Here is a 57,671-nt window from a genome sequence, read left to right as displayed (position 1 = left end):
TCCACTGTTTTTTGTCCTAAACTTTTGATATAAGCAATCGTAGTATTAGGAATTTCCTCTTTTAAAGCACCTACAGTCTGATTGTATAAAGAAGGACTTGTATCTGACATTTCAGCACTTACTAAACCATACTTTAGTTTTTTATCCTTTATTTCGATAAATATTATCCAGTTGTTTATTGCAAGTGGAGCACACAACTTTACTACATCTTTAAATTCATCAACCGAAAGTTCTGCTTCATTAATTAGTATTTCCTTATTAGGAATCGATTTAAAAAACTCCAAGTCATTAGTAATCAACACCTCTGGAAATAAAGCATGGCCTTCTTCATGATAATCAGATATTAAATTAATTAAAGCTAATATTCCTTCCTTGACTATCGGATCAGTCTGAAACTTTTCAAAATATAAAAAATCTCCAATAGATGAACTAACAGATTCAGTCAATGAAGAGTGCTTAATTTCTTGCATATCAATTTAGATTGGAGCGTTATAATGCTAGTTATATAAAATATCTGAATTCATAAGGTTTATTTATCAAGTTGTTCATTCTTTTTATGGTGGTTGCCAAGGAGCGTGCATAACCTAATGTAACAGGTAGTCTATCATACAAAGCATCATGATTCCAATTCATTTTGGTTAATCCCAGTATAGCTTGGCAATTTGCATCCCATCCAGAGTCACCAGTAAATCTGCGAATCAACAGTGGCGAAGGAATATTCTTCCCTTCCTTAAAGTAATTCTTTGTATTCAAAACTACATTTCCTTGTGTCCAAAGTAAGACTTCATGCCTACCAATTTGAACGTAGCTTCCTCTATTTAATGGATAATAGTCTGCCATTCTCCGTCCACTTCTTTCGACATATTTAATTCCTTTCCAATTCGTATCTTGAACTATTTGCAATAGCTCAAGATTTATGTTACTCGGAATTGCGTCCAAAGCCCCATCAATCTCACTCTGTGTAAATGGTGTAGTTTTATGCACAATAATCCTTTTAGGTCTTTTTCCAGCATGTTTTTTCTGGTAAAGTTCTAAACTTTTCGACATCAGTTTAAGCATCTCCCCTCTAGATAAAAAAGGATTATTGCCTTGACGTGATTCAATTTCTACAGCATCATATGCTACAAATTCAAGACCTGTCCCATCAGAATCAAATACCTGACTACAGCAGGTAGTAAATTCAAACTTATTTGTGTTAGAGTTCAGTCTCATTGCATAGCTGAGGCCAATAAAGGCTGAATCTTGGTCAATGGTGGCAAGTTTCCATGGAATTCCACCTGCTTTCACATAAAAAGCTATAGCAAGTCTCCACATTACGCTACATCTACATTTATATTTAATTGCACTATCGTTTATAACCTGGCTTGCAATATTTTGCATTGCCGCAGTTGCTTTAATAAAGTCGTGCAAATCAAAATTTTCCGGTAGATTTTCAAACCCAACAGACCATGATTCTGGCAGGTATATTATTAATATATCAAATTCGAATCTTTTTTTCGACATATCGCGGATGGCATTGCTAATTGCTTCACTCAATGAAATATGGGGAGGAACATCCTTTTTAAAAACTTCATTAGTCTCTAAAGCTATTGAAACCTGCTTATCAACCATCTCCACATTAGTCCTAAATATGTTTTTAAAACCAGTGAACTCCTCCAAATAATTTAATCGTTCTTTTGGTATATGATTACTTTGTAATTCATTTATTAAATTTTCGATAGTATTATAAGACCCTTGCGGATAAATACAGGCAACCTTTATCGTACTAATTGGATTAAGTTTAAAAGAGTAGGGGCCAAAATTTTTCAATCCCCTTAATGGATGGATGCTTTGAGCATTTGAAAATGCTTCAAAAATTAGCTTTGGCTCAGGTAGTGTTTGGTATGCCGAAAATTCCATAATTTAATTACTCCTTGTAAATGCAGTTGTTCTCGCTAATTTAAAATGCGCATTAATGCCTTTTATTTCAGAAAAAGCCGAAATAGATATTTCCTTCTTTTTTTGAAAAAAAACTTCTAACCATGAATTTAATATTTCGTCATATTTTTGGTTGTACCATCTCGCTGTAAATTCTTTAATATAAGGCGCAACTAAAGTATTGTCTTCTTTTATTTCTCCTTTCGAAGCTATAATAGTTGGTGTTAGCAACAATAATGGATTTGCAGAGGCATATTGAATGCTCACTTCAATACCAACTACCCATATTAGCTTTGTTTTTGGAATGATACCACTCAACGAAACAAAATTTCTCTTTAATGAGGAAAGTAACGGATCGGATAGTCTTTTAGGATCTACAAAAATAATATACCTATTATTACGTTTTGTAAATCTCAAAGGTTTTCCATTTATAAGTGCCTCAGAAACAGAGTTCGTTATCAATCCTTTCATTGAGGAATCATCATAAATAATATCTTTCTCTGTTACTTGATACATATCTAGCTCATAATCTCCATAGTCTGCGAAGGCCTTTTTAAAATCTTCATCAGAGCCAAAGCCAACAATGCCTGTTTTTTTTCTTATTGCTAATAGAGGCAGTTTAGATTCTTGTATTAAGTTTTTAATCGCTTTTGTATCGCCTGCTTCACATTTATATAATCTTGCGGTTGCAGGATATTTTAGTATTGGAATCGCATTCAAACGAATTATTGGATACTTACTTCCCTTTTTAGGAATGGGACTATTTGCTGTCCTTAAGTAGGATTGACTTAATTTATCTGTATCGTCTTTAGGAAGATTATCAAACCCCTTAATAATATCTGACCACGCTGAATCAAAGGTATCTATTTCGACTATCTCTGCCATTTTACCCGAGGCCTTTGCTGAAGATATTAAACCCAAAACATCTGGAAGAGGTTCAGATCCACTTCTAATAAACCAATACAGACCATTTGGATAACTATTTTCTTTTAAAATAGCCTCTTTTAGAACTTTCATTATAGAATTGTCTCTACCGCTATATCCCATAACGCAAAGCCCGTTTGTATCTAAGGATATTGATAGGATACTCTTCAAAATATCATCCTGTTCCTTCAACTCCTCGGTTGTGTTTTTTATCCTTTCTGAAAAAAAATCCCCATGAAGTTTTAGAATTAATGGCCTATTTCCCGCTTGGAAATACCTCAAAGCATTATTAGCGTTATCAAGGTCTCCGCAAAACCATTTTTCTAAACTCGATATGTTTTTGCTTGCGACATTTTCAAAGGCTTTATCAAAATTTGTTGTGAAAATGAGTTTTAAGAAGTCATTTTTTAATAAAACTCCCATTGCTTTATGCCCAAAAGACAATTCCATACCTCGAGTCTTTTCAGTTATATAATGACTCCGGTCTATAGAAGATGGGAACGCGCGTTCAAAATAATAAGAATATTCCTCTGGAGAGCCTAATTCTGGACATTCAGATTGCGAATCAAAATAATTTTGTATTTGATTAGTTATCCCAACATCACTTAAGTTAGTGTAAAGACTTAATGGTAGAGACTGTTCTGCACAATAAATCTTCCTTTTAAAATCCCAAATAAAATCCCCCGCCGTCGGAACTCCAGCAGAAAAGGATGACCCAGCTCCAAAAAGCCAAGCTAACCCTTTGGCTCGCAGCGGATAAAATTTAACAAATTCAGATAAAGGTATAGCCAAGAAAACAAGTTGTTAGGTCCAAAATACATTTAGTGTTAATTAGCTTAATTCCATTTAACACGAATAGTAAAAGTATAATATTTTTAATGCATTCATGTCTAAAAAGCATTTTGAAGCTCAAATATTTATCAAAGACACACAATGAAGAATATGATTTACTTTCTTAAGTCTTTTGTATTAGTAATATTAGCCCTATCCTCGTTTGAAGTCACCTAATTATCCCACATAGCTAGTTTTGATTGTACTATGTTTTTTAGCTTTTATATAGGCTTTAATTGAAAATCTCATCTGCCTCCATAATTGATACCTTAACCGAGGTTATGTATTTCATGGGGAGTGACGATTTAGTTATTCTTGTAGTTGCATATTTATTCCCAAAATAATATTATCTAAATAGAATTGAAGCGTAAAATACTTTTGACATTGGGTTATAGAATTGTTAAATCTAAATATTCTTTCTAAATAAGTAATAGCAATTACAGCTAAGACGTATTCTAGTCCAATGAGTTATTTGATGAGTAGCAATTTTTACCATTTGTAATTCATTGAAAATACGATGGTTATCCTAAGAGTTCGATTCTCTGTAGTCATTAAAAAGAAGCACTAAATTCAGACGAAATGTACAGAATAGTTGGCCTTTTTTGAAAAAAACCTTTGCCTTGAGAACATTCAACGATTCAGCAATTTTTATACAAAAAGCAGTCCATTAGCCTAATCATTACAATCGCCATTGGATTCACCTGAAAAATCCACAATAGCTGAAATGTTCAGCTTGTTCAGATAAGAATTTTGAAATATCCCCATTTTAATAAAAATAATTTGCTATGTTGGGTTATTCAATTGAAAACTAAATCTTATATATCTTACGCGGTCCAATTTTAAGGGTTAACGAATTTGCTAAGTCTCTCCGATATGCCGAATAAAAACAGATCAAAGATTGAAAATTCAAATTGGTTTATTTTTGTTGTATTTGTCATCTACATAGTGGTGGCTTACAAAAGCTCTGGTTACCATCATGAAGATGAACATTACCAGATTATTGAATTTGCCAATTATAAGTTAGGAATACTTCGAATTGATCAATTGGCTTGGGAATTTGAAGCTAAAATACGGCCTGGTTTTCAGCCATTTATATGTTTTTGCTTGCTTAAGTTATTTAATTGGATTGGTGTAACTGACGGATATAATATAGCCTTTTTGTTGAGAGCGATAAGTGCTATAGTGTCAATTTTTGTAATTAAGACGTTTGTCAATGCATACAAATCAACAATTGCCGAAAAATTACAAAGTTCTTTTGTTCTGCTTTCCTTTTTATTGTGGTTTTTGCCGTATATTAATGTTCGTTTTTCTTCAGAAAGCTGGTCTGGATTGATGTTTATGATTGTCCTTGCCTTCATCCAAAAGACGCGTTATAAGGAAAATTTAAGAAAGTATATTTTATTAGGAATACTGCTAGGCATTTCTATCCTTTTCCGATATCAATCGGCCCTGTTGGTGACAGGGGTTTTATTGTGGCTTATCCTGGTTTACAAAATAAACCCAAAGAATCTAATTGGCTTAATTGCTTCTTTAGGTTTAACAATTAGCGGGGGAATTTTGATTGACTTTTGGATGTATGGGGAGCTCACCCTTTCCATATATAATTATTTTTTTGTAAACCTGGTGGACGGTGTCTCCTCCAATTTTGGGGTATCTCCATTCTATCAATATCTTTATTATATTTTGTTTAGATCAGGCCCATTTGGTATATTCATATTGGTCTCTTTTGTTGTTCTTCTATATTATCAGCCCAAAAACATAATGCTTTGGACGGTCATTCCCTTTCTATTTGTTCATTCAATTATACCGCATAAGGAATTAAGGTTTTTATACCCAATAGCTAATCTGGTGCCGATTTTTCTCATTTTATCTTATCAAGGAGTATATAAGCGTTATAAACTCAGCCGATGGCGTATCATTGGCTCGGTAGGGTTGGTTTTCCTTGTAGTATTGAATATTGTTGGGCTGGTAGCTATTGCGTCTACAGGAGCTGGTAGCAATAAGACAGTCGTGACTGAATGGATACATAGACAATACGGTGATGAAAACCTTAATATTATTATAGTAAACGGGCAAAATCCATTTATTGATTGGGGTCCGCCAAAAAATAGTTATTACAGTAGTTCTAAGCTTAAATTGGATCACATAAGCTCGATCTGGCAGGATGATTTCGTTCGTCATAAAAAAGACGGCCAAGTGAACCTCTTGGTTATCTCGTATAACGATTTTACAGGTAGCCGGGCAGATCGCTTATTACGTAGATTTCATATTGTTGAAGTATACCGAAATATTCCAGAATTTCTGATTTATCTATATGAAATATACAATCCATCTCTTAACGATTTTGGCTTAAAGGTCTATGAGTTTAAATAGTTATGGCTTTCCCTCATAAAGATTAAACCCGCTTTCATAGCTATTAAAGTTATAATCAATAATTGTTTTTTGCCCTTTCACTTGTGGCCAGGGATTAATTACCCTATAAAAGAGAATGGGTTCTTTTAAGAAGTATGGATCCTCACACAAATATTGTATTTCTAAGGTTTTGTGAATTTTTAGGAAGTTTATAATTGGTAATTTTGGCAAGAAGTGCGCTGTAGTTTCTATTTGCTTATTTCCAATTTTAAATTCAATAGCTTTCACAGGACGATTTGAACTTGTGAATATATCTAGCAATATGGTATTTATCATAATTAAACTTAAGCCCAACGGCGCTAATATAAAACTTTTTGTGGGTAAGTGATTCCCTATTTTATAAGCCATATAGATGGCAATGATTAGATAAAGCGCGAGATAATATCTAAATGAGACACTCGTTGTATATAAGCACAATACACCAAAATAAGCAAAAATGAAAAATGAAAATTTAGCCTGATTTTTATGCTGTAAATCTTTTAATAGAAATCGAATGAGGTGTCCAATAAAGATAATACCTATTATTGCTCCGGCAGTTTGGACTAAGGCTGAACATTCATATGAATAAACTTGCAGAATGAATAAATAACCAGCAATGATTTGGAAAAAAGCAATTCCATGAAAAAAAATAAATAGTCCGCTAAAAAGAATAAGCAGAAACTGTATGAATTTTATTGGAACATTGATTCTTATGTTGTAGGATAAATCTGTAAGAATGATTTTGTGATATACTAAGGTCGATGTAGCTAACAAAGCTACAATTCCTATATAAATATATGCAACGTTAATAGAACCGCTAACATAACGCATTACTAAGAAAACTATAACTAGATTACACATATTTATGAACAACAGAATTAAAATCTGAATCTGCTCATTGGATTTAAAATATGCCGTCCAAAGTAAAACGCCTATAAATGCTGAGAAAGAGATACTTGAAAATATAATATGATTATAAGTACCCAAAGCATTGATGAATAAAAAAAGAAATATCCAAAGACCTCTTTTATTACTGTTTCTATTTGTGATTTTGATAAAGGAAATAAACAAAAGAGACATAAAAAATAATGTAAAGGAGTTAACTTCCCAGGCAATTCTAGGTGAGATCATAAACAGAGTTGACTGGCCAATTATTAAAAGAAAAATAGCTGTTGTTCTATAGCTTTTTTTGACAAATAAAGTATGGGCAGCTATTAGTAATCCTATTAAATTCAAAATCGCCCCACTAATTCTTAATTGTGCAACACCGGGTCCAAATAAAGTAAATACTAACTTGCTTAATAGCGCTTCAAGAATGCCAGTGTAGTTGTTCATACCGGTTAACTGATCAACGTGCTTATCCATAAAGTGAAAAGCTTTCAAACCAGACCAGGCTTCATCTGCATGCAGACCTGGGAACTCATCGAGTTTGTAAATCCAGAAGAATCCGAAATAAGTAAGAAAAAAGAAAATGGCAGGTATCAGAAAGATTTCCTTCTGCTTTGATTTTAGGAAATTAACAACATTTATCATTGCATAAAGATAATTATAAATAAAGATTAGATTTTTGCAGAAATTCTTTAAAGAGGGGAAAATGATTTATCTTTCATGCACTCTTAACGCTCAATATATGTTTAAAAATATCAGCACAATACCTTTTGTAAAGCATGTTTTGCTTAAATACCCAACAAAACCAGGTATTTTTCATCTATCAATAATTTTCCTTTCTTTATTATTTGTCTACTGGCAGGTACATTCTTTTAAATTTCTGATTGGTTGGGACGACCAATGGTTTGTCTTAAATCGGTATACAGAAGGTGGACTGAATTGGAGGAACATTTACTCTATTCTGAAAAGTTTTCATTATGGTCAGTATTCACCAGTAAATCAGATATATTATACGCTGCTTTATTATTTTTTCGGATATAATCCAGTTTATTATCATATAGCAGGGGTTATAATTCATTTATTGAATTCATTTTTAATCTATTATCTCGTAAAAAAAATATGCTTCCTGATTTCCTCATCGTCAAACTTAAAAAACAGTCAAATAGCATTTATTACGGCTCTTTTATTTGCGATTTCACCTTTTAATCAAGAACCGGTTGCCTGGGTTGCTGCGTCTAAAGTTACAATCTATGCTTTTTTCTATATCATTTCTGTTATTTTTTACTGTAACTATATCCGCTCTTCCAGACCCTTTTATTATTACTTAACACTCCTCTTTTTTTTGATCTCATTTGGTGCTAAAGAACAGGCTGTATCACTCCCTTTCTGTTTGATTCTGATTGATTATCTTAACAATAGAGATTTAAAAAATAAAATGATTTGGTACGAAAAACTCCCATTTTTCATACTCTCGCTTTTGTTTGGAATTGTGACCATACAATCCCAAGGAGTTGAGGTGATCGAAGACACCCATTTTTACCCTATGCTTCAAAGAATTGTCTTGTCTTGTTTTACCCTAAGTGAATACTTTACGAAATCGTTGGTACCAGTAAATTTATCCTACTTATATCCTTTCCCTTTTCGAGTCGATGACGTGATGCCTTTATGGCTTTGGATTTATCCAGCAGCAATAATTGGAATAATTTATTGTTATTATCCTTTTGTAAGAAAAAAATGGATTATTGCAGGTCTGGCATTTTTCATTATTCATATAGGACTAGTCATAAATATTTTTTCTCTTGCGCGATTTTCAGTGATCGCAGACAGATATGCTTATCTGGCAACTATTGGATTGTACTTTATACTTGGTTATCTGTTTATAAACGGCATGTATAATTCTAGGCATAAGAGACTGATACTTTGTGCCGGATTTATTTACTTTTCTTGTTTTCTAATTTACTCTTATATTCATTGCGGGGTATGGCTAAATACTTCGACGCTGAAAGACAAACTGAAAGGTACGATGATTAACAGAAGTGATTTTAAAATGTGGAAGAAGGAAAATTAACAGGAAATGAGAAAACAAGAATTAGTCAAAATATATTTAGGTTCATTTTTACTTGTAATCATCCTGTTACTGAATTTATATACCGCAGCAAATTATTATCATTTGGATAATATACCGTTAAGCACCTTTTATTTCTGGCAAGGAAACTGATTTTCTACCAGGCTTTAATGTAAAATAAATGCTACATTGTAAAATTTAACAAATACTAATTTCTAAATTCCTACATTCATTTAATTAATAATACATTTATGAACGACGCTCTACCACTCACTCACCTATTTTCATACTTGACATATCATATTGATTGTCAACAGAGTTCACCCGTAATGGCATCTAGTCGATGTGATATCCAATAATAACGCATCTTTCACAACATATTAACCGACCTGCTATTTATAATAGCAAACAATACCTGCTCAAAAAATCACGTGCAGTATTAAATTTTGTAAAACTGATTTATCAAAAAACAAACCAAGTATGAAAAAACGCTCTCTATTCGTAATGGCTACACTTTTTAGTGTTTGTCTTTTAATTTTTGCCTGCCGTAAGGACATCAAGAATATAGTTTATGATCAACAGATTTCTTCAGATATGTTGGAAATGGCAAAAATATGGCATCAGCGTCAAACTCAAAATGCTCCCGGAGAAATTAAGTTACGCCCACTTTGGAGAGACTCCTGGTCGGTTAAATCGTCTGATGGAAGTGAACAAATTGTAGTCCCCACGATGGAATATGATCTGGGTAATCCGCGGTACGAAGTTAAACGTGTATTCGTATTTTCAGCTAAAGGAAATCAAATTAAATCAGGAAATATATTTGAGTTTGTAAGTAATAGCTACAAAGTAGAGGATAATTTGAATAATCTAGTTTTACATAATAACGACAAATCAATTAATGGATTTACCGGATCAATTCTTCGATATGATATAAATTATTATTTAACTGGAAGTTCTGTATTCGAGAACGGAATTAAAACAGAGAAAAATTCGGAAATAACTCGAAATCCTGAATCTATGATCAAGAATAGTCAAATAAGTCTTAGAAGTGTTCGAGAGAAATCTATGGGAAGCAAAGGCTCAGGTATTCGTAATACCGTATCGGTTATTACCGAGTACACATTTAATCCAAATTGTACTTATTTAATAACGACATCAACAACCTGTACCGCTAATGGAGCCGAATGTAAAACCGTGATTGTAAGCATAACAGAATTAAGTTGTACTGCCCCAGGAGGAGGATCTGGTAGTGGCAGTGGATCAGGATGGGGTAATGGATCAGGGAGCGGGAGTGGGTCCTTTAGTAGCGGCATCATTAGTGGTGGAGGACCTATAGGAGGCAATGTAGACGTAACTGTTGTGATTCAATCTCTAAATACTGTTGATTTAGTGAAATTGTTAAAATGCTTTGCAAGTATCTCCAATACAGGCGCGACTTATAAAATAACTTTACATACTGATATACCAAAAAATGACGACCCGAATACAGATATTTCTAATTTCGAGCCTGGGCATGGATTCATTACGCTAACGAAAAAGAACGGATCAACAACAATGAGTAAAACTTTCGGGTTTTATCCTAAAGATGGAACTGGCACAGGAATTTTGAGCCTTTCAATGGGAGCCGTAGGAAGCGAAATCAATGACAATGGAGGACATGAATATAATGCAAGTATAAGCAAGGATATAACACAAAGTGCGTTTGAGTTAGCTTTAGCTACCGCGACTACAAAAAAAGACAAAAGTTATGACTTAAATGATTATAATTGTGTAGACTATGCTGTTGATGTTTACAATGCGACTCGGCCTGCAGCTGAACAGATTTCTGTTCCCAATGCTCAACTTCAGTCCGGTAATGTAACTATAACTATTGGCAGATCTCCAGGCAGCCTTTATACGAAGTTGAAAACAATGCAAACAGAAGGAAAACCAGGTATCGTGCTAGAGCCGGTAACTGCGCCAAAGACCGCGCCGGCAAAAACAGGTGTTTGCCCATAAACATAAATATATGCCTTATTTAACGAGAAATATTGGCCTACTAAATATCCTTACGGGGGTGGCATTTTGTCTTGTTGTTATATATGACACAAAAATATCAGTATTTATGTTTTTGTATTTACTAATCTCCGCGCTGACAATAACAAAGAATGCCGCCCCATTTGAAGAGTTACCGTACCTTTGCAATGCGATATATAACGGTTTAATTTTGCTTTCTCTCATAACCTTGATGTTTAGCGGATTTAAAAAAAACAGATACAAACGAATTGTTTGCGTAGTATCATCGTTATTATTATTTAGCATGCTATTTACGCCACTTTTTAATGACGGTTGGAATAACGGATTTGTGTTGTCGATGATAATCATTTTTGTTTTATTAAACTTAATGGCAATAACAGCCAACCTGTTATGCATCTACGTTCAACAGGAGAAACCTATTGATTAAGTGTATAAATTATAGATGAAAAAATTTTTTGGTATTTTTTTTATGTATCTCCTCTTCAGCCTCAATGTTAGTGCGCAATCATTATTTGAGTTTAAAGAGGATTTCGAGAAGTTGGCAGTTGGTAAATTTGCTGATATCGGAATAGATAGTTTGTTGAAAAAATATAACCATTTGCTTTATTTCTCTGATAAAGGTGCAATTTTAGCCGGGGTGCTTCAAAACAAATCAAGTGAGGAATTTTCTTTAATGGACTTCAGATTTAGCAGCCTATACGAACTTAATATAGATATGTTACTTCAAGATTCTGCCAGTAAAAAAAACCAATTAGGCTGTTTATTGGCCGCTGCAGTTTACGATAAATCTAGAATCCCATTTATTGAGGCAATACTAAAGAAAACAGACTATAAGGATTTCCGGGCAGCCTGTGCACTGATTTCATTACAATCAAAAGAAACAGAGCCGGTTATTAAGACCATTCTACATTATTCAAAAGAACCAATCGGAGCCTATTTGATTGAGCGCTTTTTAGAAATGGAAAGTAATTTGTTAGAGAAATTTGGAACCGACAATATAAATAGTACGAATACTGTCATTAGGTACTTAGCGATAAGATCATTGTCGAAAGGTAGGTTAACATCGGAAAAAGATAAATCGCTGCGAGATATAGCGGGAAGTCAAGATTCATTAAGGGGTTGGGCTATTGCTGTGCTTGCTGAATTTAATAGCAATCATATGGCTGGAATTTTGCAACCATTTATGAATGATACTGTTTTAAGGCCAATAGCGTTGAAGGCGGTTGCAAACAGTTCTTCGTCTGACGATATTCATGTGCTTGATAGCCTGATTGCACTTACCCCTAGCGATAGAGGACTGCTTGAGGCTTTGAAAGAGTCATCTAATATTTTATCCCAAAAGAAATGGCTTAAAATTATTAGAGAGCGAGAAATACCTCATGATTACTTCCCCTTTATTGAAAGAACTAAAATTATTGAAAATGATGAGTTATATGATGAGATTTGTCTCACCATCAAAAACACGACAAATTATCGTCAGATATTTCCGTTGTTTAACTACTTTTTGCAAAGAAAGGACGATAAATCCACGTCTTATCTATTAACCTGTCTTACTCAAAAAAAAATGAGTTCACTTGCTCGTGCTAATATTATTAGAGTATTAAGAGGTAGGGAAAGCGAGCTAATAAAGTCAGCTCTTCCCTCTCTTATGCAGGGTGCAACGAAAGAAGATCTAGATATATTAGAACTTCTGTTAGAGTATAAAAACTTTAACTTTAAATCCATGGTCAGTCAGTGGGTATTGGACGATACTATGGATACCGCATCAAGGGAATTATGTAATAGATATTTATTCTCTCTATGACACTCAAGTATTGGATTGTGTAGTGTAACTACAAATATGTTTCTTTAGACATCAATAGTAAAGCAAGTTTATGAAAGTTCTATTTTTTTTGTAAATTAGTATTATAGCAATTGCAGCTAAAACGTATTCAAGAGCAGTGAGTTATTCAGTGAGTAGCATATTTTAATATTTGTAATTCATTGAAAATATGTTGGTTACCCAGGGAGTTCGATTCTCGTCGGGACCACTGAAATGAGTAACAAAACGTATAAAAGCCTGCAAATCGATGATTTGGAGGCTTTTTTTGTATTGGGGTGCGCATTTTCAAAATGCTGACTCACTACAGAATATGTAGTAGGGACATGGTCCGGTCAAAGGTTTCCGAAGGCAAATAAAAGTCCCCGATGATCACCGTCGGGGACTCAAAACCACAGCATGATTTAAAAGCCGTACATTCCGCCCGACACGGAAATTTGCTCACCCGTAACCCACGCGGCATCATCGGAAGCCAGAAATACGGCTGCTTTCGCAATATCTTCGGGCTTACCTCTGCGACCAAGTGGTGTGTTGGCAATAAACATTTTTTCATACTCACTGCCGGTAGTGACGCCCGCACTAGCTGCACCTTCTGTTTCTGTAGCACCCGGCAAAATAGAATTGATGCGAATCTTTTGGATACCCAGTTCTTTCGACAAAGAGATAGTTATGGCATCTAAAGCCGCTTTAGTTGCGGAATATAACGAGGCTCCCGGAAGAGGCATCTTGCTTGCGCCTGAGCTGATATTGATTATATTGCCACCCTTATCACCAAACAATTTTAAAGCTGCCTGAATAGTTTGTATGGGACCAAGTACATTGACATTAAAACTATTATGAAAAGTTTCTGCTGATATCTGTTCAATAGGTGCATATCCCTGATAAACCGCGTTATTTACCAAAATATCCAGGCTGCCGAATGCCTTATTAGTTTCCTCAAACAACCTGTTTACATCAGCTTCTTTAGATACATCGGCCTGTACCGCAATGGCTATGCCTCCGTTGTCAGTAATTTCCTTCACCACTTTATCTGCACCTTCTTTACTTGAAGCGTAATTCACAACTACCTTTGCGCCTTCTGCCGCAAAGTGTTTGGCGATAGAGGCACCTATTCCTTTCGAAGCACCGGTAACTACCGCTACTTTGTTTTCTAATTTACTCATGATTTTTATGTATTAATATATCCAAAGATCCTGACTTACAGGGAACTGGATATTGATATGGATCATTAAGTAAGCTTGACCCAGATCAAGTTAAGGCGATGACCTTAATCACTTTAATCGGATAAGGAATTGTAAAATAACAACTTAACAAAGATGCAAAAAAGCAAAGCAGTTAAATGCTAGAGCGGTCACTACTGCTTATATCGATTGAGATTAGATTTATTTAAAAGAATTTTTCTTTAATCTGCTCAAAGTTTCCGGGGACAAGCCCAGATAAGAAGCGATCATGTTTTGCGGGAACCGTTGTAGAAACTGCGGATAATTGCTGATCAAGTCCTCGTAACGCTCTTCAGCGGTATAGATCATAGCGGCCTGCATTCTTTTTTGTGTTGCAATGGTGTTATTTTGACTAATTACGTTGGACATCGCTGAAAAGGCAGGTATATGCTTAAGAAACTCCTCAATTTGAGCATTGGTAGATTGCAGCACCTCCAGATTCTCCAGCGCTTCAATATTAAAGCGGCTTGGCGTTAACAGGTAAAAGCTTTCAAAATCCACTATCCACCAGTTTTCCAAAGACAATTTCAGTATATGTTCATGCCCTTTGTCATCTACCGTAAAGGTCCTGGCGGATCCTTTTACAATAAACGCAATATATTTGCACACGTCCCCTTCCTGTAAGAAGTATTGTCTTTTTCGAAGTTTTTTGGGTTTAAAATGTGCCATTAACAAATGCTTGTCATCCTCTGAGAGCAATTTGCCAGATGTTTCTTGAATGTAATAGAAAAGCGTCTCAAAATTTGACATCGTTCAAGTATATAATTATTCGCAATTTACTCAAGCTTCCTGATAAAAGAACAAGAAAAGCAAACATCTTAAATCACTAAGTAAGCCATGACTGTGTATCAATCGGAGAAAGTTTGAACTTCAACAGGAAAAGGTTACTTTAGAGAACATAATGGCTTCTTCTGTTGCTAAGCACTTAAACCAACTTAAATGATAAATGAACGTTTCGAATGTGAAATTTTAAGAGCTAGCAGGATTAGGCTATTGCAATTAATGGAAACAAGTAACTACGAAATATTATTTAAAATTCCAGAGGGTTTTAACAATAATATAATTTGGCAAATCGGTCATTGTATTACTTCTCAACAGAGGCATATGTATATGCGTAGCGGGTTACCAATGTATATATCTAAGGAATTCATGGAGTCCTTCAAAATTGGATCGTCTCCGGGTTCTTGGAAAATTACTCCGGATGTTAACGAGGTGAAACATTTATTGATTGATACAGTTAACCACCTTGAATCCGATCTTGAATCCAGATTATTTGTCAACTATAACCCGTTTGAGTTACCCATCGGAATTCAAGTGAAAAATCATGTCCAGGCTTTACAAGCCGCTAATTATCACGAAGCGGAGCATAGTGGGAAGATTTTTACGTATTTGAAGTTGTTAGTCAAAGAATGACGTACTCAATATGATCTTTCTATACGGTAGTGCTTTCTGAATTGTGAAGTAGACACTTTTCACAACTAAAAGAGTTGGGAGAAGTGTCTACTGGAAAGATTGGCTTATAAGGAACTACCGCCAAGGGTAGAATATAAGTTGTCTGAAAAAGGCTTAGCTAAAACCCAAATGGTTGATTTGATGACCTTCTTGTTATTCAGAATTAATGAACTAACACAGAGTTGATTTGCTGATACAGTGCTTCTTTGTCGCTTGGGCGTAAAGCCTTACTTACGGCTACCTTTCCCTCTTTATCAAAAATGAAATACTGGGGGTAGTATTCAGCTTTATCCTGGTTGTCTGCCAATAATTCTTTCCATAGCGGGGCTATAGTTTGTCTGTTCTTACGGAAGTGTACTCCTGTTAACCCGTTTACTTTAATGAACTCTTTCCAGATGGCATCGCGATCTTCCTCATCCATATCCAGATAAAGAAATATAACATCCTTATTGGTAAAAGCAGATTTGAGTTGAGGCATAAATTTAAGCTCCTCTTTGCAGGGGCCACACCATGTGCCCCAAACATCAAGATAAACCACTTTGCCTTTATACTTAGCTATAACATCATAAACTGATTGTATTTTGTCGTAATCCTTTAAAACCACGATATCAGTGTTTGATTCGTTCTGAGCAAGCATTTGCCTTAATGAATTTACTTTTTGATCAATCTCCTGATTAAATTTGCTTTGAGGAAACCGCTTTTTAAATACTTCTGAAAGCGCAGCGATTTGCCTTAGGTCTTTGTCATAGTACAAGTTTATGATCTGCTGATATGTATACTGTTCGGTAACTGGTTCAGGAAAGTTCTTGGTACTGCCCACCCACCTCCAATATGGCTTTCCATATTTTTTTACTACTACATTGGCACTATCTAAACTGATCCCATAGTACGGTATCGGTTCGGTGGGCTTGATGTTATCTTTTTTAATCTTTAAAAAAGCTTTGGTTTCCAGGTACCGGAGATAGTTGTCGGCAAAGGAGTAATACTGAAGACCAGCAGGAAAAACTTCAGGTTTAATGATGCTATTATCAAAAAGATTAATAATCATGCTGTCGATAGCAGGCTTATTGTTGAGCTGTGTTCTCGCAAAATCATTTAGATAATTGTAAGCAAGATATTTTACTTCTGATATGATCAGCTTTTTGTTCTTCAACGAAATTTTTGAGGCCGTTATGATATCGATTTTTTCATCTCGTTTAGCAAGATAAGGCTGGATCAGCTTAGCATTCAATTCAGTAAAATTAAGACCTCCATAAAGATGTGCTGCCTGTTCTTCCATAAAGGCCGGATTTTCCATTATGTTGATTTTTTGCAGCAGCTTGTTTTCCAACAAAGCAGTACCTGATAAGAGCTCAAGGTTTTTATTATTTTCGTTTATACTAGCTGTTAAATTTTTATTCCTGGTGATCAGAAGCGTGTAAAACTGTCTTTGAAAAATCAAGCTGACAAAATTTTGTGTTTCAGTAGGTAGGGTGATATTGAATGTGCCATTTTTCGCTACAGGAATAGATATAGAATTCTCTTTATGAAAACCGTATACCAATGGAATGTTGACGACTAGATCTTCTTTGCCAGTATAATTTAGGATTTTTCCCATAAGGTTAAACTGGGCCGAAGCCTGTATAACAACAAACATTAAGCACAATAGAGCAATATTTTTTTTCATACCTGATTGTTTTTTAACACAATAATAACCTTTAGATGAACTGATTTATTAAAATGTGATGAACAACGGTAAAAATGTGATGAATCAGAAAACTTACTCAATGAATGAACTCACTATCCTTTCTTTTTTAGATCCTTAACGATGTATTCAACCCACTGCTTTCCTGGTATTTTGAGTTTAACATCAGGACTAAAGCCGGCCTCATCAATTGGATTTTTATCGGTCCAGCTCGATTTTGAAACGGGCATCATTAGAATTAGCTCTTTACATGGAAGTGGAGTTGTTGAAGTTGGGCCTTCATAATCCATCATTCCTACACTATTTGAACCGTATCTTGTGGTTTTTTTGCTTTGTTTCATCAATTGAAAAAAGTATTCTGTAGAACTCCCGCAAAGTTCATCAGTTATTAGCGCTACCCGGGAGGGATTGCCGAGAACAGAATCAATTGGAATAGTTAATCCAGGAACTTCATAAAAGGTACTTTTAGCGGTCGGGAGCTCCTCGTAGATTTTTTTGAGTGTGCTTATATATTCATCGGGATAATATTTCTTTGCATCCTCGGGCAAAGGATTTTTTACAAGAGATTCAAGCTCCGATCTTTTAATCTGGACATTGTCTTTTGATATGCGAAGTAAGGGGGCGTCCTGTTTAATGGGATTGGTTATTACATAAGGCAATAGAAAGCTCCAGCCGGAATTGCCTCCTCCATTTCCACGGAGATCGATGATCAGGTACTTACTATTTCTAATAGCTTTGTCGTTTGTTGCAACCAATTTCTCGATCTTACTGTCGTTGTTAAAGAAGGTTGGAATTTTGATATAACTGGTTTCTTCATCTAACTGATTAAAATCTAATCCATTGTTATTATTCTTCCATGTGTTTAACTCCCTTTTTTCACTAGCCGTCATTTCTCTTGGTGAAATCCTTCCAAAAAGTGAAAAATTCCATAATTGCAATAAGCCGCCTCTTTGCTGAGCATAAAAATCTATGCTGTTCAACACATTGTATTGTTGTAACAGATAACCCTTTTTGTGGGGTTTTAGTTTAAAATAAACCAAACCTTTTGGAAGCTTTTCATCCTTTGCTTTAAGGATAATGGCCTTGTATTCGTTATCTGGAAATATCTTTATTCCCAGGGTGATTGAGCTGTCTGGATTGGTCCATATACCTTCAACGCTATTGTCAGGTTTCAGGATTTTGAAGTAAGATTCATCAATGTCTTCTTTCTCATTGTCGTAATCATTTTTATTCAGGTAGGATAATGAGAAATGTTTGTCCTTAAAAAATCTTATATAGTCTTTTATGAGGTAGAAACATTTTTTTGCATTGCTTTCATTTCCTGCCTTTGCACGTAGACTGGTTATTAGATTATCATAATCAGACTTTGTCTTTTCATCCACTTTAGTGGGGAAGCCAGCATAGTTGATTTCAGTTTTAACAATGGTTTCATTTAAATTGTCCAGACAGTTACACGATACCTGTTGTGCTATTAGTAAATAAGGGAATGCAAGGATGATAAGAAGGGCGCTCAATTTTTTCATTGCGGTAATTTGGTTGAGGATTAATATATTAAAGATGTCAGGTTTTTAGTTTTTATTACAAGCCTTAAATTAGATAAAAAGCGTAAGATTATTAGCCCAAAAAATTGTCACCAGAATAGAAATGATGTAAATTGCGCAAAAATTAATTATGAGCCCAGTAAACGTTATTCCTGAATACAAGAATTTTAGTGAGTTTTATATTCAAGCGGTTCTTCCTTACAAAGAATTAAATCCAACTCATATTAGGTTAGATGGAAAAATGCTAGGGAATACAAGAAATTTTTCAGCTTATTTTTGGTATTTAGATAAAAAATGGAAAGTTGGCGCTGATACGCACATTGATCGACTGAAACTGGCTTTTGAAGCATGCAAAGCAAGTGACGAGCCATTCGTAGTAAAGTATACCAGAGATAAAAAGGGAGAATATTTAGAGATTAAGGGGCAACCGATAAGGGATAAGAAGTTCTATGTTTATAAAGCGTGAGAGAAGTAAGGATCATAAAAAAACCTTTAGATGAAGATCTAAAGATTTTAAATTCATAACATCTTTAATCAGTCGAATTACTTTAATTCGTCAAGTTTTACGCTTTTCAAAAATGATTCTAATTCCTGAAGACTGTATCCTGTTCCATCCAAGCTTACAGAATACCTGTCTTTGTAAAGGAATTTGATAGATGAGCTAACTGAGCTTTCAGATTTGGTTTCCTCTGTTATAGAACGAATGCCATTAACGTCTACTGTTTTAGACACAGTTCCATTAGATTCTGATTCTCTGTCCATACTTAGTGTCATGGCCATTAAAGAAATAATAGCGCTTCCAGATTCTCCTGCGCCATCAATGATGCCAACTTTTACATATTTACTGTCGTCGCCATATTCAGCTTCAATAGTGCTCAGGCCACTTACAGCATAACCGCCAGCACTAAAGCTTTTTCTTTTCAACCCGTCGAGTGTTTCTGGTACTGCAGCTTTCAGCTGCTCATTGGTTAGGGGTGTTAGTTTTTTTAGTTCAGCGGTCATCTCCTCCATCTTATCTGCGGATTGAGCCACCTTATTCAGATTACTGACTTTGTCGATAACACTGCCAGTCCCTGAATCACTTTCTTCTTTTTTTTGATTACCACAAGAGAGCATTAAAAATGCCATGCCTGCTAGTATAGATTTTTTCAGCATAGGATTATATTTAAATGTTTCCGAATGTAATAAATATATCAGAATTAGTATGTTAAATTCTGATGAATATTTTATCTAATTGTTTAGCTGACAGTGTGTTTGTTTCCATATGTTCGCTTTATTAAGGTCTTTTTCATTATAATTGCTAAGTTTACTTCAAAATGAACTTTAATCCAAACCTAAACCAAGTGATTGTGAGTAGTTAAGCCCTAAATGCCTGTCAATATTCAAGGGCAAATTGTTTTGTGATCTTACTTTACTTTTTTTTTGGCCGGGAGCCACATTAACCCAATATTTTTATGCTTAAAACTAAATACTTTAAAATTTACCTTGCTGTATTCTCAACAGTTTGCACTTCTGTTGTATTTTATGCCTGCAAAACGGTAGTGCCTAAAACGCCTGCTACTCCGGCGTCTAGTGTTGCTAAACCAGCAAAACCTGCCCGTATCCTGGTGTTTTCAAAAACCAAGGGCTTTTATCATGCTTCTATTCCGGCTGGTATTGCTGCTCTACAAAAGCTTGGTAAAGAGAATAATTTTATTGTAGATACAACTAAGAATTCAGCTTATTTTGTTCAGGATAGTTTAAAAAACTACAGTGCTGTAATCTTTTTAAGCACCACTATGAATGTATTAAATGCCGATGAGCAGGTAGCTTTTGAAAGGTATATTCAATCTGGTGGTGGTTACGCCGGAGTTCATGCTGCGGCAGATACAGAATACGATTGGCCTTGGTATAATAAGCTTGTTGGAGCTTATTTTAAAAGCCATCCGGGTAATCCTAATGTGCGTAAGGCAACTATTGATGTGATTGACACGACCCATATATCGACTAAGGGCTTGCCAAAAAGATGGGACCGCACAGACGAATGGTATAACTATAAAAGCATACAAGACGATATAAAGGTGCTGGCTAAATTAGATGAAGATAGCTACGAAGGCGGAGAAAACGGAGAGAACCATCCTATTGCCTGGTACCATGAATTCGATGGCGGCCGCGCTTTTTATACAGGCGGCGGACATACCGACGAAAGCTTTAGCGAACCATTATTTTTAACTCACCTCCTTGGGGGTATTAAGTATGCCATTGGTACCAACGTTGCATTGGATTATTCAAAAGCATACGCAGTTAAAAAGCCAGAGGATAATCGTTTTACTAAAACCGTTTTATCTAATGATTTAAATGAGCCTATGGAATTATCTGTAGCTCCGGATGGCAGGGTGTTTTTTATTGAGCGCGCCGGTAATTTTTACGTATACAATCCTGCCGATGGTAAAACTACATTGGTTTACAACTTTCCTGTGAAGGCTGTTGATAAATACCTAAATGGTTTGTTGGGGATGACTATTGATCCGGACTTTGCAAAAAATAACTATTTGTATTTCTTTTATACCGCCTCTGCAGGTGATAAATACAAACAGCATATTTCTCGCTTTAAAATTAGTAAGGAAAATGAGCTTGATCTTAAATCTGAGCAGGTGATTATAGAGGTCCCAATTGATCTTGAAGTAAGTGCTCATACAGGTGGTTCTTTAGCCTGGGATAAGTACAAGAATCTATATATTTCAACCGGGGATAATACTGTGCCTTTTGAATCTGATGGTTTTGCTCCTATTGATAGAAGAGATAATCGTTTAACATTTGATGCAGAAAGATCGGCAGGAAATACAAACGACTTGCGCGGCAAGATCCTGCGGATTCATCCTGAGGCAGATGGAAGTTATACCATTCCTGAAGGGAATTTATTTGCTAAAGGAACACCAAAAACACGTCCGGAAATTTATGTAATGGGTTGTCGTAACCCTTATAGAATGTCTGTAGATCCTGAAACTTCTATCGTGTATTGGGGAGAAGTTGGACCAGATTCTGGTACTGATGGTTTACAGGGGCCACGTGGATACGATGAATTTAATCAGGCAAAAAAAGCTGGAAATTATGGCTGGCCATATTTTGTTGGTGATAATAAGGCTTATAAAGAGTATGATTTTGCGACCAAAAAAGTAGGAGATTTCTTTGATGTAAACGGTCCTGCAAACAATTCCCCATATAGTACCGGTGCTCAAATATTGCCACCGGCTCAAAAAGCGATGGTGTGGTATCCTTATAACAGATCAGAAGAATTCCCTGCTTTGGGACAAGGCGGAAGATGTGCTATGGGCGGGCCTGTATATCATTATAATGCAGCGCTTAAATCCGATACTAAGTTCCCTGAGTATTATGATAAAGCACTTTTTATGTACGATTGGATGAGAAACTGGGTGTTTGCAGTGCGTCTGGATGAGAATCAAAACTATGTACGCATGGAGCCTTTTATGGAAACTAATGGCGATTTTAGACGCCCTATTGATATAGAGGTTGGGCCAGAAGGATCATTTTATATGTTGGAATATGGATCTGTATACGGGATAGATAATGTTGATGCGCGTTTGGTTCGTATTGATTACAATGGTGGAAACCGTGCTCCGTTTGCTAAAATTGAAACCAAAGATACTATTGGAATTGCTCCATACAAAGTTGCTTTTACCTCGAAGAGCTATGATAATGACGATGATGATAAACTGTCGTACGAGTGGAGCTTTGAAGGAAACAAGATCGCATCAACAGAACAAAATGTTAACTATACATTTCAAAAAAACGGCATATACAACGCTATTTTAAAAGTAACTGATGCAGCGGGTAAAAGCGGGTTGGATACGGTTGTGATTAAGGTAGGTAATACGATGCCTCAGGTAGCCATAATTACAACAAGTAATAGTTCTTTCTTTTTCCCTAAGGCAACTAATTTTAATTATAAAGTTGATGTAAAGGATAATGAAGATAAGGTGATAGATGCAAAAAAGGTAAAGGTGAACCTTGATTTTATTGCAAAGGTAGAAAGCAATCAGGCGCTGGTAGGTCATCAGGAGATTACACCTACATATAATTTTGGTAAATCTTTAGTTGCTAAAAGCGACTGTAAAGCTTGCCATCAGATAAATGGTAAATCAGTGGGTCCTTCGTTTATGCAGGTTGCACAACGTTATACCGGTAACAAAGATGCAGTAAGTCGTTTGGCTAAGAAGATCATTGTTGGAGGTGGCGGTGTTTGGGGAGAACATGCAATGAGTGCACACCCTCAGATTTCTAATGATGATGCAACTGAGATTGTTAAATATATTTTAAGCTTAAATGCCAAAAAAACTAATGCTGCGTTGCCACAACAAGGAGCCGTTGCTTTAAAACAGCATTTAGCTAATAAGGATCAGGGTAGGTACATTTTCTCTGCGTCGTATACTGACAAGGGCGGGGCGATAACTCCTTTAACAAAAAAAGAGACGATTGTGTTGCGTCCGGCAAAAGTACAGGCAGAAGATGCAGATGTTTTTAATAACGTAGATAAAAATGACAGGTATGTTGGTAGCATCCATAACAAGTCTTATATCGTGTTTAAAAATATTGACCTTAGGAACATTAATAAACTTACCTATTATTATGCTTCGGCAAATCATAGTGGAACTATAGAGGTGCATATCGATTCTCCAAAAGGAGAAATAATTAGTACGGCTAATTTTACCTCAACAGGTAAGTGGGAAAAGTACACTGAATTAAGCACGTCTGTAAAAAACCCGGGGGGTAAACATGATCTTTATTTTGTGTTTTTAAAGAATACCCCACCAAATAGAGATTTGATAAGTATAGATTGGATCAATTTCGAATAAATACCTCATGGCAAAGTATATTGTATTTTTATCGCTGATGTTTTTGGTTCCGTATTGTAATGCGCAACAGGTGATCCCATTATATTCAGGTAAAATACCAAATGCCAAGCCTATATCAAATCAAGAGCAGAGGATCGGTAATCCAGACGTAGATAGTCTTACTTCTAACGTGTCTGTTCCTACTCTTTCTGTTTATTTGCCCCCAAAGGGTTTGGCAAATGGAACTTCTGTTATCATTTGTCCTGGCGGAGGATATCATGTGCTACTTACAAAAAGAGAAGGCAGCGATGCAGCCAGAGCATTTGCGAAAATGGGGGTAACGGCTTTTGTATTAAAGTATAGGCTGCCGAACGATAAGATAATGTTGGACAAGTCTATCGGGCCTCTGCAGGATGCCCAACAGGCAATTAAGATAGTGAGACAGAGGGCTAAAGAATGGAACATTGACCCCAAAAAGATAGGTATTCTGGGGTTTTCTGCCGGAGGCCATCTTGCCGCAACTGCGGGAACACATTTTAATAAACCAGTTATTGAAAATCGAGAAGGAATTAGCGTTAGGCCAAATTTTATGCTGCTTATAAATCCGGTGATCTCTTTTACCGACAAGATTGGTCATATTGGATCCAGAGATAATCTTCTTGGCCCCTCTCCAACAGAAGAAAAGATAAAACTTTACTCCAATGAGTTGCAGGTAACAGAAGAAACGCCGCCAACGATTTTAATTCATTCGGATGCTGATCAGGTTGTACCTGTAGCCAATAGTGTTGAGTTTTACAGAGCGCTTAAAGAAAACAAGGTATCTGGAGAATTGCATATTTACGCAAAAGGAGAGCATGGGTTTTTAACTGCTCCTTCTTTTGATGAATGGTTTGGGCGATGCATTTTCTGGATGAAAAGCATGTCTTTGATCTGATACTAAAATAAAAAAGAATATTAGGATATATTTGCTGTATGTCATCACATCATATCATTCGGGAAAAACAAGAGCCGGCACTATATATCCACTATTTAGGGGACTTTAATGAAGAATATTTAGGTCAGCTGCTGGAATGGAGCCCAACTTTAATCGTTAGCGCTGCGGTTTATGAAAAGGCCATCAGTCTTGGCTTAAAGGTGGATATTGTGGTCAATTCAAATGACCAGGATTTTCAGGAAAATACAAAAGTAATTCATGCTAAATCTGAGGAATTAGATGCTGTTTTAGATTATTTGATTGCTGAAAAATACCCTGCAGTAAATGTTATTGATTCAAAAAGCGACTTAAGGGAACTGGGAAGTTATATTGATGCGATAAACATTGTGGTATTTACTGAAACTGAAAAATCATACGCTATTAAATCGGGATTTAAAGTATGGAAACCCAAAGACAGCATTTTTAATATTGAAGTTGTCTCTTATTTTGAAACAAGTAATTTAAAGCAAACAGAAAATAATACTTTTGAGGTAATAAATGATGGATTTGTGGAGTTCCTATTCAACGTACCATATCTGTTTATTAGTGAGGTATTGTAATTAGATAAAGAAGCTTTTATGATAATTTTAAGGAAAGCAAAAGAAGAGGATATTGCCACTATTCAGGATCTGGCAGATAGGACATGGCGAATTACGTATGCCGAATATCTTTCAACCGAACAGATTGATTATATGTTAGAGAAAATGTATAACCGGGGAGAATTGCTTTCGCAATTGGAGAAGGGGCATACATTTTTGATAGCTGAGGAAGATAATGAAGACCTGGGTTTTGCAGGGTTTTCGGTTATAGAGCCTGAAAGCCATGCTTATAAACTACATAAGTTATATGTTTTGCCCCAAACGCACGGAAGGGGTGTAGGTAAGCTATTGATAAACGAAGTTTTTAACCTGGTAAAAAGGGCGGGCGGTAAATCACTTCAGTTAAATGTTAATAAGAACAATAAGGCCAAAGACTTTTATGAAAGAGCAGGTTTTATAATAAAAGAAACCGTTGTCCTGGATATCGGAAACGGTTTCGTTATGGACGATTACGTCATGGAGAAACCCATCATATAGACCTAGTTATTTTCCAGTTTAGGAATTCTTGTTGGCGTATCAATACCTTTTATAATGCTTATTGCGCTTTTGGCAATACCTTTAATGGTCGACAATATATTGTCTGAATCAAGGGTACTGTATTCGTCTTTTACGGTGTGATAAAACTTATCGGTATCTATTTGATCTGTGCTTATCGTATGTGCCGGAACGCCAAGAGCAGCTAATGTAGCATTGTCGCTTCTATAGAATAGATTTTGTTGTGGGTAAGGATCAGGGTGAAAAGTAAATTCTGTTCCTTTCAAGTTTTTCTGTAAGATCTGGCCAAAATCTGATTTATCATAGCCTGTTATAAAGGCTGTGTTTTTACCAAATTTACTGTCTTTACCAATCATTTCTATATTAAACATGGCTACAACATCGTCCGGATTTAATTTTTCCGAGAAATGCCTGGCACCAAAACCTCCAATTTCTTCTGCTGTAAAGGCTACAAATATTAGGGTGCGCTCATTATTGTTTAACTTCTTGTAATACTTGGCTAAAGCAATCATTGCTGTTGTGCCTGATGCATCATCATCTGCACCGTTTGCAATGCTGTCTTGTCCATCAGCTTTAATTATACCAAGGTGATCATAATGTCCTGAAAAGATGACCAATTCTTTGGCTTTTGATTTTCCGGGAATCATCCCTGCAACATTGAATAAAGGCATTTTTGCAAAAGAGTTTTTCAAGTCTACTTTAAAATCGCTTGCTACAGTGTCCTTATCAAGGACAAAAACAAGAGCAGTTGACTTGGCATTTAAATCTTTTTCGTCCAATATGCTTCCTTTGTCAAAGTATCCTTTGATTCTGTTAAAGGCATCTGCAAATTTTGCATCAACCAATATCAACTGTTTCTTGCCGCTTCTGCTAATTGGTCTGAACTGATCCATAAAAGGCTTAGAGGGATCAAGTTTTATCCATCCATCGCTGTTGGTGTTGTCAAAAGTTAGGTTTTCTGAGGTATTCCCAAATACCAGGATGTTTGCCGGATCAATGTTTGCGCCATCAATTGTAACAGAGGTGGCCTCAGGTTTCAATTGATATTTGAAGAAGGATTGGCGATAACCATTTTCTCCTTCAAGCGGTTTTAGCCCAATACTTTTGAACTCAGATTCTATAAAAGTTGCAGCTTTGTCTATGCCTGGTGTAAATGTACCCCTGCCTTGCATGTCATCACTGCTAAGGGTTTTGATCAGTCTGTCGACATAATCTTTTGTAATTATTTTATTGATGTCCTGTGCATTTGCCTGTTGTGCAATTAGAAGCACAAAAAAGAAGTAAAGAGCTTTTCTCATATATGTTAGTTAGAATTCAATGCGTTTTTTCTTCTGTTTATCTCTGTTGAAACACGTGTGTCATGAACGCCATCGATAACAGTTATCTCATAGTCTTTGTCTTTATCAGATTCGTACATCTGGACAGTTTCTATATTTTCTACAGATCTGTCATATGGTCCTCTGCTGCTCATCAATTTAACAAAAACAGGTAAGCATTCAAAGAAAATAAATAACAAGCCAATAAACGTTATCGCGAGTGAAGTATTTACATCTTTTTTACCGTTGGGGCTGATACTTAACTGACCTAAGGCAGAGTTCCTGTCGGCAAAGCCTGCAATACTGGTTAAGCTATCCAGTTGTTTGCTGGTATATAGTTTCTCACTCATCAGGCCATCAAACTGCTTTCGGTTATCTACAAAATCTTCGAGTTTTCTAACTCCTGCCGATAGGGTGTCCAAGTCTTGTTCGCGCTGCTTCAATTCTGCTTCTTTTCTTTTGGCGTATGGGCCATAGCCCATAATTCCGGAAGTTTCGGTTGTTTTGTTTCCAAAAATTTCGAAGTTTAGCTTTTGTCTGTCTGTCTTTATCGCACTCTCCATAGAGTCGCGCTGAGCCTTGGTTTCTTTGAGTTTAGCGAGTTCAATTTTATACTTATTGCCAAAGGCAATGTTTAACGTATCGATTTTAGAACGCTGATTGTTTAGATAAGTGACCTTTAAACGTTCCTTGATCTCTTTGTCGAATATTTTTAATTCCAGTGGACGGGATATGACAATCCCGATCATGATGGCTAATAAAATACGTGGGGTGGCCTGTAATAGCTGTTTGCCAGTGGAAGCACTTTTATTAATGCTGGAGACTATATAGCGATCCATATTAAAAATAGCGAGCCCCCAGATTAAGCCAAAAAGAAAGGCAAAAGGGAGTGCTGTTGAATCTCCTTTAAAAACAAAATACATGGCATAACCACCAGAAAGTGCGGCAAACAATCCGGTAAAGAAAATGGTGGCTCCGATGCCCACATATTTATTGTGCTCCGTAGGATGCTTTTCCAGGGTAGCAATATGTACTCCTGAACAAAACCAAAAGAAACGAAATATTGAATTCATGATGTTAAAGCCAAAGTTAGCAAAGACTTACTATTAAACGCCCGACATACTTAGTTGTTACAGTTATTCACTTTTTTGTAATGTTTCCTGCCACAATTATGGATACTTGCGTAACTTTATCTAAGTTTGAAAAAATCGAAATAATATGATTAAGGAAATAACGGTTGAGGAGCTTAAAGCAAAGATTGATAATAACGAAGATTTTCAATTGATCGATGTTAGGGAGCCATTTGAGTATGAAACATCAAACCTTAACGGATTGAATATCCCTTTGGGAGGTATTTTAATTGAAGCAGATAAAGTTGCTACTGATAAACCAGTAATTATGCAATGCAGAAGTGGCAAAAGAAGTGCTGCGGCTGTAATGCAGTTAGAGCAACAACTTGGTCTAACCAATTTGTATAACCTTAAGGGAGGCATTCTGGCATGGCAAGAGGCGTTTGATCCTGATATGCCTGTTTACTAGGATATGGGTAAGAAAATCGCTTTAAACGTTTTTTATAACCTGGGAGTTATTCTGTCGGGTTATGGGATATTTTGGGCTTTTAAAAATGAGAAATATCTATTCGTAGCTCTTTTTGTAGTTACTGCTGGGTTTTTTCTATACCAAAAGCTTCAGCTCATAAAAGAGATGAGAAGTAACCTTAAGAAGTAATAAAAAGATCTTCAGGAATACCTTCCAGGCCGAGACCTGGGAGGTATTTTAATAAATATTTTCCAGCCTCCATTTCCGGAGCTTTAAAAGGGTTGTTTTTGGTTAGCCAGGGGCCATCCAGATCCGCCCAGTCGCATAAAGGAGCAAGGGCAATTCCTGCCTGCGTGGCGCAGGATGTTTCGCTCATGCAGCCAATCAGAATTTTCATTCCAAAAGAACGCGCCTTCAGAATCATTTGATGAGCCTCATACATGCCGGCACTTTTCATCAGTTTTATGTTTATGCCATGATAAGCACCTTTTAGTGCATCCAGGTCTGGTAAGCGCTGTACGGCTTCGTCGGCTAGAATTGGGATAGGACTTCTACCCGTTAGCCAGGCATTCCCATCCATGTTGGTTTTATCCATTGGCTGTTCTATCAGCAAAGCCCCCTTGTCGTGCAGCCAATAAATCATATCTATCGCTTCGGCTTTGTCGTTCCAGCCCTGATTAGCATCGATATATAGAGGCAAGTCACTTACGCTTCTTATGGTATTGATAAGTTCTTTGTCGTTGTCTCTGCCTAGTTTTATTTTTAGCACTTTAAAATCTTTGGCATCTGCAACTTTTTCTCTTAAAACGTTTGGTGTATCTATGCCAATGGTATAAGAGGTTAGCGGCATTTTTAGCGGATCCGAACCGTAGACCTCATAACATGGTTTGTTTAAAATCTTACCATTTATGTCATTCAAGGCAATATCTATAGCTGCTTTTATCGCAGGGTGACCACTTTCAATGTCATCAAGATATTCCATTATTTCCCTGAAATCAAAAGGATAGGTGAACCTTTTCCAATCGACCTTGTTTAAAAAGGCAATTGCACTTTCTAAACTTTCGCCCATATAAGGAACCATTGATGCTTCGCCATATCCATCAATTCCTTCGTACGTAAGCTTTATCAGCATAACCGGAGTGCTTGTTCTTGAGAATTTAGCAATAGAAAATGGATGTTTTAATTCCAGTTGATATGGTTTGGCGTTTACCTGCATGAGCTAAAAAAGCTTTAAGTAATATCAAAGTTAAAAAAATAGGAGCTGCTGCTAATGTAAAAATAATATGCCTAATATTGCGCCTTGTATGAATAGCACAATATATCAACCGTTCAAAAACTTCGATTTTAAGTATAAAAACTGTTTTCTTAGTGGAGATACATTTTCTACGCCCATAACTGAGATTGGTATTTTGCCTGAGTGGCTTTTAAAAGTGGCCAACTTTAGCGGAGAGGAGCAGATTAAGCTACTTGATGAGAGTGTTCGTTCATACAACAGTTTAAAAGTTCCGTGCAATACGGAAGTATTAACTCATTTTATTGAGCCCCTGGAAGAAAAGATCCATAATGCTTTTTTAAAGGGATACGAAGCCGTCTCTAAGCTTGAAGAGGTTGAACTGTTCAGGTGGATCGGTAAGTTCATGTATAGCCTTATTTATGTAGAAATGCATGCGGCCGTTCGCCAGCAACAATTAAGTGCGGATGGCGTAAATATGTCGCAGGGACTGATGCATAAATTTGGAAATCTGCATACCATGATTCAGGGAATTTATACTGATGTGGTGTTTGAAGATTTTACACCCTGGTCTATTGTTGTAGTTCCATTAGAACAGCATGATACCACCTTTAGTTTTAGGGATGAAATCAATACGATGACTTTTTCCTTGAAATTGAAGGACTTTGGTATTATTGCCTGCCTGCAGGATAATGGAACGAATAAAAAATACCATCAGGAATTGCTGGATCAGATTGGAAACGCAGCATTATCGCCGCAGCAATTTGAAGAGCTTTGTGCCAGGTTTTTTTATTCGGCTTATTTGTTTAACCGATTACCGGAATATGCAATATTGCCGGTTGAGGGGTCTATTTATATTGATGCGATGCCTCTAAGAGGAACGTTGAATAAAGCTCTTTTTGATCATTGGCAACATAAAACCTACGCACAGGTATTACAGGATTTCTGGAAGCCATGGGATCATACACTTTTCGAAATCATTAAAGACCCGACAAATCCCATCAGCTATTTTAATCCGCCTAGCTTACCGGCCACTACTTAACCTATTTTGGCAAGTATCTGACCTAAGAAGTGAGGGATTGCTCCCGGAACAATTAGCACAGTAACAATTAAACCTGCAAGTGCACCAAAAAAATGCGCATCATGGTTTATGTTGTCTCTGGATTGTCTGGACGCATAAACGCAGTATAAAAGGTACAAGGGGCCAAATATGATAGCCCATATTGGAATAGGCAGGGGAAATATGATCATAGAAGAAAACGGCTGAAATAGAATGTAGCTAAACAGTACAGCGCTTATTGCTCCTGATGCGCCCAAACTATTGTACCACATGTCGTTTTTATGCTTTATAACAGAGGGTATGTCACTTAAAATTAGACCCATAAAATAGACTACACCAAATTGCCATGAACCGATCATTGCCTCGAGTTGAAAAGCGAAGAAAAAGAAGGTCATCATATTAAAAATCAAGTGCATCCAATCGGCATGAATCAATCCGCTTGTTACAAGGGTATAAACCTTATGCTTGCGCGACACACTATATGGGTGTAACATAAACTTACCGAATAACCCGGGGTCATTAAATGCGTATATACTTGTTATAATAGTAAAAACAAAAATTATTGAGGCTACTGGTGTATGCTGAAGGTATTCCATTCTTATTTAAGGATTAATTTAGTGTCGTTTACCAGACGGGCAATGGGGTATCGGGAGTGGGTTTTTTCGTAATAATCAGAATTTTTATAGACAAAGTCAAGCTGTGCCTCAGCATTTTTACTTAAACTGCTGTCTTTAGCCTTTTGAGCCTCAAGTTTTTTCTTTAGCTCAGGATTTTTCTTTAAAAGTTCTGCAGCAGTATCCTCAAAAACATAAGCGCTAAAATGCTCTTTCATTCCTAGTATTGCATCGAAGAAATTCCAGTTGAAGAAGGAATCCATTGCTTGTGGTTCGAGTGTTTCAATGATATATCTGTTAACGGACTGGTTTGTATAAACCACATAGTCGCCATCGTAAAACTGCAAAGTCTGTTTTACAGGATTCACCTTTACGTTAGAATGCAGGTAGTGCCCTTCAAACGGACTGTTTACTGTTTTGTAGTCCGTGATGTAATACGATTCAATATCGATTTGAGTATCTTTCTGCAGCTGCCGTACTTTTACGTTGTTAAGCTTTAACAGGTCAATTATTTTATCCCAGGCCTTTGGGATAATGTATGCTACCGGTTTTGTAATGGTAACAGCTGGCTGATAAGTATTCCAGTACTTGATGGTTGTGGTATAAGGCTCATTTCTGTCGTAATACAGGCGATCTAGCCCGCTTACCTCGCTTGGTTTTTTCTTTGCCGTATACCCCTTAAACTCCAGATCTTCTGCCAGATTTTCATTAAGCTTCCATTCTATAGGAAAGGTTGTTTGTTTTGCAATCTCTTCATCAGCTTTTCGCTTATTCTCTCCAATTACTTTTGCATCGCGAACTACTATGTCGATATAGATCTGCAAAAGGCGATATGTTGCATCAACCCTTTTATCATAATCTTTCAGCATATGGGTTTCAGGCATAAAGCCAATTGTATTGTGCAGCGTTGTGTATCCGGTAGAATACCTTGCCGATTCTAAAAAACCTGTGATTCCCGCATCTGGTGTCTCTTCAACAGAATTTACATATGGGATCATCTCATAACCAGCTTTTTTCATTCCTTCATATAGAGATGGTAACATGGTTTTAGTCATGTATCCAGATAAGGTAGGGTTTAACTTGTCTTTGTGGGTTGGAATAAGTGTCATTACATATTGGTAGTCTGCACCATTACTCGTGTGCGTATCTACGAATATTTCTGGTTGCCAGATATTAAAGATTTCCTGAAAGGAATGGGAGTTCTTAGAATCTGTTTTTATGAAATCTCTGTTCAGATCGTAATTTTTACTATTTCCCCTAAAGCCATAAGCCACAGGGCCATTCTGGTTTGCCCTGGATGTACCTGTTCGGTTAAAGCTACCATCTATATTGTAAACAGGAATGATGCAGATTACAACGTCTTTAGGCAATAAGTCCCCTTTTAATAAATCTCTGGCCAGCATCATGCTGGCATCTATACCTTCGGGCTCTCCGGGGTGTATGCCATTGTTTATTAGTAAAATACGCTTGTTGCTTTTTCTTATGGCAATAGGATCAAATATTTTGTCTTTTGATAAAACCAAAAGGTGCAGGGGTTTGCCAAAGTCAGTGTTCCCATAGGTAAATAACTTAGCCTGTTCGTATGTCTTATCTAACTGTTCATAGTGCTTAATGGCTTCATAATAAGTTGCTGTTTCTTTTTTGTCGCTTAATTCGTATGGCGTTAATTGTGCTGATGTATCCATTGCTATTAATAAAAGTAAGATGATGAGATAGGGCTTCATTAGCGTTGGGAAAATGCCGGGTTAATACAGTGTTTTTGTGGAAAGTCCCATTGGTCCAAATTGATACCTGATGCCGATAGAAAAATAAGTGTAGATGTCTGTATGGGAAGTTTCTTCTCTTCCATCTAAACCTCCATCAAGGCTAATGGTGCTTTGATAGTTTGCATTGATCCCATATCTATAATAACCGGCTTTATTAGGAAAGTAATAAGTGTATCCAATATTAAGAGGAATGATGATGTCTTTTGTTTTCGGGGTTTCGGCACCGCTTATGTTATTTAATATGCCTCCTAAACCAGCGCCCATATATAACCCTTTTATAGTGTTAGAAAAACCATTTCTTTTATAATCAATTAAAGCACCCAGGTAGAGTTTTGCATTAATTGTTAATGATTTGTAAGCGTTAACAAATTGTGGCGTCTCAAAGGCAGGATCTCTGCTTTCACCTTTAATCCGACCTATCTGTCCTTCTCCGCCGAGACTAATGAAAGGGGTAAAAAAGAATTCGCCAACACCGTAAATAGACTTTCCAAACTTATACTTTTCATAGTCTGTAAACGATTGGGTAAGCCCGCCGCCGCCGCCCAGGCTAAGTTTGTAAAAGTTAGATTGCGCTGTAGCGGTTAAACAAAGTAAAAGAGCCAGGATTGAGGTAAATATTGCTTTCAAAGTTTCTTCTTTAAGTTTCGAACCTATTTAGTAATCTTATATATAACTTTGTTTTTTCTATATGAATATGCTAAAATATCAAAATAATAACAAAACACTTCAAGGTAGGTTCACAAAGTACGTCCAAATTGATACGCAATCAGACCCATTATCTGAAACCACGCCATCAACAGCCAAACAAAAGGATCTGGGAAAGGTTCTTGTTGAAGAACTTTTGGAAATGGGAATTACAGACGCACATCTTGACGATTTTGGCTATGTGTACGCAACCATACCTGCTACTACAGAAAAAGAGGTTCCTGTAATTTGTTTCTGTTCGCACATGGATACTTCTCCTGATTGCAGCGGTAAAAATGTGAAACCCATTATTCATTCCAATTATCAAGGACAGGACCTGGTACTTCCTGATGATGAATCAATCATTTTGAAAATGGAAGAACATCCAGATTTAAAAGACCAGATAGGGAATGATATTATTACCGCAAGCGGAACAACACTTCTTGGAGCAGATAACAAAGCCGGACTTGCCGAGATCATGGAGGCAGCATCCTTTTTAATATCGCATCCTGAAATTAAACACGGAAAAATCAGGATCCTGTTTACACCTGATGAAGAGATTGGCCGCGGGGTAGATAAAGCAGATTTGAAAAAGCTTGGTGCTGATTTTGCATATACGATTGATGGCGAAACTTTAGGCTCAATAGAAGATGAAACATTTTCTGCTGATGGAGCTGTATTAACCATAAACGGTGTGAGTACGCATCCAGGCTTTGCTAAAGGGAAAATGGAAAGCGCAATAAAGATCTTGTCTGATGTAATTAGTGCATTGCCTGCAGATTGTCTTTCTCCTGAGTCGACAGAGCTTAAAGAAGGGTTTATCCATCCTGTTACTTTTGGAGGAAGTGTAGAGCAGGCCGAAGCCCGCTTTATTCTTCGTGCTTTTAATGATGAAGAATTAAGTGCTAATGGCGAATTATTGGATGCTACAGTTCAGAATATTATTGAAGATTTTCCAAACTCTACCTATGAGTTAAAAATAACTCCTCAGTACCGTAATATGAAACAAGTATTGGATCAATACCCTCAGGTAATCGAATACGGCATTGAAGCGATTAAAAGAGCAGGAATTATGCCTAAGCAGCAAAGTATCAGAGGCGGTACTGATGGTTCACGTCTTTCATTTATGGGTTTACCTTGTCCTAATATTTTTGCCGGAGAGCATGCTTTTCATGGTAAACAAGAGTGGGCATCGGTACAAGACATGGAAAAAGCAGTTCAAACCATTGTAAATATTGCCTCCATTTGGGAAGAAAAAGCTTAGGCTAATGGGGTAAACGGTGTCTTAATAATCCGTAAACAAATGTGCCCAATAGCGAACCAATTATTACTACTATCATAACCAGGTAGCCTTGTCCGAGCAGCACAAAAACTGGCCCCGGACAAGCGCCTGTAAGTGCCCACCCCAATCCAAAAATGGTGCCGCCAAATAAATATCGGCGCCATGATTTTTCCTTATCTGTAAATGAAATTGGGTTTCCTTCAACATCACGGGATTTCAATTTTTTCATTAGCCAAACCGCAATTACACCTGTAATTACGGCGGTGCCCATAATGCCAAACATATGGAATGATTGGAATCGGAACATTTCCTGAATGCGATACCAGGATATGGCTTCTGATTTACTCATAATAATGCCAAACAGTGTGCCGGCAAGAATATATTTAACTGATTTGATCATGAGTTAATGATTAAAATAGAAGTGGGAAAATTAAATGTGTCATTACCAGGCCGCCAATAAAGAAGCCAATAACCGCAATAAGAGAAGGAATTTGCAGGTTAGACAAACCGCTAATGGCGTGGCCTGATGTACAACCGCCTGCATAACGTGTTCCAAAACCAATTAAAAAACCTCCTCCAAGAAAAATCAGCAGCCCTTTCCCTGTTGACAGAAAATCCCAGTTAAATAATTGCGAAGGCACAATGTTTCCGTCGAACTGAATGTTAAGTTTTTGAAGGTCCTGAATAGTTGCTTCCGATAAATTTAAAGGAACATCTGATTGAAGCCAGTTCGCAGAAATGAAACCGCCAATTACGGAGCCAATCAGAAAAAGTAAGTTCCATCGTTCTGCTTTCCAGTCAAAATTAAAAAAACTTACCCATTTGCCTGCTCCCAGTATGCTGCACATGGTTCGCAGATTTGATGAAAAGCCAAAAGATTTTCCAAAAAAAATCAGAATTACCATTATAAAACTGATGGCCAGGCCTGATGTATACCATGGCCAGGGTTGTTTAATAAGTTCAAGCATAGTGTTTATTTGCTTAATGTTAACCGTGCTAAATATTGATCGTGATCGTCTTCAAAAACTATTTCGGCATCCCAGCCAGATTGCTGAGCAATATTTTTAAGCGTTTTTTGGTCTACATAAACCCATTTAAACCAATTGCCTTTAATGCTTTTATATTCGTACCTGAAACTTACCTCTCCATAATACCCGTTAAGAGGAAAGGGTATTTCCTGATAGAGATAAGATAGGTCGGAACTATCAAATACCAATTGCCCGCCAGGATTTAAGAGACCCTTCACGTGCTTTAAAAAAGCCTTTAGCCCTGCAATTGATCCTGTAAGGCCAATGCCATTCATCATAAAGAGGAGCGTGTCGTAAGTATCTTCTTTATAGGTAAGGATGTTTCCTTCGATGGCCTGTTTTAACCCTCGTTGTTTCATAATGGTAACCGCAGGACCAGAAATATCCATTCCGGTTACATTTAACCCGCGTTTTTGCAAAATGAGCGCATGACTACCCACGCCAGCACCAACATCAAGTACTTTTCCATTGCACAATGCTAAAGCCTTAAGCTCCAGTTCCGGCATTTCCTCTTCCCCTCTAAAGTAAACATCTACCGGCATTTCTTCCGGCTCATCATAAGAGTTATGTACCCATAAAGTTTCAGCGGGTGGTTTTGTAAATTGATCTTTTAAAGCTTCACCGAAAACATCCATAAAGGCAAAGATAAAAACCTTTGCCTGTTATAATTGAAACTCCTGATGATATTCGGGAATGTTTACATTTTTAAACCCATTGTTGATGATGCGCTGCGCAAATTTTTGTTGGACTTCATATTCTCCATGTACAAGAAATAGCTGCTTAACTTTTGAGGGCTCTTGCACCGATAAAAATTGCAATAGATCTTCGTAATCACCATGTGCACTCATAGATTTTATAGAGCGGACCTCGGCTTGTACGTCATATTCCTGCCCAAATAGCCAAACTCTTTTTTGCCCGGCAATTAACCTGCCGGCTAAGGAATTAGCCGTGGCATAACCGACCATTAAAATGGTGTTTTTCCGATCGGTGATGCTGTTTCTGATGTGATGTCTAACCCTACCGCCCTCTGCCATTCCGGATGAGGATATAATTACACAAGGGCGATCATCACTATTCAGCGCTTTGGATTCTTCAACGCTCTCTATAAATTTTAAACCTCTGAAATCGAAGATATCATGGTCTACTTTGAAAACCTCTTTAACACCATTGTTGTATACTTCCGGATGGTCTTTTAATACCTGAGTCGCTTCAAGTGAAAGAGGGCTGTCTACATAATAGCGGACATCGGGCAATTGGTTTTTAAGCTCCAGTCCATTTAGTGCATAAAGTAGTTCCTGAGTACGACCTACACTAAAAGCCGGTATAATTACTTTCCCTTTTTTGACCTCGCATGTATTCTTAATAATCTGCAATAACATATTCTCTATGGGCTCCAGATCAACATGCAGGGAATCGCCATAGGTAGATTCCATGATGATATAATCGGCCTGAGGAAATGTTTGCGGACTTTTTAACAGTAAATCCCCATAACGGCCAACGTCTCCACTAAAAGTGATATTCGTTACCTTTCCATCTTCAGTTATTTTTAGATGGACCGCTGCACTGCCAACAATGTGTCCTGCATCGGTAAACCGTAGTGTTATGTTAGGGTCTATTTCAAAATCCTGATCGTAGGAAACCGTTTTAAACAAACTAAGCGTTTTGCTAACATCCTTGTCTGTGTAGAGCGGCATTTCCTGATCTTCTACACGCTTAATTTTCCTGTTTGCATATTCTGCATCCTGCATTTGTATTTTGGCCGAATCCAATAGTAAGATCCTGGCCAGATCACGCGTTGCAGGAGTACAATATATAGGCCCATTAAAACCTTCAGAAACCAACTTTGGCAGCAATCCGCAATGGTCTATGTGCGCATGAGATAAGATCATGTAAGTAACCTTTGCAGGATCAAATCCGAAGGACTCATTTAAGCCCTCTGTGATGTCGCCCATGCCCTGAAAAAGGCCGCAGTCCAATAAAATTTGAGTCTCATTATTTAGGGTAATAAGGTGTTTACTACCAGTTACAGCGCGTGCTGCACCATGAAAAGCAATCTTCATTCAGAATATATTACGCTCTTACTTTTGCAATGGTATCTTTCACTTTATCTGAAACATCTGCAAGCTTGTCTTTAGAAGAATCTAATAAATCGCAGAACCAATCGGTTACTTTGCCTTTCATTTCACCATCTTTATCTGATGATAGTATTACTGCTATTGCTGTGCCAAGAGCTACTCCTGCCAATATACCTGCAATTATTTTAGTTTCTTTCTTCATAATGATATTCGTTTATGAAAGTTAAACAAAAATAAGGCCGAATGGTTCTCTTGTTTTACATTTTTCTTAATGCAGTCCCTGCAATTGAATCAGTATCTTTAACAGATGTTAAAGTCCATATCCTATATAAATATTGCGTTAGCTATTGTATACTTTTTGTTCTATTTGCTAAACAGCACATCTTATGCGATGATTGGCATTTTCACGGTAATTGCTTTTAGTGGCCTCACCATCAGAAATGCGGAGAAAGACATAAAACCTACAACAATATATTTTATTCTTGGATTGCCTGTGTTGGTGTTTGCTGGTTTTTTGGCAATATGGACCTACAATGTAATCGTAGCTTCATTTGAACATAATTATTTTGGGAATAGCTGGCTATATATTGCCATTAGTGCTTGTTTAATTGCGGGGATAATAATTCAAAGTATATTATTGCTTATCCACCGCCCTTAACTCTATTCTGAATTTCCTCGCTACCTGTTTTGCGGTCTTTTTTACTAATGTCTTGATTACCGAAACGGTAAGAAAGAGATAACATTATCCTACGGCTATCAGGCCTTTTATTGGTATACATGTCTATGTTCTGATATTTTGTTTGCTCCCTGTATCTGTTAGATTGGAAAATGTCATTTACCATAAGCTTAATGTTTCCCTTATCTTTCAATATGTTTTTTTGTACACCAGTTGATATTGCATAGCTTCCTTTGTAGGTTGATATACCATAAACTGAACCAGAGTAATAAAATCCACTTAATTCCATCGTGTAGCCCTTGCCGGCTTTAAATGAGTTTTGAGAGTTGAAACTAAAGCTCGTTGTATTGTTGTTAAACGTATTGTTCTGCACATTTCCTTTATACTCGTTACGAAAAATGTTTGCGAAATGTGTTCCATTCCACCATTCAATAAATGTGGTAGAAGCGGTGAAGCTAATGCCATAGTTAATGAGCCTGTTTAAGTTTTGAGGAGATTCAAAAGTGGTATTTAATGAATCTATCTGGCCGCTTAGCCAGGTAATCACATCGGTTGTTTGGTTGTAGTTTATTGCGGTAGTATATTTCCCCTTAAAGCTATGGCTCAATTGAAATGTATTGATCAGTTCTGGTTTTAAAAAGGGGTTTCCCTGATAAAAAAGCAGCGGATCTCTGAACACTCTGAACGGATTGAGGTCCCCATAATCTGGTCTTTCTATTCTTCTGCTATAAGCAGCCTGAATTTGATGATTACCGCCAATAGGCTTGTTTATAAATACACTTGGAAACAGTTGAAAGTAGCTGCGGATCAATAAAGAATCAGTAGTTATTTGATGGCCCTGTGTTCTCGTATATTCGCCTCTTAAACCTGCTTGTACACTAAAGCCTTTAAATTCTTTATTAATGTTGAAATATCCTGCATGTATCTGTTCTTTATACTTGAAATGATTGCTGCCATTACTGTCGTACTCCCAGTTGCCATTGTTTAGTACATCGTATCGGAGGTTATTGTCGGATTGTATGATGCTGCTTTTTAGTCCGCTTTCTAATTTTATCGTTTTGGTGAGGGGATCTGCGTAATCTATTTTAGCAAGATATACATCTGTTACGGCAGGGATATATCCTCGTCTGTTTGTGGTTATTCCGGCTTGTCCATCCGTTGATGGAAGTGTTGTTGTCTTTAAATTTAGATTAGAAGTAAAGCTATTACTCGCAAAATCAGCATCGGCTGAGAATGTCCTGCCTTCTTTTTTAAATTTATGAAGATAGTTAACATTGTATGTTAAGTTTTTCCAGTTCTGCTGGTCGTAATTGGTTGTAGCCATACGACTAATTATTGTCCCATCACCAGAAATTAGTCTGTTTCCAGTCTTGCTATCATGTGTGTATTTCCCAACATTACCATTTATAAGCAACCCGATTGTATTGGAACTGTCAAGCTCGTAATCAAGCCCAAGCCTGAAGTTATTTGTATGTAGTGGCTCATCGGTTTCTGTATCCTGATAAGAAGCCCGGCTTGCGATACCTCCTGCATTGCCGTTATCATAAAAGCGTCTAACAAAATCCAGGTATTCTGTTTCGCCACGATAACCGTAATCATAGCTGCCATAAACATTTACCTTGTCGTTTCTGTAGTTTAAACTTAGTGCACTGCCATAGCGTGCATTCCTGCTAGCCCCTCCGTTTAAAGAGACTGACCCATTTAAACCGGTTTTCATATTTTTCTTCATCTGGATATTGATGATACCACCATTTCCGGCCGCGTCATATTTAGCAGATGGATTGCTCATGATTTCTATTTTTGAAATAGAAGAAGAATTGGTTCCTTTTAATAAGGTGCTTAACTCTTTTGGAGAGAGATAAGTTGATTTTCCATTGATCATCACTAACACACCAGAACGGCCTTTTAACGAAATCTGGCCATCTTCACCAACTTTAACACCGGGAGCCCTTTCAAGAAGTTCTAACGCCGTATTGCCTTCAGATAAGATGCTGTTTTCTACATTAATTACTGTTTTATCTATTGTCTGTTCTACTAACTTTTTCTGTGCCGAGATCACTACTGCATTTAGTAATTTGCTGTCCTCCTTTAATTTTAAAAGGCCAAGGTCCAGTATTCTGTTTTCTACGGATATAACAAATGATTGAGTAGTGAGCGGATGATAGCTTACCCCGGTAACCTTTACAAGGTATTTTCCATCAGGGACAGCCGAAAATGTGAATTTTCCAGTTGAGTCACTTAATGCTCCTTTTACCATTTTTCCATCTTCGTAGAGCAAGCCTACAGAAACATATTCTATAGGTATGCCCTGGGGATCAACTACCTTTCCCGATATATTGCCTTTAGTTTGTGCATAGCAAGGGAGTTGAAAAGCGATAAATGCCATTTGCAAAATAAAGGGTAATAGGAATCCTGTAGAAAGCTTTGGGCCTCCTGTACTATATGTTTTCATAGGTTTTCTTTAAGAAAGTATTGGAACGAGTTTATTTTTTTTTGCTGCTTTTTTTCTTTTACCCCACCAAACATAGAAACCAGTAACAGGTAAACTGGCACATATCAGGCTGGCAAAAAAATAAATGATCTTTGTTGTAAGGCCAGCAAATGCTCCTACGTGTAAGCCATAATTAGACCGGCGGATCCAGGATGCAAGGTCTTCGTCTCTTAATCTTTTACTTGAAGCAGGTAACTCCGCAAGTGTGTGCTGATCCAGATAAACATCGCGCCATGTTCCTCTGTACATATCCGTACACACATAAATCGGATCTGATGCTTTCTCTGGAAAATGCATCAGAATATCATTGCGTTCGTGTTCAGCAATTTCGTTTATGCCTTTATGCCATGCCTTATCAACCTGTGAAAGCATATTTGATTTGGGATTGCTTGTTGTGTCAGACAACGCCTGTATACGAGGCTTATCTTCTCCACCAGCCATCCAGTATACACTTTTGTTAAACCAGGTGAAGCTCATCATTAGTGCTGTAAATGCCATAATAATGGCTATAATGATGGAATAAAAACCGAGCACATTGTGTAAGTCGTAATTTACCCGTTTAAATTTTGCACGCCATTTTATTTTAAAACTCTGCTCGCGTGTTTTTTTAGTCCATTTTTTTGGCCACCATAATATAAGGCCACTTATAAGGAGAAAAAAGAAGATGAAAGTGGCCCATCCTACCACTTGATGGCCTATTTTTTCTGGCAGCCACATATAATAATGTCCATCTTCAAAAAAATGGAAGATGTCTTCATGATCAACCATGGCAACCACATTTGCAGTATAAGGGTTTACATAGACAATGGAATCCGATTCATGAATGGTAAGTTGTGCAGTCCTGTTTTCTCCGTAATACCATACTGATTCCACTTCCTTGCCTGGCAAAGTTTTTTGAACGGCTTTGTAAAGCACAGAAGGGGGTAAAAACTGATCAGCATCTATAGTTTTTCGGGCGTGTAGCCATGGTGAGCTAATGCTTTTTATTTCTTGTTTAAATACCAGGACGCAGCCAGTAATGCTTAGGATAAATACTATAATTCCGGATGCTAATCCAAGCCATAAATGAAACCAGGCATTGATCTTTTTGAAAACCATTTATCAAGTCAAAAGTTATATCTACTATTTCAGTTTTTCTATACGAAGGATGTAATCGATGCCACCTATAAATTCAACACCTTTTGTTAATTTCTCAGTAGCCGGATCATACTCCCAAATGTAGTCTCTGTCGGCAGCATTAACCGCAATAAAGGCTTTTCCATCTTCAACAATTACTCCATTTACCATTCGTTCACCTTTATCCACGGGCAGATCTAATTTTCTAACAAGGGTGCCATTTTTCACGTCAATAACACGGAAGTAATGATCTGCATCAATGGACTGTCCGGCTATCCGTGATCTTACAATAGCTTTTCCATTACCAATGTACCACATTGCCGGAGCCATTTCATTGTTAGCAGCAGCGGAAAAATTGAAGAAATAGCTAGGGTCAATTTCTGTTTGTCCGTTTTTAATCCGGTACATTGCTGCAGGTGATTTGTAATCATATACATTTACCGGATCACTAATGAAATACAAGTCATTGTTTTCATCAACAAAAGATGATGGAGCATAAACACTTGGTCCGCCAAGCCCCGTGGTACGCGTATCCACTAATGATTTTTCCACAACCATAGTCGAATAATCTATAACAGCAACAAATGATTTTTGATAAACAGGCATGTTAGGATACTGAGACCAGTCATTAGACCCGAAACCATATCCCAGAAATAATTTGTTAGCCCTGTATTCAGCAAAGCCGATACTATAGGTCTGAAATCCAGAAGGGATGGCTTCAAGGCCAAGTGTGCCAGTTTTAATGGTCATTTTATCTACCTTAACTACCGCATAACGCGCTTCTCCATTACCTTCTCCGAAAATAACCAACGTGTTATTATCTGCCCAGGCATAAGAACTCCAGTTTAACCATGCAAAAGGAATTTCTTTGTCTATGATCAATGATCCATTTTCTACGTGATATTTTCCTAAACGCCCGCTATTGGCATTTGCATGATAGTAAAAGCCATCTTTCTGCACTACATCCTGCGCATATACTTTTCCTGTCATTTCCGCACCATTGCCCTTTAAGCTAATTGTACCGCTGGTTAATGAAGGAATGCTGGTGATGTAATAAGCAGTATTCGGCCAGCTGCCCACACATAGAATTGCAGCGTATTTCGTTCCTTCTTCTACGTTACCAATGTCTCTTTTTTCGCATCCGCTAACTGATATGAGCATTAATGCAACCAGTAGCAGTTTTGGTGTATAGTAAAATAATTTATTCATGCTTATTGTGTGAAATATTAATTTATTGAATGAAATATCTGAGTTTAACGGAGAATGACCTGCCAGGTTTTTGTAGTTTAAAGTTGTCGTAGGCAAGGTGATCTGTTAGGTTTCTGCACTCTGCAGAAATGTTGTACTTCCCTTTTTGAAGGGAATAACTTAGAGAGGCGTTATGGATAAATTGTGTAGGAATGTCTGATTTTCCATTTGGATTTCCTTTACTTTCCCAGGTCAGATAGAACCAGTTTACATACTGTGTAAACCAGTTAAATTGCAAACGGGTATCTTTTCCAAGGATGTTGTCTTGACCAATGGTGAAGTCGGCGTTTCCGAATAACCACGGCTGATTAGGGATTTTATTTTTATACGTTCCTTCAATATAGTAAGATTCCGTCTGCCCAAATTTTGTTGTATTTATTGCATTTTGATAGGTAAGGTTTAATGTTAGGGAAAGAAGCTGAGCGTAGTTATATCTTACCTCAGATTCAAAGCCTGTAATGCGAACGCTTGATTGGTTTTCGTTTTTTAACAATTTAGAACGCACATCTGGCACAGGAAAAATAAAGTCCTTCGCATTGCGGTAAAATGCCGATGCTTCAATAAAAAACGAGCTCTTATCAATTTGAAAGCCATAATATGCGCCAAAATTGATATTGTCGCTGCGCTCAGGCTTTAAGTCAGGATTACCTTGCAGGTTTAATCCGTCGCCAAACATTTCTTCCGCCTCCTGAAGTCTGTAAGTATGCTCATAAGATGCCTTGATGCCGAGACCTTTGGTTAATTTATACCTTGAAGCTATGCCATACCCAAAATTTCCAAAGGCAGTATCGAGTAATGCATAGGCGCCATTAATATATTTAGCCCTTTCTAAACCAAGATGGTAGTATTTTCCAAAAACGGTGTTTACCAAACGGTTTTCTAACAAGTTCTGCTGATAGGCAAAGCCTACAATCTGTTTATTCATCAGGCCAGGAAGACTGTCGCGATCTACCTGTAGCTGATTGTAGTTTTCATTCTTTAAATGATCGAGTGTATAGTTAAGGTTTAGAGAATGCTGACTATTTATGACATAACTCAAGTTTCCCATTGCATAGGTGCGTGGTCTAACGATATTGGCGATGGTTTTAATCCCGTTGCCCATTTCAGTATAGCCTTTATCGTACCAGGTCCCATCCCAATTATAATTGCGGAACAGCGTGTCTGTGGTTTTATATGTGTCTTTGGATCTTGCTGCAAATGCACTAAAATTCAGGCCCTCGGTAAATAGGTTGTCCTTTTTATATCTTAAAGTTCCGCTTTTTGCATAGTTGGTTCTTCGAACTTTTCCATAAACCGTGTTTTGGTCGAAGCCAGTTTGCAAATCTTGATGACCTTCATTGTATCCGGCTCCAATGAAAAGCACATCTGCCCATGTTTTATTGGTGATACCTACTTCTACCTGACCAAGAGCTGATAAATAATTATCATGGAAACGTCTGACATCTGCCTTCACATACTCCGCATCGGTAACATCCGTAATGTAATTGCCATCTCTTACACCACCCACAACTACATCGACACCTTTCATTTTGTAGTTGTTTACAGATGAATTTAAAAAGCCACTTCCTTTTATGATAATCCCTGTTTTCTCATGAACATATTGGCCCGTTAGTGCCGATCGGTTGGTGCTGAATGAACCGTAACTATGACTTAGGTCAAGATAGTTGCTTACCTTTTGGTTTGTAATCACATTTACGGCTCCACCCATTGCATCTGCCCCCAATTGAACAGGTACAACCCCCTTATAAACCTCTAGGCGTTCTGCCAAGTTAACAGGAATGTTATTTAATGACATTGCACTTCCCATTACATCCATTGGGATACCGTCAATAAAAAACTTGACTTGTTTTCCTGATAACCCATTGATGGAGAATTTGAAGTCAGAACCTAATCCACCCTGCTCACGGATTCTAACACCAGTACTCCTGTTTAAAATCTGATTTAAGTCGGCAGTAGTATTTGCAAACTTTTTAGTCTCAATGGCATTTACCGAAAATCCGGACTCTTTAATCTCTCGTGTTTTAGTCTTTCCATCAATTGCTACATCGTTTAATAATCTGAGATCCCTTTTTAGAGAAAAATTGATGTTGAGTTTTTCGCCCTCCTTCAGTGTTATCCGTCTCGATTCTGCAATATAGCCGAGGTAGCTTATCTGAATGGTATAGGCTCCTTTTACGAGATTAGTTAATTCAAAATACCCTTTAGAATCAGTTGTGATTCCGGTTTTTGTATTTTTTAATACAACAGAAGCGCCGGAAATGGTTGTGGTGCTATCCTTTACAATTCCAGAGATGGAAGAATTTTGTGCGAACACATAAGATGATAGAGCGGTAAAGAATATTGAAAGTAAAGTTTTACGATATAGCATTATTTTAATATTGTGTATTTATACTGTAAGTAGCATAACCACGACTTCCCCGAAGGTGGGAAAGCAAAAAATATTAAAATAGTTTAATTCTAAGGATTCAGTTTATCGATGCGCATAATGAAATCGGTATTGCCCGCCAGTTCAAGCCCTTTCTTTAAGTCATCTGTTTTGGGGTTATAAATCCAGATAAAGTTGCCTTGAGTGCTTGAATTGACCGCAATGTAGGCCATATTATCTTTAACAATAATACACTCTCTTCTTGTTCCCTTATCTAGGGGAAGGTTAAGTTTTTTAATAACTCTTGCTGCGGCCAGATCAATCAGATAAAATTCAAAATGAGCGGTGCTATAATGATCGCCTAATCCCTTAAAAAGGTCCTTTCTTTCACTTCTGATGATGGCTTTGTTGTTGCCAATATACCACATGCCATAAGCATGGTTATTTATTAATGACGAAGAGATGTTGATAAAGTAGTCCTTATCCAGGCTTTCATCACCTGCTTTGATTCTAAATATTCCGCTAGGTAGGGCGGGGCGATTGCCAAGAGCTATTCCCGGACACGACATGAAGTAATAATTGTTGTGCTCATCATTAAAGGAATAAGACTGTACCGTGTTTATGCCCCCCGGATAGGTGGAACGGGTATCTTTATCGATCTTTAAAAGATTCATTTGCGGATAGCCCAACTCGGCAATGTAAGTGGTGTCGCTTGTGGTGTAATTGGAGGAACTTAATTGCTGGTGGTACGTATAACCAACGAAAAGGTGATTTTTACGCAGCTCTACAAACCCAATTGACATAGAAGTAAGCTTACCAGAAGGCTGGGGAATTGCGAGGCTGCCTGAAGATAGCAGATCCATCTTTCCAGTTTCAATCAGAACGTATTTTGCCTGCTTAAAACCTTTAATGTCCAATCCTGTTAATAGCAAGGAGTCTTTACCTACCCATAAATAGTTCTCTATTGAAAAGTCTTTTAGCGGGATAGATGCAACAGTATGTAAAGAATCATTTTGTACATTGTATTTAGATAATTCAGCTTTCTTTCTGTTTAGATGGTAGTAGCTACCGTCTTTAACAATGATGTCTCTGTCCATTGCTTTTGCATCTAACATTGCCCCTTGTTGTTCAGGTAATATTTTTCCGCTATCTAAGGAGTTGGTTTCAACAATATATTCTTTACCATCTTTTCCAAGAATATACATGCTGTAATTTTTGCCCGCCAGCATGTTGCTGGTTTCTGGTTGTTGGGAGCAGGAATAAAGGAATAATGATAAGGTGGCTGATGTTAATAAAAGAATAACCTTTTTAACAGATTTATATATTGTTTTTTCTTGCAAGGATGATTTGTTTTATTAGATACTGAACTGATTTATGATTTGTTTTTGTAATACAGGCGGCAAGTCCATCAGGTTTCTTTCGCTAACTACAATGATCTTATCCTCGTCTGTTTTACCGTTAAGGATAATGTAAGTTTGACCCCCTTTTAAAGATATTTTTTTATCAGTTCCTTTAAATTTAAGCTCTACATCTTTTTTAGGAGAAATCAACATACTCCCCGATAGGTCAACGGAGCCTGTAGCATAATTTATTTTAGCAAGTGTATTTGGGCCAACGGAAATATTATAGCCTTTAGAATCAAGATGCCTAACGCTTATTGCTGAAGTATTATCGACAGACACAAATTGAGGCGAATCATTTTTTGTCTTTATTGTAAATTGATAAAAACCCAAGCCTAGTAATCCTAAAACTATTGAAGCCGCAACTGCGCCTTTCCAGAATGAAAGCGAATGGCTTTTGGTAATGCTTTCCTTAGCGGGTGCGGGAGCTATTTCATTCCAAATAGCAGCCTTGTGGGCTGCCTTGTCTTCGCCAACTGGAAGATCCAGCTCTTCTGCCGAGTCATCTGCAAACAACCAATCCTCTACCGCCTTGCGTTCCTCTTGAGTGCACTCATCTCTATGGTATCTCTCTATCAGTTCTTGATTGATATTCATATGGCTTTACAGTTACCTGGTTTTAGGTCTTTTTGGTAAAAGTAACATAAACTTATATAAAATTAGCGCTTTAAATGTAAGTAGCATAACGCTGTAATTTCCGTAAGCTTTATTGAAAATTAATTATTATAGGGTGCAAGTTTAACTTTAAGCACGCTCATTGCTTTGGTAATATGATATTCTACTGCACGCTCTGTAATCAGAAGAGCAGAGGCAATTTCTTTATTGCTAAGCCCTTGCTCGCGACTCATCTTGTAAACTCTTTTGCATTGGCATGGCAACGTATCAACAAGGATATTTACCTTTTCTTTAAGGTTGTTAAATAAAACATGCTCTTCGGTACAATTGCTTGATGGGCATGAATATTGCATTTTGATGCTTACATGCTTCTGCCTGCTAACTTTATTTCTGATGTATTCGAATGTTTTAAATTTAGCAGATCTGATTAGATAGTTGCTTACTTTTTCGAGTTCAAGCTCATGGCGGCGTTCCCAAAGTGATTTAAAAATATCCTGAACCATCTCTTTTGCAGGTTCTATTTCGCGGATATTGTTGTAGCAAACAGCGTAGACTTTTTCCCAATACAGATTATATACGGTTTCGAACGCTTGTTCGTCGATCCGTAGAGGATTGGTGCAATAATCTGTAGGTTTTCTGTCTGACAATGCCCTCGCGTTTTGTGATTCGGGCCAAATATAGCTTATTTAGATTTATTATAAACAATAGAATGAAGAATTATTTAAAGCAATAGAATAATTCATTAAAACAGAAGTATAATGCATTGTTTGGAGCAAGGTAACGCACTAATTTAGATTTATGATTAAAAGTATAAATATACAGGATGCAAGGTTTCCGTTAGCTAAGGGTGCAGGCAGTGATGCCATTCATCGTGATCCCATATATTCTTATGCAGTAACCAATCTGGTTGATGACGGCGGTTTAGTGGGAACAGGTTTTGCATTTACGCTTGGAGAGGGAAATGATCTTGTTTGCAAGGCTGCGCAGTTCTATGCAGATCAGCTAAAAGGAAGAGATATTGAAGAACTAATGTCTGATTTTGGAAGCGTATTTAATCAGCTGTCCAATGAGCAGCAGTTTCGTTGGCTTGGACCACATAAAGGTATAGTGCATTTGGCTCTTGCCTCTGTTACCAATGCATGTTATGATCTTTGGGCTAAAAAGAGAGGAGTGCCACTTTGGAAATTGTTAAATGATTTATCACCACAAGAAATGGTAAATACACTTGATCTGTCTTATTTAGAAGATGAGCTTACGGCCGCTCAGGCTTTACAATTATTAAAAGATAATGAGGTAGGTAAAGAGGCTCGCAAACAAATTGTTACCCAGGGCTATCCAGGGTACGATACTTCGATAGGCTGGTTTAATTATACAGATGAGAAGGTTCGCGAAAATTGTAAGAAAGCCATTGCTGAAGGCTTTACGGCTATGAAACTGAAAGTGGGCAGTTCAGACCCGCAGAGAGATATCCGCCGATCGCATATTGTGCGTGAAGTAGCCGGAGATGATGTAAAAGTTATGCTGGATGCAAATCAGCAGTGGACATTACCGCAAGCACTAAAAATATGCAAAGAGCTGCAGGGCATGAATCCTTACTGGATAGAAGAACCAACTCATCCGGATGATGTACTTGCACATAAAACACTGGCCGATGCTATTGCCCCAACCAAACTTGCATTAGGAGAGCATGTACCAAACCGGATTATCTTTAAGAACTATTTGCAAACCAGGTCTGCAGGTTTTATGCAGGTTGATGCAGTAAGGGTGGGCGGTGTAAGTGAATTTATTACTGTTAGTCTGCTTTGTCGTAAATATGGAATTCCAGTGGTGCCACACGTAGGCGATATGGGTCAGCTTCATCAGCATTTGGTGTTATTTAATCACATTACAATGGGCCATGAAGCTTTGTTCCTGGAGCACATTCCCCATTTGCAAAAGCACTTTGTACATCCTGTAATTATAGAGGGCGGGGTTTATAAAACGCCAATGGAGCCCGGCAGTAGTTGCGATTTGAAACCCTTAAATTAAACCTCAGAAAAATATATGCGATGTTAAAATCACTAGACTTAAGCATTAGTATCCTGTATATACTTGGTATTTTAGCTATAGGCTTATGGGCGGGAATCAGTCATCGGCGCAAAAGCAAAGCGAATGCTGCCGGCGAGTATTTTCTGGCTGGTAAAACGTTAAAATGGCCGGCTATAGGACTGGCGCTGTTTGCTACAAATATTTCTACAGTCCATTTGGTTAGTCTGGCGCAAAGCGGCTTTGATAGTGGTTTGCTTAATGGTAATTTCGAATGGATGGCGGCGTTTACACTTATTCTGTTGTCGCTGTTTTTTGTCCCATTTTATATTAAGTCGGGAGTTGCTACGCTACCCGATTTTCTGGAAAAGCGCTACGACCGCTCCAGTCGCGACTGGCTGGCTGTCATTTCAGTAGTATCTGCAATAATTATCCATATCGCGTTCTCTATGCTGGCGGGTGGTATTGTATTGAAAACCCTGTTTGGACTTAACATGTATGTAAGCGTGATTGTAATTTGTATAATCACAGCTATTTATACCATTATAGGCGGGCTAAAAGCCGTTGTTGTAACAGAATCTATCCAAACAGTTGTTTTGCTTGCAGGAGCCTTTATTATCAGCTATGCTGCCTTTAATAAAATGGGCGGATGGGAACCAATGACTGATGTATTAAAAAACAAAGGTGAGATGGATAAACTTTCGATGCTGCGCCCACATGGCGATAGCAGCGGAATGCCCTGGTATACCGTGTTTTTGGGTTATCCTATTTTGGGTATTTGGTATTGGTGTGCAGATCAGACCATTGTACAGCGCGTGCTTGGTGCTAAAGATGAAAATCATGCAAGAGTAGGGCCTTTATTTTGTGGGTTTATAAAAATTTTACCTGTTTTTATTTTCGTGCTGCCAGGCTTGTTTGCTTATACTTTAGTGCAGACCGGCCATTTAGATGTAAGCAGTTTAGGTGTTGATGATAAGGGAAATGTAAACTCAAAGGGCATTTATACGCTTATGATTACTCAGCTGCTGCCTTCAGGATTGATTGGTGTTTTAGTAGCGGCCCTTTTATCGGGCTTAATGAGTCAGGTTTCAGGAGCCTTAAATTCCATTTCAACAATGGTTAGTTATGATATGTATCAGCGCTATCGCCCCGAGGCATCAGATAAACAATTGATCAGGATAGGGAAAATAGCTGCAGGTATTGCTCTTGTATTTTCATTAGGATTGCTGCCTTTATTAAATAGATACGAAAGCATATTTAGTGGAATCAATGATATTATAGCGCACATTGCGCCGCCAATAACCTGTGTGTTTTTGTTGGGCGTATTTTGGAAAGGAGCATCTGCCCAATCAGCCAAATTAACCTTATGGATCGGGTCTGTTCTGGGAGTAGTTGTATTTGCTATCAATAAGATATTTCCTGAAACCCTAATTGGCCATATACCATTTATGATGATGGCATTTTACCTTTTTTGCACCTGTGTGATTATTCAGGTAAGCTTTTCTTATATCTATCCTGTGCAACATACCGAAGAGAGCGCACAGCTTTATTGGAAATCGCCATGGGAACCTTTGCAGGGAACTGCCTGGAAGGGATTAGGAAATTACAAAGTGCTGTCGGGCTTGCTTTTATTGGTGACAGGTGTATTGTATTGTATATTCAGATAAAATGAAAAGATATATTCTCATTGTGTTTATTACCGGCCTTTTTCTGACCGGTTGTAAAGAAGAAACCAAGCAGGCTAATGTTAAGCGATTTGGTTCTGTAACAGGTTTAAAGCCCGAAAAATTGGATTACTATAAGCAATTACATGCCAATGCCTGGCCATCCGTTTTAAAGAAAATAAAAGAATGTAACATCAGGAATTATTCGATTTATCTGGAAAAGATAGGAGATGCTTATTATTTGTTCAGCTATTTTGAATATACGGGTGTTGATTTTGATGCGGATATGAAGAAGATGGCGGATGATCCGGAAACCCAAAGATGGTGGAAAGAAACAGATCCTTGCCAGCAACCATTGCCCGAAGCAGCGGCTAAAAAGCAAGTGTGGACAGATATGGAACAGGTTTTCCATACAGATTAAGATTTATAGAAAAAATATTGAATATGCAATTATTATCCGGTAAAGTTATTTTCCTCACGGGAGGTTCAGCAGGGATTGGTTTTGAGTGTGCAAAGGCTTATGCCGAGGCCGGTGCAAATGTGGTTGTTGCGGCATCTTCGCCTGAACCTGTGGAAGATGCTGTAAGGCAATTGGGTTCTGCGCATCTCGGTATTGTATGCGATGTATCTAAAGCCGATGATGTTGAAATAGCAATTGCAAAGACCTTAGCCCGCTATGGAAAATTAGATGCGATCCACAACAATGCAGGTGTGGCCTCGCCATCTAAACCTTTGCATGAGACCAGCGATGAGGAATGGGGAAATTTGATGGATGTGAATTTGAAAAGTATACTCTATACAACCCGATATGGATTTGAAGCATTAAAAGAATCTAAAGGATGTATTTTGAATACAAGTAGTCTTGTTGGAGAAATAGGACAGGAAAACCATGCAGCTTACACTGCTACCAAAGGCGCAATGAATACGCTGACAAAATCGATGGCGCTGGATTATGCACAATATAAAATCCGTGTAAATGCGGTTCTGCCAGCGGGAGTTTGGACCCCTATGCTGCGGGAGTGGAGTAAAGAGCAACCGAATCCGGCATCGATAGCACAATATTTGGACGATATACATCCTTTGGGCTATTGTCCGGAGGGAGATGTGATTGCTGATGCCTGTGTTTTTTTGCTTTCGGAAAAAGCCAGGTTTATTACGGGAACAATTTTGCCTGTTAGTGGCGGTGCGGAACTTGGGTACAGGTCTGTAAGATAAAGCCAGACTGAGCTTTAGTTATACAGATGTAAAACAGCGTTTAAACAGTTTTTGATTGTATAAACATTGTATAAACCTTGTGTTAAGATTGTATAAAAATTGCTTAAAAATTTTTGACGGAGAGCGTTTCCCGTTATTATTCTAATAATATTTCTTCAACTGTTTGACAATTAAAGATATTACACTATCTTTGCAGTCCCTAAAATTTAGGGGGAATAAATAATTGTTAAACAAATTAAATACAAGCAAGTGAATACGTTAAGTTACAAAACTGTCTCTGCCAATGCAAAAACTGTTAACAAACAGTGGGTTGTTGTTGACGCACAAGGCGAGATTTTGGGGCGCTTGTCATCGAAGATCGCAATGATCATCCGTGGTAAAAACAAGCCTGAGTATACCCCACACGTAGACTGCGGTGATAACGTTATCGTTATTAATGCAGACAAGGTTAAGTTGACCGGAAATAAATTTTCAGAGAAAATTTATACTTCTTACACCGGATACCCAGGTGGTCAGCGTTTCATTTCTCCAAAAGAGTTAATGGCTAAACACCCAAAACGTGTTATCGAGAAAGCTGTTCGTGGTATGTTACCTAAAACTAAACTTGGTGCTAAATTATACACCAACTTATATGTTTACGCAGGTTCAGAGCATCCGCACGAGGCACAATCACCAAAAACCATTAAACTTTAATTAAAGAAGAAATGTCAGTTACAAACACTTCAGGAAGAAGAAAAACAGCTGTTGCACGTATCTATTTAAAAGAAGGCAACGGCACTATTACCGTAAATGGTAAAGACCACAAAGTATATTTCCCAACGTTACCATTACAATACATTGTTAACCAATCGTTCGAAGTTTCTGAACTAGTTGGTCAGTATGATGTAAATGTAAACGTAGCTGGTGGAGGTGTTAAAGGTCAAGCAGAAGCAGTTCGTTTAGCTATCGCTAAAGCTATTGTTGAATTAGATGCTGAGAAAAAACCAGCATTACGTGCTAAAGGGTTAATGACCCGTGATATGCGTATGGTTGAACGTAAGAAACCAGGACGTAAAAAAGCACGTAAGAAATTCCAATTCAGTAAACGTTAATCTTAAGGAGACAAAACAATGGCAAGAACTACATATCAAGACTTATTGGATGCAGGTGTACACTTTGGTCACCTTACCCGTAAATGGAACCCAAAAATGGCGCCTTACATTTTCATGGAGCGCAATGGTATCCACATTATAGATTTAAATAAAACTTTAACTAAAACTGAAGAAGCTGCTTCAGCAATCAAACAGATCGTTAAATCTGGTCGTAAGATTCTTTTCGTAGCTACTAAGAAACAAGCTAAAGAAATTGTTGCTGAGCAAGCAAAAAAAGTAAACATGCCTTTCGTAACTGAACGTTGGTTAGGTGGTATGTTAACTAACTTTGCTACCGTACGTAAGTCAATCAAAAAGATGGTTACCATCGATAAAATGACTAAAGACGGTACTTATTCGATCCTTTCTAAAAAGGAGCGTTTAATGATTCAGCGTGAGCGTATCAAACTAGAAAGCTTATTAGGTGGTATCGCGGATTTAAACCGTTTACCAGCTGCTATCTTTTTAATTGACGTTAAAAAAGAGCACATCGCTGTTAGCGAAGCGTTGAAATTAAACATTCCAACTTTTGCAATGGTTGATACTAACTCTGACCCTTCAAACATCGATTTCCCAATCCCAGCGAATGATGATGCAACTAAATCTATCTCTTTAATTACTGATGTTATCATCAAAGCAATTGAAGAAGGTTTAGATGAGCGCAAACGTGAAAAAGACGAAGAAACTGAAAAAGAGGCTGTAGCTGCTAAAGCTGCTGCTGATGCTCCTGAAGCTGCTGCTCCTGGTGCAAGAAGAAAAAAAGTAAGTAGCGAAGCTGAAACCGAAGAAGGTACAAGCGAAGAAGCTTAATTAATAATATAATTTGGGTTGTATGCTGTGCGTTGGAGGTTTACTTACAACAATCACGTACAACCCATAATTTTTGATAATAACTTAAAAAGGAAATAAAATGTCTACAGTACAAATTTCTGCAGCAGATGTAAACAAATTGCGCCAACAAACCGGTGCTGGTATGATGGACTGCAAAAAAGCATTAATCGAAGCTAACGGTGATTTCGAAGCTGCGGTTGATTACTTACGTAAAAAAGGTGCTAAAGTAGCAGCTTCACGTCAGGATCGTGATTCTAACGAAGGAGTTGTTATTGCTAAAGCTACAGCTGATGGCAAACGTGGTGTTGTTGTTGAATTAAACTGCGAAACTGACTTTGTTGCTAAAAACGCTGATTTCGTTGCATTAGCTAATAAATTTACTGATTTAGCTATAGATAAAAACCCTGCTTCATTAGAAGAGCTTTTATCTTTAGAAGTTGATGGTCAGAAAGTTTCTGATATCATTATCGAAAACACTGGTAAAATCGGTGAGAAAATCGGTATTTCTAAATTTGAAACAGTATCAGGTGAGAAAGTTGTTCCTTACATCCACGGTAACTACCGTTTAGGTGTTTTGGTTGCTTTAAACCAAGCTGTTGCTGGTGTTGACGAAGCAGGTAAAGATGTTGCAATGCAAATTGCTGCTATGAACCCAGTTGCTTTAGATAAAGCTGATGTTGATGCAACTACTATTGAGCGTGAAACTGAAATCGCTAAAGAACAAATCCGTGCTGAAGGTAAACCTGAAGAAATGGTAGAAAAAATTGCTGCTGGTAAATTGAACAAATTCTACAAAGACAGTACTTTATTGAACCAGGAATTTGTTAAAGACTCATCTAAAGATGTTCGTAAATTCTTAAATGATACAGCTAACGGTTTAACTGTTACTGCATTTAAACGCGTACAATTAGGAGCTTAATCGCTTTTATTTTATATTAAATGAGGGTATGTCATAATGATGATATACCCTCATTTTTGTTTTCGTTATTCTGAGAACTTAGCATTAGAAAGACACACCGTCATCTCGAACACACACACTGCGTCATCTCGACGATAGGAGAGATCTCTTGGTTATGCTAATTTGATTTATGGTTATTTCTTGATCAAGAGATCTCTCCTATCGTCGATGACGGCAGCGGCTCTCTTTTTTTCTTTTTATTCAGGAAACGTTCTAATAAAAACTTTTATATAAGTTTGGGGCATAATTGTATTTGTATGTTAGCTATTAAAAATTGTAAGTTCTTTGCGGATGGGCTGCAAGTTGCAGGTCAGAATGTCTTAATTGAAAATGGTGAGATCGTTAAAATCAGCAGCGAAGAGATTCCAGTCGGATATGAAATTGTAGATGCCGAAGGAAGCTATTTAAGTCCTGGTTTTATTGACCTTCAGATTTATGGCAGTGGAAAGGACCTTTTTTCTGCTTACCCAACAGCAGACACGCTAAGTCAAATGGATTTGGATCTGCTAAGTAAAGGAACTACAAGCTTTTTAGCTTGTGTAGCAACTAACACTCCGGAGGTTGTTCATCAATCTATCGCTGCAGCAAAAGCTTATCGTAGCGAAGCCAGGGGTTTTCTGGGCTTACATTTGGAGGGCCCTTATATTAATGCAAAACGCAGAGGAGCCCATATTGAGAAATACATTTGCAAAGCCTCCCTTGATGAGGTAAAAAGGTTACTTGAATATGCAGATGGTACGGTAAAAATGATGACCATTGCTGCCGAACTTCAGGACGATGAGGTTATCAATTACCTGCTAGATAATAATATCGTGTTATCGCTGGGGCATAGTGATGCCAATTTTGAGCAAGCTACTGCAGCTTATGATATGGGCTTTAAAACCACAACGCATTTGTTTAATGCAATGCCTTCTATACATCATAGATCACCGAATTTGCCTGCCGCGGTATTTAGTCACCCTAAGGCAATGGCAAGCATTATTGCAGATGGAAATCATGTGGATTTTGAAATTGTAAAAATGAGCTACAAGCTGCTCCGTGAAAGAATGTTTTTGATAACTGATGCGGTTACTTCATGTAATATCGGGCCTTATCAGCATCAGCTTTCGGGTGAGAAATTCATTACTCCAGATGGAACTTTATCTGGATCTAACATAACAATGTTACAAGCGGTACAAAACTGTGTGGCGTATTGCGATATCCCATTGGCAGCAGCCTTGAATTTAGCCACACTAAACCCGGCAAGGCTGATTGAATTGGATGCTAAACTGGGCGATTTAAAGGTTGGAAATAAGGCGAATTTGGTCCTGCTTTCTGAAAAATTAGAGCTGTTAAAAGTTTTTGCAGAGGGAGTTGAACATTTGAGCCTTATTAATTAAAACAAATAGTTATTTTTGGAGTCATGAAGTATAAACGGATCCTATTGAAATTAAGTGGCGAATCGCTAATGGGCGATAAGCAGTATGGTATTGATAATGAGGTTGTAAAGCAGTATGCTGAAGACATTAAGGCGGTACATGCCAAAGGCCTTGAAATAGCAATTGTTATTGGTGGTGGTAATATTTTTAGAGGTTTAAGTGCTGAAAAATCTGGGATGGACCGTGCTCAAGCCGATTATATGGGTATGCTAGCCACAGTAATTAACAGTATGGCCTTGCAAGATGCGCTTGAAAAAGTAGGTCTTAAAACAAGATT

Annotated in this window: 53 protein-coding genes (2 of these 53 cut by a window edge); 26 read left to right on the top strand and 27 right to left on the bottom strand. The window is 37.4% G+C overall.

Going from position 1 to position 57,671, the window contains the following annotated elements; all coding sequences use genetic code 11:
* The 3 genes in view from HQN86_RS01440 to HQN86_RS01430 are tightly spaced (at most 31 nt apart) and all read right to left on the bottom strand, a layout consistent with a single transcriptional unit that may run on beyond the window.
* Positions 1 to 470: the 5' portion of a hypothetical protein gene (locus HQN86_RS01440; protein ID WP_172659268.1), read on the bottom strand. It extends 580 nt beyond the left edge of the window; only the first 470 of its 1,050 coding nucleotides appear in the window; the start codon lies at positions 468 to 470; the stop codon falls past the left edge of the window.
* Between the two features lie 31 nt (positions 471 to 501).
* The gene (locus HQN86_RS01435; RefSeq protein ID WP_172659267.1) at positions 502 to 1,899 is read right to left on the bottom strand and encodes an argonaute/piwi family protein; all 1,398 of its coding nucleotides are present in this window, start codon (positions 1,897 to 1,899) and stop codon (positions 502 to 504) included.
* 3 nt (positions 1,900 to 1,902) lie between these two features.
* Positions 1,903 to 3,633 carry an SIR2 family protein gene (locus HQN86_RS01430; RefSeq protein ID WP_172659266.1) on the bottom strand — a complete coding sequence of 577 codons (1,731 nt, stop codon included), beginning with the start codon at positions 3,631 to 3,633 and terminating at the stop codon, positions 1,903 to 1,905.
* 912 nt (positions 3,634 to 4,545) lie between these two features.
* Here HQN86_RS01430 and HQN86_RS01425 point away from each other — a divergent pair.
* The gene (locus HQN86_RS01425; protein WP_172659265.1) at positions 4,546 to 6,045 is read left to right on the top strand and encodes a glycosyltransferase family protein; all 1,500 of its coding nucleotides are present in this window, start codon (positions 4,546 to 4,548) and stop codon (positions 6,043 to 6,045) included.
* Here HQN86_RS01425 and HQN86_RS01420 read toward each other — a convergent pair whose 3' ends face one another.
* A complete protein-coding gene (locus HQN86_RS01420) occupies positions 6,046 to 7,596 on the bottom strand; it encodes a hypothetical protein (protein ID WP_172659264.1) in 1,551 nt (516 codons plus the stop codon).
* Between the two features lie 97 nt (positions 7,597 to 7,693).
* Between HQN86_RS01420 and HQN86_RS01415 the strand changes: the two genes are divergently transcribed.
* The 3 genes from HQN86_RS01415 to HQN86_RS01405 all read left to right on the top strand — a co-directional run bounded on the left by HQN86_RS01415 (position 7,694) and on the right by HQN86_RS01405 (position 12,836).
* On the top strand, positions 7,694 to 9,019 hold the full coding sequence (locus HQN86_RS01415) for a hypothetical protein (protein WP_172659263.1): 1,326 nt from the start codon (positions 7,694 to 7,696) through the stop codon (positions 9,017 to 9,019).
* Between the two features lie 477 nt (positions 9,020 to 9,496).
* Positions 9,497 to 11,014: a hypothetical protein gene (locus HQN86_RS26685; RefSeq protein WP_216854305.1), complete on the top strand. Its 1,518-nt coding sequence runs from the start codon at positions 9,497 to 9,499 to the stop codon at positions 11,012 to 11,014.
* Positions 11,015 to 11,474: 460 nt separating this feature from the next.
* Complete coding sequence (locus HQN86_RS01405; protein ID WP_172659262.1) at positions 11,475 to 12,836, top strand: hypothetical protein; 1,362 nt, start codon at positions 11,475 to 11,477, stop codon at positions 12,834 to 12,836.
* A gap of 419 nt (positions 12,837 to 13,255) precedes the next feature.
* On the opposite strand, the gene HQN86_RS01400 is transcribed toward HQN86_RS01405, so the two are convergent.
* Both HQN86_RS01400 and HQN86_RS01395 read right to left on the bottom strand, forming a co-directional pair.
* Positions 13,256 to 14,014 carry an SDR family NAD(P)-dependent oxidoreductase gene (locus HQN86_RS01400; protein ID WP_172659261.1) on the bottom strand — a complete coding sequence of 253 codons (759 nt, stop codon included), beginning with the start codon at positions 14,012 to 14,014 and terminating at the stop codon, positions 13,256 to 13,258.
* A 219-nt stretch (positions 14,015 to 14,233) separates the two neighbouring features.
* Positions 14,234 to 14,821: a Crp/Fnr family transcriptional regulator gene (locus HQN86_RS01395; RefSeq protein WP_172659260.1), complete on the bottom strand. Its 588-nt coding sequence runs from the start codon at positions 14,819 to 14,821 to the stop codon at positions 14,234 to 14,236.
* 189 nt (positions 14,822 to 15,010) lie between these two features.
* Here HQN86_RS01395 and HQN86_RS01390 point away from each other — a divergent pair, with 189 nt between their 5' ends.
* Positions 15,011 to 15,484, top strand: a complete 474-nt coding sequence (locus tag HQN86_RS01390) for a DinB family protein (protein WP_172659259.1) — start codon at positions 15,011 to 15,013, stop codon at positions 15,482 to 15,484.
* A 90-nt stretch (positions 15,485 to 15,574) separates the two neighbouring features.
* Entirely contained in the window at positions 15,575 to 15,709 is a 135-nt protein-coding gene (locus tag HQN86_RS27120; RefSeq protein ID WP_353935619.1) for a winged helix-turn-helix transcriptional regulator, read from the top strand.
* Here the strand turns inward: HQN86_RS27120 and HQN86_RS27030 are convergent.
* Together HQN86_RS27030 and HQN86_RS01375 are read right to left on the bottom strand one after the other, a co-directional pair.
* Complete coding sequence (locus HQN86_RS27030; protein ID WP_172659258.1) at positions 15,687 to 17,189, bottom strand: TlpA family protein disulfide reductase; 1,503 nt, start codon at positions 17,187 to 17,189, stop codon at positions 15,687 to 15,689. The genes HQN86_RS27120 and HQN86_RS27030 overlap by 23 nt on opposite strands.
* Before the next feature lie 113 nt (positions 17,190 to 17,302).
* Positions 17,303 to 18,730 carry a S41 family peptidase gene (locus HQN86_RS01375; RefSeq protein WP_172659257.1) on the bottom strand — a complete coding sequence of 476 codons (1,428 nt, stop codon included), beginning with the start codon at positions 18,728 to 18,730 and terminating at the stop codon, positions 17,303 to 17,305.
* A 148-nt stretch (positions 18,731 to 18,878) separates the two neighbouring features.
* Here HQN86_RS01375 and HQN86_RS01370 point away from each other — a divergent pair, with 148 nt between their 5' ends.
* Positions 18,879 to 19,214, top strand: a complete 336-nt coding sequence (locus HQN86_RS01370) for a hypothetical protein (RefSeq protein ID WP_172659256.1) — start codon at positions 18,879 to 18,881, stop codon at positions 19,212 to 19,214.
* 77 nt (positions 19,215 to 19,291) lie between these two features.
* On the opposite strand, the gene HQN86_RS01365 is transcribed toward HQN86_RS01370, so the two are convergent.
* Positions 19,292 to 19,903, bottom strand: a complete 612-nt coding sequence (locus HQN86_RS01365; RefSeq protein WP_172659255.1) for a hypothetical protein — start codon at positions 19,901 to 19,903, stop codon at positions 19,292 to 19,294.
* 299 nt (positions 19,904 to 20,202) lie between these two features.
* Here HQN86_RS01365 and HQN86_RS01360 point away from each other — a divergent pair, with 299 nt between their 5' ends.
* Genes HQN86_RS01360 through HQN86_RS01345 form a run of 4 tightly spaced genes read left to right on the top strand, consistent with a single transcriptional unit; the run spans position 20,203 to position 25,629 of the window.
* The gene (locus tag HQN86_RS01360; RefSeq protein ID WP_172659254.1) at positions 20,203 to 23,601 is read left to right on the top strand and encodes a ThuA domain-containing protein; all 3,399 of its coding nucleotides are present in this window, start codon (positions 20,203 to 20,205) and stop codon (positions 23,599 to 23,601) included.
* Positions 23,602 to 23,608: 7 nt separating this feature from the next.
* Positions 23,609 to 24,514, top strand: a complete 906-nt coding sequence (locus HQN86_RS01355; RefSeq protein ID WP_172659253.1) for an alpha/beta hydrolase — start codon at positions 23,609 to 23,611, stop codon at positions 24,512 to 24,514.
* A 38-nt stretch (positions 24,515 to 24,552) separates the two neighbouring features.
* Positions 24,553 to 25,113: a thiamine pyrophosphokinase gene (locus HQN86_RS01350; RefSeq protein ID WP_172659252.1), complete on the top strand. Its 561-nt coding sequence runs from the start codon at positions 24,553 to 24,555 to the stop codon at positions 25,111 to 25,113.
* Between the two features lie 18 nt (positions 25,114 to 25,131).
* Positions 25,132 to 25,629: a GNAT family N-acetyltransferase gene (locus tag HQN86_RS01345; RefSeq protein ID WP_172659251.1), complete on the top strand. Its 498-nt coding sequence runs from the start codon at positions 25,132 to 25,134 to the stop codon at positions 25,627 to 25,629.
* Positions 25,630 to 25,631: 2 nt separating this feature from the next.
* Here HQN86_RS01345 and HQN86_RS01340 read toward each other — a convergent pair whose 3' ends face one another.
* The gene (locus HQN86_RS01340; RefSeq protein WP_172659250.1) at positions 25,632 to 26,945 is read right to left on the bottom strand and encodes a M20/M25/M40 family metallo-hydrolase; all 1,314 of its coding nucleotides are present in this window, start codon (positions 26,943 to 26,945) and stop codon (positions 25,632 to 25,634) included.
* Between the two features lie 5 nt (positions 26,946 to 26,950).
* Positions 26,951 to 28,036, bottom strand: coding sequence for a DUF4407 domain-containing protein (locus tag HQN86_RS01335; protein ID WP_172659249.1), 1,086 nt, complete (start codon positions 28,034 to 28,036; stop codon positions 26,951 to 26,953).
* Between the two features lie 148 nt (positions 28,037 to 28,184).
* On the opposite strand from HQN86_RS01335, the gene HQN86_RS01330 reads away from it, so the two are divergent.
* Both HQN86_RS01330 and HQN86_RS26795 read left to right on the top strand, forming a co-directional pair.
* Positions 28,185 to 28,502, top strand: a complete 318-nt coding sequence (locus HQN86_RS01330; protein WP_048908338.1) for a rhodanese-like domain-containing protein — start codon at positions 28,185 to 28,187, stop codon at positions 28,500 to 28,502.
* A 3-nt stretch (positions 28,503 to 28,505) separates the two neighbouring features.
* The gene (locus HQN86_RS26795; RefSeq protein WP_048907957.1) at positions 28,506 to 28,691 is read left to right on the top strand and encodes a DUF6358 family protein; all 186 of its coding nucleotides are present in this window, start codon (positions 28,506 to 28,508) and stop codon (positions 28,689 to 28,691) included.
* On the opposite strand, the gene HQN86_RS01325 is transcribed toward HQN86_RS26795, so the two are convergent.
* The gene (locus HQN86_RS01325; protein ID WP_172659248.1) at positions 28,681 to 29,718 is read right to left on the bottom strand and encodes a dipeptide epimerase; all 1,038 of its coding nucleotides are present in this window, start codon (positions 29,716 to 29,718) and stop codon (positions 28,681 to 28,683) included. The two genes, HQN86_RS26795 and HQN86_RS01325, sit on opposite strands and share 11 nt — an antisense overlap.
* Before the next feature lie 88 nt (positions 29,719 to 29,806).
* Between HQN86_RS01325 and HQN86_RS01320 the strand changes: the two genes are divergently transcribed.
* Positions 29,807 to 30,775 carry a hypothetical protein gene (locus HQN86_RS01320; RefSeq protein WP_172659247.1) on the top strand — a complete coding sequence of 323 codons (969 nt, stop codon included), beginning with the start codon at positions 29,807 to 29,809 and terminating at the stop codon, positions 30,773 to 30,775.
* Here HQN86_RS01320 and HQN86_RS01315 read toward each other — a convergent pair.
* From HQN86_RS01315 to HQN86_RS01305, 3 genes are read right to left on the bottom strand one after another with little or no spacing between them, the layout of a single operon-like run.
* Positions 30,772 to 31,389 carry a rhomboid family intramembrane serine protease gene (locus HQN86_RS01315; protein ID WP_172659246.1) on the bottom strand — a complete coding sequence of 206 codons (618 nt, stop codon included), beginning with the start codon at positions 31,387 to 31,389 and terminating at the stop codon, positions 30,772 to 30,774. The two genes, HQN86_RS01320 and HQN86_RS01315, sit on opposite strands and share 4 nt — an antisense overlap.
* Before the next feature lie 2 nt (positions 31,390 to 31,391).
* Entirely contained in the window at positions 31,392 to 33,092 is a 1,701-nt protein-coding gene (locus HQN86_RS01310) for a M14 family metallopeptidase (protein ID WP_246269376.1), read from the bottom strand.
* 60 nt (positions 33,093 to 33,152) lie between these two features.
* A complete protein-coding gene (locus HQN86_RS01305) occupies positions 33,153 to 33,800 on the bottom strand; it encodes a hypothetical protein (protein ID WP_172659244.1) in 648 nt (215 codons plus the stop codon).
* Between the two features lie 67 nt (positions 33,801 to 33,867).
* Between HQN86_RS01305 and pepT the strand changes: the two genes are divergently transcribed.
* Positions 33,868 to 35,121 carry a peptidase T gene (gene pepT, locus HQN86_RS01300; RefSeq protein WP_172659282.1) on the top strand — a complete coding sequence of 418 codons (1,254 nt, stop codon included), beginning with the start codon at positions 33,868 to 33,870 and terminating at the stop codon, positions 35,119 to 35,121.
* Between the two features lies 1 nt (position 35,122).
* Here pepT and HQN86_RS01295 read toward each other — a convergent pair whose 3' ends face one another.
* Genes HQN86_RS01295 through HQN86_RS01275 form a run of 5 tightly spaced genes read right to left on the bottom strand, consistent with a single transcriptional unit; the run spans position 35,123 to position 38,444 of the window.
* Positions 35,123 to 35,539 (bottom strand): DUF6691 family protein, encoded by a 417-nt coding sequence (locus HQN86_RS01295; RefSeq protein ID WP_172659243.1) that lies wholly within the window; start codon positions 35,537 to 35,539, stop codon positions 35,123 to 35,125.
* A gap of 10 nt (positions 35,540 to 35,549) precedes the next feature.
* Entirely contained in the window at positions 35,550 to 36,107 is a 558-nt protein-coding gene (locus HQN86_RS01290; RefSeq protein ID WP_172659242.1) for a YeeE/YedE family protein, read from the bottom strand.
* 5 nt (positions 36,108 to 36,112) lie between these two features.
* Complete coding sequence (locus HQN86_RS01285; protein ID WP_172659241.1) at positions 36,113 to 36,802, bottom strand: class I SAM-dependent methyltransferase; 690 nt, start codon at positions 36,800 to 36,802, stop codon at positions 36,113 to 36,115.
* A gap of 27 nt (positions 36,803 to 36,829) precedes the next feature.
* Positions 36,830 to 38,227 (bottom strand): MBL fold metallo-hydrolase RNA specificity domain-containing protein, encoded by a 1,398-nt coding sequence (locus HQN86_RS01280; RefSeq protein WP_172659240.1) that lies wholly within the window; start codon positions 38,225 to 38,227, stop codon positions 36,830 to 36,832.
* Positions 38,228 to 38,237: 10 nt separating this feature from the next.
* Positions 38,238 to 38,444 carry a YtxH domain-containing protein gene (locus HQN86_RS01275; RefSeq protein WP_048907947.1) on the bottom strand — a complete coding sequence of 69 codons (207 nt, stop codon included), beginning with the start codon at positions 38,442 to 38,444 and terminating at the stop codon, positions 38,238 to 38,240.
* Between the two features lie 105 nt (positions 38,445 to 38,549).
* On the opposite strand from HQN86_RS01275, the gene HQN86_RS01270 reads away from it, so the two are divergent.
* The gene (locus HQN86_RS01270; RefSeq protein ID WP_172659239.1) at positions 38,550 to 38,900 is read left to right on the top strand and encodes a hypothetical protein; all 351 of its coding nucleotides are present in this window, start codon (positions 38,550 to 38,552) and stop codon (positions 38,898 to 38,900) included.
* Here HQN86_RS01270 and HQN86_RS01265 read toward each other — a convergent pair.
* The 7 genes from HQN86_RS01265 to HQN86_RS01235 all read right to left on the bottom strand — a co-directional run bounded on the left by HQN86_RS01265 (position 38,884) and on the right by HQN86_RS01235 (position 48,800).
* On the bottom strand, positions 38,884 to 41,370 hold the full coding sequence (locus HQN86_RS01265; protein WP_172659238.1) for an outer membrane beta-barrel protein: 2,487 nt from the start codon (positions 41,368 to 41,370) through the stop codon (positions 38,884 to 38,886). The genes HQN86_RS01270 and HQN86_RS01265 overlap by 17 nt on opposite strands.
* Before the next feature lie 9 nt (positions 41,371 to 41,379).
* Positions 41,380 to 42,507: a PepSY-associated TM helix domain-containing protein gene (locus HQN86_RS01260; RefSeq protein ID WP_172659237.1), complete on the bottom strand. Its 1,128-nt coding sequence runs from the start codon at positions 42,505 to 42,507 to the stop codon at positions 41,380 to 41,382.
* Positions 42,508 to 42,531: 24 nt separating this feature from the next.
* Complete coding sequence (locus HQN86_RS01255) at positions 42,532 to 43,734, bottom strand: DUF4374 domain-containing protein (protein WP_172659236.1); 1,203 nt, start codon at positions 43,732 to 43,734, stop codon at positions 42,532 to 42,534.
* A gap of 22 nt (positions 43,735 to 43,756) precedes the next feature.
* Positions 43,757 to 46,141 carry a TonB-dependent receptor gene (locus HQN86_RS01250; protein ID WP_172659235.1) on the bottom strand — a complete coding sequence of 795 codons (2,385 nt, stop codon included), beginning with the start codon at positions 46,139 to 46,141 and terminating at the stop codon, positions 43,757 to 43,759.
* 89 nt (positions 46,142 to 46,230) lie between these two features.
* On the bottom strand, positions 46,231 to 47,478 hold the full coding sequence (locus tag HQN86_RS01245; RefSeq protein ID WP_172659234.1) for a DUF4374 domain-containing protein: 1,248 nt from the start codon (positions 47,476 to 47,478) through the stop codon (positions 46,231 to 46,233).
* 15 nt (positions 47,479 to 47,493) lie between these two features.
* On the bottom strand, positions 47,494 to 48,135 hold the full coding sequence (locus HQN86_RS01240) for a hypothetical protein (RefSeq protein WP_172659233.1): 642 nt from the start codon (positions 48,133 to 48,135) through the stop codon (positions 47,494 to 47,496).
* Positions 48,136 to 48,254: 119 nt separating this feature from the next.
* Positions 48,255 to 48,800, bottom strand: a complete 546-nt coding sequence (locus HQN86_RS01235; protein ID WP_172659232.1) for a sigma-70 family RNA polymerase sigma factor — start codon at positions 48,798 to 48,800, stop codon at positions 48,255 to 48,257.
* Between the two features lie 151 nt (positions 48,801 to 48,951).
* On the opposite strand from HQN86_RS01235, the gene HQN86_RS01230 reads away from it, so the two are divergent.
* The 10 genes from HQN86_RS01230 to pyrH all read left to right on the top strand — a co-directional run.
* Entirely contained in the window at positions 48,952 to 50,181 is a 1,230-nt protein-coding gene (locus HQN86_RS01230; protein WP_172659231.1) for an enolase C-terminal domain-like protein, read from the top strand.
* A 20-nt stretch (positions 50,182 to 50,201) separates the two neighbouring features.
* Complete coding sequence (locus tag HQN86_RS01225; protein WP_172659230.1) at positions 50,202 to 51,845, top strand: sodium:solute symporter; 1,644 nt, start codon at positions 50,202 to 50,204, stop codon at positions 51,843 to 51,845.
* Between the two features lies 1 nt (position 51,846).
* Positions 51,847 to 52,263, top strand: a complete 417-nt coding sequence (locus tag HQN86_RS01220; RefSeq protein ID WP_172659229.1) for an L-rhamnose mutarotase — start codon at positions 51,847 to 51,849, stop codon at positions 52,261 to 52,263.
* Between the two features lie 23 nt (positions 52,264 to 52,286).
* The gene (locus HQN86_RS01215) at positions 52,287 to 53,057 is read left to right on the top strand and encodes an SDR family NAD(P)-dependent oxidoreductase (protein WP_172659228.1); all 771 of its coding nucleotides are present in this window, start codon (positions 52,287 to 52,289) and stop codon (positions 53,055 to 53,057) included.
* A gap of 249 nt (positions 53,058 to 53,306) precedes the next feature.
* Positions 53,307 to 53,750, top strand: coding sequence for a 50S ribosomal protein L13 (gene rplM, locus HQN86_RS01210; protein WP_048907936.1), 444 nt, complete (start codon positions 53,307 to 53,309; stop codon positions 53,748 to 53,750).
* An 11-nt stretch (positions 53,751 to 53,761) separates the two neighbouring features.
* Complete coding sequence (gene rpsI / locus HQN86_RS01205; protein WP_048907935.1) at positions 53,762 to 54,148, top strand: 30S ribosomal protein S9; 387 nt, start codon at positions 53,762 to 53,764, stop codon at positions 54,146 to 54,148.
* 18 nt (positions 54,149 to 54,166) lie between these two features.
* Positions 54,167 to 54,997 carry a 30S ribosomal protein S2 gene (gene rpsB, locus HQN86_RS01200; RefSeq protein ID WP_048907934.1) on the top strand — a complete coding sequence of 277 codons (831 nt, stop codon included), beginning with the start codon at positions 54,167 to 54,169 and terminating at the stop codon, positions 54,995 to 54,997.
* Positions 54,998 to 55,097: 100 nt separating this feature from the next.
* The gene (gene tsf / locus HQN86_RS01195) at positions 55,098 to 55,937 is read left to right on the top strand and encodes a translation elongation factor Ts (RefSeq protein WP_048907933.1); all 840 of its coding nucleotides are present in this window, start codon (positions 55,098 to 55,100) and stop codon (positions 55,935 to 55,937) included.
* A 296-nt stretch (positions 55,938 to 56,233) separates the two neighbouring features.
* Positions 56,234 to 57,355, top strand: a complete 1,122-nt coding sequence (nagA, locus tag HQN86_RS01190) for an N-acetylglucosamine-6-phosphate deacetylase (RefSeq protein WP_172659227.1) — start codon at positions 56,234 to 56,236, stop codon at positions 57,353 to 57,355.
* A gap of 23 nt (positions 57,356 to 57,378) precedes the next feature.
* A protein-coding gene (pyrH, locus tag HQN86_RS01185) for a UMP kinase (RefSeq protein WP_172659226.1) crosses the window boundary here: on the top strand, positions 57,379 to 57,671 show its 5' portion. It continues 415 nt past the right edge of the window; 293 of the gene's 708 nt are visible here — the first part of the coding sequence; the start codon lies at positions 57,379 to 57,381; the stop codon falls past the right edge of the window.

The organism is Pedobacter panaciterrae (assembly GCF_013204795.1).
GTDB lineage: Bacteria > Bacteroidota > Bacteroidia > Sphingobacteriales > Sphingobacteriaceae > Pedobacter > Pedobacter panaciterrae.
Note: the sequence above shows the minus strand (reverse complement) of the source record. Positions and strands in the feature narration are given on the sequence as shown.

Excerpts from the sequence above, each read along its gene's own strand:
- HQN86_RS01435 (WP_172659267.1), bottom strand. The coding sequence starts at position 1,899 with ATGGAATTTTCGGCATACCAAACACTACCTGAGCCAAAGCTAATTTTT.
- HQN86_RS01425 (WP_172659265.1), top strand. The coding sequence starts at position 4,546 with ATGCCGAATAAAAACAGATCAAAGATTGAAAATTCAAATTGGTTTATT.
- HQN86_RS01420 (WP_172659264.1), bottom strand. The coding sequence starts at position 7,596 with ATGATAAATGTTGTTAATTTCCTAAAATCAAAGCAGAAGGAAATCTTT.
- HQN86_RS01415 (WP_172659263.1), top strand. The coding sequence starts at position 7,694 with ATGTTTAAAAATATCAGCACAATACCTTTTGTAAAGCATGTTTTGCTT.
- HQN86_RS26685 (WP_216854305.1), top strand. The coding sequence starts at position 9,497 with ATGAAAAAACGCTCTCTATTCGTAATGGCTACACTTTTTAGTGTTTGT.
- HQN86_RS01405 (WP_172659262.1), top strand. The coding sequence starts at position 11,475 with ATGAAAAAATTTTTTGGTATTTTTTTTATGTATCTCCTCTTCAGCCTC.
- HQN86_RS01400 (WP_172659261.1), bottom strand. The coding sequence starts at position 14,014 with ATGAGTAAATTAGAAAACAAAGTAGCGGTAGTTACCGGTGCTTCGAAA.
- HQN86_RS01395 (WP_172659260.1), bottom strand. The coding sequence starts at position 14,821 with ATGTCAAATTTTGAGACGCTTTTCTATTACATTCAAGAAACATCTGGC.
- HQN86_RS01390 (WP_172659259.1), top strand. The coding sequence starts at position 15,011 with ATGATAAATGAACGTTTCGAATGTGAAATTTTAAGAGCTAGCAGGATT.
- HQN86_RS27030 (WP_172659258.1), bottom strand. The coding sequence starts at position 17,189 with ATGAAAAAAAATATTGCTCTATTGTGCTTAATGTTTGTTGTTATACAG.
- HQN86_RS01375 (WP_172659257.1), bottom strand. The coding sequence starts at position 18,730 with ATGAAAAAATTGAGCGCCCTTCTTATCATCCTTGCATTCCCTTATTTA.
- HQN86_RS01370 (WP_172659256.1), top strand. The coding sequence starts at position 18,879 with ATGAGCCCAGTAAACGTTATTCCTGAATACAAGAATTTTAGTGAGTTT.
- HQN86_RS01365 (WP_172659255.1), bottom strand. The coding sequence starts at position 19,903 with ATGCTGAAAAAATCTATACTAGCAGGCATGGCATTTTTAATGCTCTCT.
- HQN86_RS01360 (WP_172659254.1), top strand. The coding sequence starts at position 20,203 with ATGCTTAAAACTAAATACTTTAAAATTTACCTTGCTGTATTCTCAACA.
- HQN86_RS01355 (WP_172659253.1), top strand. The coding sequence starts at position 23,609 with ATGGCAAAGTATATTGTATTTTTATCGCTGATGTTTTTGGTTCCGTAT.
- HQN86_RS01350 (WP_172659252.1), top strand. The coding sequence starts at position 24,553 with ATGTCATCACATCATATCATTCGGGAAAAACAAGAGCCGGCACTATAT.
- HQN86_RS01345 (WP_172659251.1), top strand. The coding sequence starts at position 25,132 with ATGATAATTTTAAGGAAAGCAAAAGAAGAGGATATTGCCACTATTCAG.
- HQN86_RS01340 (WP_172659250.1), bottom strand. The coding sequence starts at position 26,945 with ATGAGAAAAGCTCTTTACTTCTTTTTTGTGCTTCTAATTGCACAACAG.
- HQN86_RS01335 (WP_172659249.1), bottom strand. The coding sequence starts at position 28,036 with ATGAATTCAATATTTCGTTTCTTTTGGTTTTGTTCAGGAGTACATATT.
- HQN86_RS26795 (WP_048907957.1), top strand. The coding sequence starts at position 28,506 with ATGGGTAAGAAAATCGCTTTAAACGTTTTTTATAACCTGGGAGTTATT.
- HQN86_RS01325 (WP_172659248.1), bottom strand. The coding sequence starts at position 29,718 with ATGCAGGTAAACGCCAAACCATATCAACTGGAATTAAAACATCCATTT.
- HQN86_RS01320 (WP_172659247.1), top strand. The coding sequence starts at position 29,807 with ATGAATAGCACAATATATCAACCGTTCAAAAACTTCGATTTTAAGTAT.
- HQN86_RS01315 (WP_172659246.1), bottom strand. The coding sequence starts at position 31,389 with ATGGAATACCTTCAGCATACACCAGTAGCCTCAATAATTTTTGTTTTT.
- HQN86_RS01310 (WP_246269376.1), bottom strand. The coding sequence starts at position 33,092 with ATGGATACATCAGCACAATTAACGCCATACGAATTAAGCGACAAAAAA.
- pepT (WP_172659282.1), top strand. The coding sequence starts at position 33,868 with ATGCTAAAATATCAAAATAATAACAAAACACTTCAAGGTAGGTTCACA.
- HQN86_RS01295 (WP_172659243.1), bottom strand. The coding sequence starts at position 35,539 with ATGATCAAATCAGTTAAATATATTCTTGCCGGCACACTGTTTGGCATT.
- HQN86_RS01290 (WP_172659242.1), bottom strand. The coding sequence starts at position 36,107 with ATGCTTGAACTTATTAAACAACCCTGGCCATGGTATACATCAGGCCTG.
- HQN86_RS01285 (WP_172659241.1), bottom strand. The coding sequence starts at position 36,802 with ATGGATGTTTTCGGTGAAGCTTTAAAAGATCAATTTACAAAACCACCC.
- HQN86_RS01280 (WP_172659240.1), bottom strand. The coding sequence starts at position 38,227 with ATGAAGATTGCTTTTCATGGTGCAGCACGCGCTGTAACTGGTAGTAAA.
- HQN86_RS01275 (WP_048907947.1), bottom strand. The coding sequence starts at position 38,444 with ATGAAGAAAGAAACTAAAATAATTGCAGGTATATTGGCAGGAGTAGCT.
- HQN86_RS01270 (WP_172659239.1), top strand. The coding sequence starts at position 38,550 with ATGTTAAAGTCCATATCCTATATAAATATTGCGTTAGCTATTGTATAC.
- HQN86_RS01265 (WP_172659238.1), bottom strand. The coding sequence starts at position 41,370 with ATGAAAACATATAGTACAGGAGGCCCAAAGCTTTCTACAGGATTCCTA.
- HQN86_RS01260 (WP_172659237.1), bottom strand. The coding sequence starts at position 42,507 with ATGGTTTTCAAAAAGATCAATGCCTGGTTTCATTTATGGCTTGGATTA.
- HQN86_RS01255 (WP_172659236.1), bottom strand. The coding sequence starts at position 43,734 with ATGAATAAATTATTTTACTATACACCAAAACTGCTACTGGTTGCATTA.
- HQN86_RS01250 (WP_172659235.1), bottom strand. The coding sequence starts at position 46,141 with ATGCTATATCGTAAAACTTTACTTTCAATATTCTTTACCGCTCTATCA.
- HQN86_RS01240 (WP_172659233.1), bottom strand. The coding sequence starts at position 48,135 with ATGAATATCAATCAAGAACTGATAGAGAGATACCATAGAGATGAGTGC.
- HQN86_RS01230 (WP_172659231.1), top strand. The coding sequence starts at position 48,952 with ATGATTAAAAGTATAAATATACAGGATGCAAGGTTTCCGTTAGCTAAG.
- HQN86_RS01225 (WP_172659230.1), top strand. The coding sequence starts at position 50,202 with ATGTTAAAATCACTAGACTTAAGCATTAGTATCCTGTATATACTTGGT.
- HQN86_RS01220 (WP_172659229.1), top strand. The coding sequence starts at position 51,847 with ATGAAAAGATATATTCTCATTGTGTTTATTACCGGCCTTTTTCTGACC.
- HQN86_RS01215 (WP_172659228.1), top strand. The coding sequence starts at position 52,287 with ATGCAATTATTATCCGGTAAAGTTATTTTCCTCACGGGAGGTTCAGCA.
- rpsI (WP_048907935.1), top strand. The coding sequence starts at position 53,762 with ATGTCAGTTACAAACACTTCAGGAAGAAGAAAAACAGCTGTTGCACGT.
- rpsB (WP_048907934.1), top strand. The coding sequence starts at position 54,167 with ATGGCAAGAACTACATATCAAGACTTATTGGATGCAGGTGTACACTTT.
- tsf (WP_048907933.1), top strand. The coding sequence starts at position 55,098 with ATGTCTACAGTACAAATTTCTGCAGCAGATGTAAACAAATTGCGCCAA.
- nagA (WP_172659227.1), top strand. The coding sequence starts at position 56,234 with ATGTTAGCTATTAAAAATTGTAAGTTCTTTGCGGATGGGCTGCAAGTT.